Source organism: Citrobacter europaeus (genome assembly GCA_020099315.1).
GTDB classification, from domain to species: domain Bacteria; phylum Pseudomonadota; class Gammaproteobacteria; order Enterobacterales; family Enterobacteriaceae; genus Citrobacter; species Citrobacter europaeus.
In genome coordinates this window covers 4,896,023-4,953,693 of the sequence record CP083650.1, presented here as the reverse complement: position 1 = coordinate 4,953,693, position 57,671 = coordinate 4,896,023, and the positions used below count along the sequence as shown (strand labels likewise).

Annotated in this window: 52 protein-coding genes and 1 tRNA gene (2 of these 53 running past the window's edge); 28 read left to right on the top strand and 25 right to left on the bottom strand. The window is 52.6% G+C overall.

Annotated features, from left to right (window positions below):
- Window positions 1-244 carry the final stretch of a hexose-6-phosphate:phosphate antiporter gene (uhpT, locus tag LA337_23230; protein UBI16026.1) on the top strand. Its footprint begins 1,148 nt before the window's first position, so the window shows 244 of its 1,392 coding nt (coding positions 1,149-1,392); the start codon falls outside the window, past its left edge; it ends in the stop codon at window positions 242-244.
- Between the two features lie 100 nt (window positions 245-344).
- Here uhpT and LA337_23225 read toward each other — a convergent pair whose 3' ends face one another.
- From LA337_23225 to LA337_23215, 3 genes are all read right to left on the bottom strand, one after another.
- Window positions 345-1,655 (bottom strand): MFS transporter, encoded by a 1,311-nt coding sequence (locus tag LA337_23225; protein ID UBI16025.1) that lies wholly within the window; start codon window positions 1,653-1,655, stop codon window positions 345-347.
- Between the two features lie 63 nt (window positions 1,656-1,718).
- The gene (locus LA337_23220) at window positions 1,719-3,236 is read right to left on the bottom strand and encodes an altronate dehydratase family protein (protein ID UBI16024.1); all 1,518 of its coding nucleotides are present in this window, start codon (window positions 3,234-3,236) and stop codon (window positions 1,719-1,721) included.
- Window positions 3,237-3,257: 21 nt separating this feature from the next.
- Window positions 3,258-4,157, bottom strand: coding sequence for a dihydrodipicolinate synthase family protein (locus tag LA337_23215; protein UBI16023.1), 900 nt, complete (start codon window positions 4,155-4,157; stop codon window positions 3,258-3,260).
- Window positions 4,158-4,402: 245 nt separating this feature from the next.
- Between LA337_23215 and LA337_23210 the strand changes: the two genes are divergently transcribed.
- The 3 genes from LA337_23210 to nepI all read left to right on the top strand — a co-directional run bounded on the left by LA337_23210 (window position 4,403) and on the right by nepI (window position 6,993).
- Window positions 4,403-5,158, top strand: a complete 756-nt coding sequence (locus tag LA337_23210) for an IclR family transcriptional regulator (GenBank protein UBI16022.1) — start codon at window positions 4,403-4,405, stop codon at window positions 5,156-5,158.
- A gap of 20 nt (window positions 5,159-5,178) precedes the next feature.
- Window positions 5,179-5,631: a DUF1198 domain-containing protein gene (locus LA337_23205; GenBank protein ID UBI16021.1), complete on the top strand. Its 453-nt coding sequence runs from the start codon at window positions 5,179-5,181 to the stop codon at window positions 5,629-5,631.
- A gap of 168 nt (window positions 5,632-5,799) precedes the next feature.
- Complete coding sequence (gene nepI / locus LA337_23200; protein ID UBI16020.1) at window positions 5,800-6,993, top strand: purine ribonucleoside efflux pump NepI; 1,194 nt, start codon at window positions 5,800-5,802, stop codon at window positions 6,991-6,993.
- 85 nt (window positions 6,994-7,078) lie between these two features.
- On the opposite strand, the gene LA337_23195 is transcribed toward nepI, so the two are convergent.
- From LA337_23195 to LA337_23175, 5 genes are all read right to left on the bottom strand, one after another.
- Window positions 7,079-8,458: a carbohydrate porin gene (locus tag LA337_23195; protein UBI16019.1), complete on the bottom strand. Its 1,380-nt coding sequence runs from the start codon at window positions 8,456-8,458 to the stop codon at window positions 7,079-7,081.
- 206 nt (window positions 8,459-8,664) lie between these two features.
- Window positions 8,665-8,967, bottom strand: coding sequence for a PTS lactose/cellobiose transporter subunit IIA (locus LA337_23190; protein UBI16018.1), 303 nt, complete (start codon window positions 8,965-8,967; stop codon window positions 8,665-8,667).
- 12 nt (window positions 8,968-8,979) lie between these two features.
- On the bottom strand, window positions 8,980-10,362 hold the full coding sequence (locus LA337_23185; GenBank protein ID UBI16017.1) for a glycoside hydrolase family 1 protein: 1,383 nt from the start codon (window positions 10,360-10,362) through the stop codon (window positions 8,980-8,982).
- Window positions 10,363-10,382: 20 nt separating this feature from the next.
- On the bottom strand, window positions 10,383-11,714 hold the full coding sequence (locus tag LA337_23180) for a PTS sugar transporter subunit IIC (protein UBI16016.1): 1,332 nt from the start codon (window positions 11,712-11,714) through the stop codon (window positions 10,383-10,385).
- Between the two features lie 12 nt (window positions 11,715-11,726).
- Window positions 11,727-12,041, bottom strand: a complete 315-nt coding sequence (locus LA337_23175) for a PTS sugar transporter subunit IIB (GenBank protein UBI16015.1) — start codon at window positions 12,039-12,041, stop codon at window positions 11,727-11,729.
- Window positions 12,042-12,333: 292 nt separating this feature from the next.
- On the opposite strand from LA337_23175, the gene LA337_23170 reads away from it, so the two are divergent.
- A complete protein-coding gene (locus LA337_23170; protein ID UBI18541.1) occupies window positions 12,334-13,281 on the top strand; it encodes a LacI family transcriptional regulator in 948 nt (315 codons plus the stop codon).
- Between the two features lie 37 nt (window positions 13,282-13,318).
- Here the strand turns inward: LA337_23170 and LA337_23165 are convergent, their stop codons facing one another.
- The gene (locus tag LA337_23165; protein UBI16014.1) at window positions 13,319-13,612 is read right to left on the bottom strand and encodes a hypothetical protein; all 294 of its coding nucleotides are present in this window, start codon (window positions 13,610-13,612) and stop codon (window positions 13,319-13,321) included.
- A gap of 129 nt (window positions 13,613-13,741) precedes the next feature.
- Here LA337_23165 and LA337_23160 point away from each other — a divergent pair, with 129 nt between their 5' ends.
- From LA337_23160 to nlpA, 9 genes are all read left to right on the top strand, one after another.
- Entirely contained in the window at window positions 13,742-14,158 is a 417-nt protein-coding gene (locus tag LA337_23160) for a GNAT family N-acetyltransferase (GenBank protein UBI16013.1), read from the top strand.
- A gap of 90 nt (window positions 14,159-14,248) precedes the next feature.
- Window positions 14,249-17,047 (top strand): transcriptional regulator DagR, encoded by a 2,799-nt coding sequence (gene dagR / locus LA337_23155; GenBank protein UBI16012.1) that lies wholly within the window; start codon window positions 14,249-14,251, stop codon window positions 17,045-17,047.
- Between the two features lie 120 nt (window positions 17,048-17,167).
- Entirely contained in the window at window positions 17,168-17,593 is a 426-nt protein-coding gene (locus LA337_23150; protein UBI16011.1) for a PTS sugar transporter subunit IIA, read from the top strand.
- A gap of 12 nt (window positions 17,594-17,605) precedes the next feature.
- Window positions 17,606-18,091: a PTS system mannose/fructose/N-acetylgalactosamine-transporter subunit IIB gene (locus LA337_23145; GenBank protein ID UBI16010.1), complete on the top strand. Its 486-nt coding sequence runs from the start codon at window positions 17,606-17,608 to the stop codon at window positions 18,089-18,091.
- 25 nt (window positions 18,092-18,116) lie between these two features.
- On the top strand, window positions 18,117-18,866 hold the full coding sequence (locus LA337_23140) for a PTS sugar transporter subunit IIC (protein ID UBI16009.1): 750 nt from the start codon (window positions 18,117-18,119) through the stop codon (window positions 18,864-18,866).
- Complete coding sequence (locus LA337_23135; protein ID UBI16008.1) at window positions 18,863-19,723, top strand: PTS system mannose/fructose/sorbose family transporter subunit IID; 861 nt, start codon at window positions 18,863-18,865, stop codon at window positions 19,721-19,723. Before LA337_23140 ends, LA337_23135 begins: the two co-directional genes overlap by 4 nt.
- A 3-nt stretch (window positions 19,724-19,726) precedes the next feature.
- Window positions 19,727-20,836, top strand: coding sequence for a D-glucosaminate-6-phosphate ammonia lyase (gene dgaE, locus LA337_23130; GenBank protein UBI16007.1), 1,110 nt, complete (start codon window positions 19,727-19,729; stop codon window positions 20,834-20,836).
- Window positions 20,823-21,566, top strand: a complete 744-nt coding sequence (locus LA337_23125) for a 2-dehydro-3-deoxy-phosphogluconate aldolase (GenBank protein UBI16006.1) — start codon at window positions 20,823-20,825, stop codon at window positions 21,564-21,566. Before dgaE ends, LA337_23125 begins: the two co-directional genes overlap by 14 nt.
- A 215-nt stretch (window positions 21,567-21,781) precedes the next feature.
- A complete protein-coding gene (gene nlpA / locus LA337_23120; protein UBI16005.1) occupies window positions 21,782-22,600 on the top strand; it encodes a lipoprotein NlpA in 819 nt (272 codons plus the stop codon).
- A 28-nt stretch (window positions 22,601-22,628) separates the two neighbouring features.
- On the opposite strand, the gene LA337_23115 is transcribed toward nlpA, so the two are convergent.
- The 3 genes from LA337_23115 to LA337_23105 all read right to left on the bottom strand — a co-directional run bounded on the left by LA337_23115 (window position 22,629) and on the right by LA337_23105 (window position 24,962).
- Window positions 22,629-23,531: a carboxylate/amino acid/amine transporter gene (locus tag LA337_23115; protein UBI16004.1), complete on the bottom strand. Its 903-nt coding sequence runs from the start codon at window positions 23,529-23,531 to the stop codon at window positions 22,629-22,631.
- 116 nt (window positions 23,532-23,647) lie between these two features.
- Window positions 23,648-23,953, bottom strand: coding sequence for an antibiotic biosynthesis monooxygenase (locus LA337_23110; GenBank protein UBI16003.1), 306 nt, complete (start codon window positions 23,951-23,953; stop codon window positions 23,648-23,650).
- Window position 23,954: 1 nt separating this feature from the next.
- Entirely contained in the window at window positions 23,955-24,962 is a 1,008-nt protein-coding gene (locus LA337_23105) for a zinc-binding alcohol dehydrogenase family protein (GenBank protein ID UBI16002.1), read from the bottom strand.
- A gap of 236 nt (window positions 24,963-25,198) precedes the next feature.
- On the opposite strand from LA337_23105, the gene LA337_23100 reads away from it, so the two are divergent.
- Window positions 25,199-26,101 (top strand): LysR family transcriptional regulator, encoded by a 903-nt coding sequence (locus LA337_23100; GenBank protein UBI16001.1) that lies wholly within the window; start codon window positions 25,199-25,201, stop codon window positions 26,099-26,101.
- Between the two features lie 35 nt (window positions 26,102-26,136).
- On the opposite strand, the gene LA337_23095 is transcribed toward LA337_23100, so the two are convergent.
- From LA337_23095 to LA337_23085, 3 genes are all read right to left on the bottom strand, one after another.
- The gene (locus LA337_23095) at window positions 26,137-27,633 is read right to left on the bottom strand and encodes a C69 family dipeptidase (GenBank protein UBI16000.1); all 1,497 of its coding nucleotides are present in this window, start codon (window positions 27,631-27,633) and stop codon (window positions 26,137-26,139) included.
- A 342-nt stretch (window positions 27,634-27,975) separates the two neighbouring features.
- On the bottom strand, window positions 27,976-28,440 hold the full coding sequence (locus LA337_23090; GenBank protein UBI15999.1) for a hypothetical protein: 465 nt from the start codon (window positions 28,438-28,440) through the stop codon (window positions 27,976-27,978).
- Window positions 28,437-29,231: a winged helix-turn-helix domain-containing protein gene (locus LA337_23085; protein UBI15998.1), complete on the bottom strand. Its 795-nt coding sequence runs from the start codon at window positions 29,229-29,231 to the stop codon at window positions 28,437-28,439. The genes LA337_23090 and LA337_23085 overlap by 4 nt, the downstream gene beginning before the upstream one ends.
- 556 nt (window positions 29,232-29,787) lie before the next feature.
- Here LA337_23085 and LA337_23080 point away from each other — a divergent pair.
- Window positions 29,788-30,405: a helix-turn-helix transcriptional regulator gene (locus tag LA337_23080; GenBank protein ID UBI15997.1), complete on the top strand. Its 618-nt coding sequence runs from the start codon at window positions 29,788-29,790 to the stop codon at window positions 30,403-30,405.
- Between the two features lie 75 nt (window positions 30,406-30,480).
- Complete coding sequence (misL, locus tag LA337_23075; GenBank protein ID UBI15996.1) at window positions 30,481-33,315, top strand: intestinal colonization autotransporter adhesin MisL; 2,835 nt, start codon at window positions 30,481-30,483, stop codon at window positions 33,313-33,315.
- A gap of 253 nt (window positions 33,316-33,568) precedes the next feature.
- Here the strand turns inward: misL and LA337_23070 are convergent, their stop codons facing one another.
- Together LA337_23070 and LA337_23065 are read right to left on the bottom strand one after the other, a co-directional pair.
- The gene (locus LA337_23070; GenBank protein UBI15995.1) at window positions 33,569-34,135 is read right to left on the bottom strand and encodes a hypothetical protein; all 567 of its coding nucleotides are present in this window, start codon (window positions 34,133-34,135) and stop codon (window positions 33,569-33,571) included.
- Between the two features lie 108 nt (window positions 34,136-34,243).
- Window positions 34,244-34,338 (bottom strand) — tRNA-Sec (locus LA337_23065).
- Window positions 34,339-34,628: 290 nt separating this feature from the next.
- Here LA337_23065 and LA337_23060 point away from each other — a divergent pair.
- From LA337_23060 to LA337_23020, 9 genes are all read left to right on the top strand, one after another.
- Window positions 34,629-36,011, top strand: a complete 1,383-nt coding sequence (locus LA337_23060) for a glycoside-pentoside-hexuronide family transporter (GenBank protein ID UBI15994.1) — start codon at window positions 34,629-34,631, stop codon at window positions 36,009-36,011.
- A 10-nt stretch (window positions 36,012-36,021) separates the two neighbouring features.
- Window positions 36,022-38,340: an alpha-xylosidase gene (gene yicI, locus LA337_23055; GenBank protein ID UBI15993.1), complete on the top strand. Its 2,319-nt coding sequence runs from the start codon at window positions 36,022-36,024 to the stop codon at window positions 38,338-38,340.
- A gap of 445 nt (window positions 38,341-38,785) precedes the next feature.
- Window positions 38,786-40,339: a PRD domain-containing protein gene (locus LA337_23050; protein ID UBI15992.1), complete on the top strand. Its 1,554-nt coding sequence runs from the start codon at window positions 38,786-38,788 to the stop codon at window positions 40,337-40,339.
- 26 nt (window positions 40,340-40,365) lie between these two features.
- A complete protein-coding gene (locus LA337_23045; GenBank protein ID UBI15991.1) occupies window positions 40,366-40,836 on the top strand; it encodes a fructose PTS transporter subunit IIA in 471 nt (156 codons plus the stop codon).
- A gap of 20 nt (window positions 40,837-40,856) precedes the next feature.
- Window positions 40,857-41,177, top strand: coding sequence for a PTS fructose transporter subunit IIB (locus LA337_23040; protein UBI15990.1), 321 nt, complete (start codon window positions 40,857-40,859; stop codon window positions 41,175-41,177).
- Between the two features lie 26 nt (window positions 41,178-41,203).
- Window positions 41,204-42,295 carry a PTS fructose transporter subunit IIC gene (locus LA337_23035; protein ID UBI15989.1) on the top strand — a complete coding sequence of 364 codons (1,092 nt, stop codon included), beginning with the start codon at window positions 41,204-41,206 and terminating at the stop codon, window positions 42,293-42,295.
- Window positions 42,296-42,306: 11 nt separating this feature from the next.
- Window positions 42,307-43,158, top strand: coding sequence for a class II fructose-bisphosphate aldolase family protein (locus LA337_23030; GenBank protein ID UBI15988.1), 852 nt, complete (start codon window positions 42,307-42,309; stop codon window positions 43,156-43,158).
- A gap of 80 nt (window positions 43,159-43,238) precedes the next feature.
- On the top strand, window positions 43,239-44,099 hold the full coding sequence (locus LA337_23025) for a ketose-bisphosphate aldolase (protein ID UBI15987.1): 861 nt from the start codon (window positions 43,239-43,241) through the stop codon (window positions 44,097-44,099).
- Window positions 44,100-44,148: 49 nt separating this feature from the next.
- A complete protein-coding gene (locus tag LA337_23020; GenBank protein ID UBI15986.1) occupies window positions 44,149-44,826 on the top strand; it encodes a D-lyxose/D-mannose family sugar isomerase in 678 nt (225 codons plus the stop codon).
- A 41-nt stretch (window positions 44,827-44,867) separates the two neighbouring features.
- Here the strand turns inward: LA337_23020 and LA337_23015 are convergent, their stop codons facing one another.
- Both LA337_23015 and xanP read right to left on the bottom strand, forming a co-directional pair.
- Window positions 44,868-46,577, bottom strand: a complete 1,710-nt coding sequence (locus LA337_23015; GenBank protein UBI15985.1) for an AsmA family protein — start codon at window positions 46,575-46,577, stop codon at window positions 44,868-44,870.
- 121 nt (window positions 46,578-46,698) lie between these two features.
- On the bottom strand, window positions 46,699-48,090 hold the full coding sequence (gene xanP / locus LA337_23010; protein UBI15984.1) for a xanthine/proton symporter XanP: 1,392 nt from the start codon (window positions 48,088-48,090) through the stop codon (window positions 46,699-46,701).
- A gap of 225 nt (window positions 48,091-48,315) precedes the next feature.
- On the opposite strand from xanP, the gene gltS reads away from it, so the two are divergent.
- Entirely contained in the window at window positions 48,316-49,521 is a 1,206-nt protein-coding gene (gene gltS / locus LA337_23005; GenBank protein ID UBI15983.1) for a sodium/glutamate symporter, read from the top strand.
- A 42-nt stretch (window positions 49,522-49,563) separates the two neighbouring features.
- On the opposite strand, the gene recG is transcribed toward gltS, so the two are convergent.
- The 5 genes from recG to gmk are packed head-to-tail and all read right to left on the bottom strand — an operon-like array spanning window position 49,564 to window position 55,431.
- The gene (gene recG, locus LA337_23000) at window positions 49,564-51,645 is read right to left on the bottom strand and encodes an ATP-dependent DNA helicase RecG (GenBank protein ID UBI15982.1); all 2,082 of its coding nucleotides are present in this window, start codon (window positions 51,643-51,645) and stop codon (window positions 49,564-49,566) included.
- A 5-nt stretch (window positions 51,646-51,650) separates the two neighbouring features.
- Entirely contained in the window at window positions 51,651-52,340 is a 690-nt protein-coding gene (gene trmH, locus LA337_22995; GenBank protein ID UBI15981.1) for a tRNA (guanosine(18)-2'-O)-methyltransferase TrmH, read from the bottom strand.
- Window positions 52,341-52,344: 4 nt separating this feature from the next.
- On the bottom strand, window positions 52,345-54,459 hold the full coding sequence (gene spoT, locus LA337_22990) for a bifunctional GTP diphosphokinase/guanosine-3',5'-bis pyrophosphate 3'-pyrophosphohydrolase (protein ID UBI15980.1): 2,115 nt from the start codon (window positions 54,457-54,459) through the stop codon (window positions 52,345-52,347).
- 18 nt (window positions 54,460-54,477) lie between these two features.
- A complete protein-coding gene (rpoZ, locus tag LA337_22985; protein UBI15979.1) occupies window positions 54,478-54,753 on the bottom strand; it encodes a DNA-directed RNA polymerase subunit omega in 276 nt (91 codons plus the stop codon).
- Window positions 54,754-54,807: 54 nt separating this feature from the next.
- The gene (gmk, locus tag LA337_22980) at window positions 54,808-55,431 is read right to left on the bottom strand and encodes a guanylate kinase (protein UBI15978.1); all 624 of its coding nucleotides are present in this window, start codon (window positions 55,429-55,431) and stop codon (window positions 54,808-54,810) included.
- A 261-nt stretch (window positions 55,432-55,692) separates the two neighbouring features.
- Between gmk and ligB the strand changes: the two genes are divergently transcribed.
- Window positions 55,693-57,372 carry an NAD-dependent DNA ligase LigB gene (gene ligB / locus LA337_22975; GenBank protein ID UBI15977.1) on the top strand — a complete coding sequence of 560 codons (1,680 nt, stop codon included), beginning with the start codon at window positions 55,693-55,695 and terminating at the stop codon, window positions 57,370-57,372.
- On the opposite strand, the gene LA337_22970 is transcribed toward ligB, so the two are convergent.
- Window positions 57,369-57,671 carry the 3' portion of a trimeric intracellular cation channel family protein gene (locus LA337_22970; protein UBI15976.1) on the bottom strand. It continues 315 nt past the right edge of the window, so 303 of the gene's 618 nt are visible here — the last part of the coding sequence; its start codon lies off the right edge, out of view — the gene reads right to left on this strand; it ends in the stop codon at window positions 57,369-57,371. The two genes, ligB and LA337_22970, sit on opposite strands and share 4 nt — an antisense overlap.

Below are 57,671 nucleotides of genomic sequence, written 5' to 3'. Positions count from 1 at the left end.
GATCGGCGCGGCCGATGGGATTAAAGGCACTTTCGCTTATCTGATTGGTGACAGCTTCGCCAAGCTGGGTCTGGGGATGATTGCCGACGGCACGCCGATTTTCGGTCTGACCGGCTGGGCGGGCACTTTCGCCGCGCTGGATGCTGCCGCCATCGGTTGTATCTGCCTGATGGCCGTGGTGGCCGTATTTGAAGAACGGAAAATTCGCCGCGAGAAAAAGATTCAACAATTGAAAGTCGCTTAAGTTAAGTGTGCATTGGTAACTTTTGCCCGCCTTAATGGCGGGCTTTTTTTATGTTTGAGGCTGAAGCATCTCGTATTCAGGTTGTTTCAAAGTCAGTTGATTAATCGTCGGCAATGACCATTTTTTTATCAAAGTTGATCAGTAGCGAGCAGATGAGATAACCCACTGCAGCCAGTGCAAAGAACATCATGGCGGCGTAATAGTTGCCGGTAGATTGAACCAGGAAACCGATAAAAATGGGTAAGATGGCGGCGAACAGGTTACTAGTGAAGTTCATGGTCCCGCAAATGGTGCCTGCAACAGATTGTGCGCCCAACAGTCCCGGTATTGACCAGTAAACGCTGGCCCACCGCAGAGGGAAAAGGGCAATAGTGAGTAAGGTGATGGCGACGGCTGGCGTCGAACTTTGTGCGCAAAGGAAAATGCCAACACCAGCAGTAGTGGCGGAAATAGCCAACATGGTATGCATAACACGGCTTGTTTTTGCTCCTTTGCTGCGCCATTTATCCATAATGTAACCGCCCGTCAATTGGCCGACAAAGCACAGCAGGAAGATCAGCGCCATTGCTCCGCCCATCGATTTGATATCAAAACCGTAGGTGGCTTGAAAATAGAGCGGCAGCCAGGTCATCAGACCGTAGAACACAAAGCTGTAGCAGACCCACCCCCCGATAAGCGCAATTACATTTCGTTGTTTCAGGTAAGGTTTGATATCAGCTAAACGGTATTTTTTGCTGCTGGTTTCCGCGCCGTTTGCGGCAGCAATGTGGTCCAGCTCAGCTTTATTAATGCTCGGATGTTCTGATGGATATGTGCGGATGTACCACCAGGCCAGAAGGCCGACGACCATTGTTCCGACGCCTGCCACTACAAATGCCATACGCCAGGAGTCGAACATTGCAATAAGACCGGCGATGATTACTGCGCCTAACGCCGTGCCCAGGGGGGCGCCACCATCAAGCAGCATCGAACCGCGTCCGCGCTCTGTTGGTGTTAACCATGTCCCCATTAACTTCGCACCAGCGGGCATGATTGGAGATTCAGTGACGCCTAACCCCAGACGAGAAAGTGAAAGGGTGAAAATAGAGTGACACAGAGCTGCGACGGCCTGAAATGCACCCCATAAGATAGTGGCCAGGGCAATGATATTTCTGGCTTTGAATTTATCGGCAATGATGCCACTGGGAATTTGCATTAATGCATACGCCCAGAAAAAAGCACTATGAATAACGCCGACAACGCGGGTGTCAGTAATACCAAATTCATCCGTAATATAAGGCATGGCAATAGAAAGAGAGGTGCGGTCAATATAGTTAATGGCACCTAATAAAAGCATGATGATAAATATCCGCCATCTTACTGTTGTTGCCTTTAATTTATCTTCTTCAGTATTTGTATTAATAATAGACATAAAGACTCCTTGCCATACTCATAGTGAGTATGGCGGTACGAGGTATTATTATATTGTGGAGCGTTACATTATGGAGCCAATAGTCCAGGGGACGAATTCTTGACTGCCATAGCCAAATTCCTCACTCTTCGTTTTTTTTCCGGATGCCATTTCAAGGATCATCTGGTAAATACGTTCGCCAACTTCCGCAATGGTTTCTTCCCCCTCGACAATGGTTCCGCAATTAATATCCATATCCTCCTGTTGGCGTTCCCAAAGCGCATTATTGGTAGCCAACTTCAGGCTTGGCGTTGGTTTGGAACCAAAGGCCGAACCGCGGCCTGTGGTGAAACACAGAAGATTTGCCCCTCCGGCGATTTGACCCGTGACGGCGATGGGGTCATATCCAGGAGTATCCATAAAGACAAAGCCTTTCGCGGTTACCGGTTCGGCATACTCATACACTTCTGTCAGATTGGTTGTGCCTGCTTTAGCAATACCACCTAGTGATTTTTCCAGAATCGTCGTCAATCCGCCGACTTTGTTACCGGCCGAGGGGTTATTGTTCATTTCGCTCCCGGTACGGCGGCAATACTCTTCCCACCAGTGAATGCGTGCAATGAGTTTTTCACCTACTTCGCGAGAAACGGCGCGGCGGGTAAGAAGATGTTCAGCGCCATAAATTTCCGAGGTTTCAGATAAAATTGCTGTTCCGCCTTGTTGCACCAGTTTATCTGCCGCATAGCCCAGAGCTGGATTGGCCGAAATCCCGGAATAGCTGTCGGAACCGCCACACTCAAGCGCGAGGATAATTTCTGAAGCAGGGATGGGTTGACGTGTAACCTGGTTAGCAACAGGTAGCATCTGGTTAACCAGGATAATACCTTTCTCAATGGCGTGGCGTGTGCCGCCTACATCCTGAATGGTATAACTGTGCATCATGGGGCCATCGGCCAGGCCATGGGCGTTCATCATGTCTTTAATTTGACTGGATTCGCATCCCAAACCAATGATGATTACTCCGGCGAAGTTTGCATGGGTGGCATAACCGGCCATCGTACGTCTCATGACGTCCATTGATTCACTTTTAGCGCCGATAGCGCAGCCAAAACTTTGTGGTAATGATACTACGCCATCAACGTTTGGATAATCTGCAAGGCCGTGCAGGCGGAAGTGATCCTCAATGGCCCTGACGACAGTGGCGCTGCAGTTGACGGAGCTTAAAATACCGATGTAGTTACGTGTGGCTGCTCGGCCATCTGCACGGCGGATACCCATAAATGTATCTTGTTGAGGGACTGGAGGAAGTGAATGGCAATCTTCACCCCAGGCATAGTCGCGCTCAAAATCGCCCATTCCCAAATTGTGCATGTGGACGTGTTCGCCAGGTTTAATCGGCTGGGTTGCGAAGCCTATAATCTGTCCATAGCGCTTGACCGCGTCGCCGACACTCAGCGCACGCAGGGCGATTTTATGCCCTGCAGGAATTTCACTCAAAACCGTAATTTGTTCGTCTTCAAGCCAGGTTTCACTGGGGACTGTTTGTCTTGCGATAACCACATCATCTTTGGGATTCAATTTTAGTACAGGGTTGATGTTCATTATCATTGCTCTCATGCTGGTTTATACCGAGATACGGGTCAAAATACTCTTAACCTGCGCTATTTTTTCTTTATCTAACGGTAATGCAGGAGGGACAACTGCGGTAGATATGTCCACACCACTTAATTTTATGGCGGTTTTTATAACGCCGAAGAAAGGTTGTTCTAAGGCATATAAAGGTGATAATCCGGCAAGTTGTTGTTGAAGCGTTTTGGCTGTAGCAAGATCGTTTTGTTGAACAGCCTGATAAATTCCCCGCGTAATATGAGGCGCAAAGTTAAAGGTTGCCGGAATTCCGCCATGTCCACCCAGTAGTAATGTATCAAGTAAATATTCGTCATAACCGCTGAAAATGATAAAATCTGGGCGAAAACAGTGAACTCGATTAATAATTTCCCTTGTGTGGCTAATGTTATCAATAGTGTCTTTAATACCGACGATATTTGGTACATCACGGGCAAGACGGGTGATGACGTTTAAACCAATATCCTGACCGGTTAGCTCTGGAAAGTTATATAAGAAGACTGGGATGCTTAACGCTTCTGCGATCCGTTTGTAATGCGTAAAGCGGGCCTCATCGCTGAGTTTTGCATAATAGGGGTTAACTACCAGTACTCCTTGTGCCCCCGCGTTTTCGGCGTGTTTTCCAAGCTGGATAGTTTCCGCAGTGCTCGCGCAGGCAATACCGATGAGAACTGGAACTCTGTCGGCAACATGTTGCAGACTAAATTCTGCAATCTGTTTTCTTTGCTCAGACGATAAATGTGAGAATTCGCCGCCGCTGCCCAGAATCAACATACCGTCAGCACCATTGCTAATAACATGGTCAATCATTGCTGCCATTCCTGCGCGATCCAATTCACCGTTATCGTCAACGATGGTCGGTACTGGCGGGAAAATACCTTTGAAAACGTTCAACATTGCCACTCCCCTAGTTCTGTATGTGGAACTTGTGTTCTGTATGTTGAAGTTAGTACAGCAAATATCCAAATCGTTCGTCAATGCTTTTTGCGGAAAAAACGAACAATTGTGAGATGGATCGAGTTTGGGGAATTGACATTTAGGGAATGGAGCTCATTTGCAGATGTGCAAAAAAGCCGCATTCCTGAGAAAAGTGATTGCGGTATACTGTGCAGAGTCTATGAATAAAAAAAGATTAATAGCGCATGAACCAAGACATTACGACCTCTGTTCCCGCATTGGATAAGACAGTAAAAATCTGTAATTACCTTTTCAATTCCCCTGGGGCGACGTTCAGCCAGATTCAGCAGGATCTGGGATTACCCAAAAGCAGCACATCCTCGTTGCTAAATGCCCTTGTTGAGCATCATCTTTTGCGCCTGGAAAAGGGGCGTTTCTTTTTGGGACTAAAGCTGTATGAATGGGGGAATCGTTCGCTGGAACAGTTTGATATCCGTAATGCAGCGCTTCCAGTTTTGGAAAAACTGCGTGAGCAAACGGACCTGACCTGCCATCTGGGCATACTGGATGAAGTTGCCCCAATTTATCTCATGAAGCTGGAAAACACTCAGGCTATTAGTATTCGTACCTGGGTCGGTAAAAAGTTACCGATGCACAGCTCCGGTGTGGGGAAAGCGCTTTGTGCCTGGCTGCCGCAGGATAAAATAGATGAACTGTTACCGAATGAGGAATTGCCGCAGTATACAGATACCACCATTACCAGCAAAAAAGCGTTGATGAAAGAGTTTGCCAAAATCCGCGAGCAGGGTTGGGTATTTGATAACGCCGAGGACTCCCCTGGCATCTATTGCATTGCTGCACCGGTATTTAATCGTAATAAAGAAGTAATTGCGGCAATAAGTATCAGCGGCGTTGAATTACAAATGCCTAAAGATTGTATTCCACAATATTCACAGTGGGTGCGCGAAGCCTGCCAGTCACTCTCGGAAAAATTAGTTTAAGCAGGCGGGTATCGTCATTAATGATTTGGATAATGCTGGCCACGTTGGTGGTTGTTTTTGTGGTGGGTTTTCGGGTATTGACGTCCGGGTCGCGGCGGGCAATTCGTCGTCTGAGCGAGCGACTGAATATTGATGTCGTGCCGGTAGAATCGATGATCGATCAGATGGGAAAAGTACAGGGTGAGGCTTTTTTACAGTACCTGCACCGCCCGGATGAATCACATCTGCAAAATGCCGCCCAGGTGCTGTTGATCTGGCAAATCGTGATTGTCGACGGCAGTGAGCAGAATCTGCTGCAGTGGCACCGTTGGCTGCAAAAAGCCCGGCTGGCTGCACCGATTACCGACGCGCAGGTGCGTCTGGCGCTCGGATTTCTGCGCGAGATGGAGCCGGATATGCAGGAGCTTAATGCGTTTCAGATGCGCTATAACGCCTTTTTCCAGCCCGAAGATGGCGTGCACTGGCTGCACTGATAGTGATGCCTGATGGCGCTACGCTTATCAGGCTTACAAACAGGTTCAATCGTAAGCCGGATAAGGCGCAGCCGGCATCCGGGGAATAGTTGTCAAAACGTTAAATACGTCACAAATTTAATGTTACACTGCGTAACTTTTCTACAATAACCCCACGCAGGTAACAAAATGAGTGAAGCTGTTGAACAAAAATCCCGCGCTGAGGCAAATGTCCGCCCGAACTGGTCGGCGGTATTTGCCGTGGCGTTCTGCGTTGCCTGCCTGATAACCGTTGAATTTCTGCCCGTTAGCCTGTTAACGCCGATGGCGCAGCATCTGGGGATTTCTGAAGGCGTTGCCGGACAATCGGTGACCGTGACTGCGTTTGTCGCCATGTTCGCCAGCCTGTTTGTGACGCAAATTATTCAGGCGACCGATCGTCGCTACGTGGTGATCCTGTTTTCGGTGCTGCTAACGCTCTCCTGCCTGCTGGTTTCCTTTGCCAACTCTTTTTCGCTGTTGCTCGTTGGCCGTGCCTGCCTCGGTCTGGCACTTGGCGGTTTCTGGGCGATGTCGGCGTCGCTGACCATGCGTCTGGTTCCCGCACGTACGGTACCGAAAGCGCTGTCGGTGATTTTTGGCGCAGTTTCAATCGCGCTGGTGATTGCCGCGCCGTTGGGGAGCTTTTTGGGCGGCATTATCGGCTGGCGCAACGTGTTTAACGCGGCGGCGGTAATGGGGGTGTTGTGTACCATATGGGTGGTGAGAGCGCTGCCTTCGCTGCCGGGCGAACCTTCGCATCAGAAACAAAACATGTTCAGTCTGCTGCAGCGCCCGGGCGTGATGGCCGGGATGATTGCCATCTTCATGTCCTTTGCCGGGCAGTTCGCCTTCTTTACCTATATTCGTCCGATCTATATGAATCTGGCGGGCTTTGGCGTTGATGGCCTGACGCTGGTGCTGCTGAGTTTTGGTATCGCCAGCTTTGTCGGGACGTCGCTCTCCTCGGTAATTCTGAAGCGCTCGGTAAAACTGGCCTTAGCCGGTGCGCCGCTGGTGCTGGCGCTCAGCGCGCTGGTCCTGATTCTGTGGGGCAGCGACAAAGTTGTGGCGGCAGGCATTGCGATTATCTGGGGACTGGCGTTTGCGTTGGTACCGGTCGGTTGGTCGACGTGGATCACCCGCTCGCTTGCCGATCAGGCAGAAAAAGCCGGATCCGTCCAGGTCGCCGTGATCCAGCTTGCCAATACCTGCGGGGCAGCAGTGGGAGGCTATGCGCTCGATAACCTCGGACTGCTGTCGCCCCTGATGCTCTCCGGCAGCCTGATGCTGCTGACGGCGCTTCTGGTGGCAGCGAAAGTTCGCATAAAGGGTATGCAATAAACTCCTGTGTTGTTCGCCGGATGGCGCTGTCATCGTAGGCCGGATAAGGCGTTCTCGCCGCATCCGGCACTTCACGGCTCACTAATCAGAACCATGCTTCCCACATGGCGCCAAGGTTAAAGTCGTCCAACGTTTCGTCTGACGTGCCGTTCACCCGCGCGGTGCGATCGTTATCCACCTTGCCGCCAGTGACGTAGAAGCGCAGCATCGGGCGGAACTCCGGCCCCATAGCGATCGACATATTCTGCGACAGCGTCAGCTTCCAGCCGTGGTTATCCCCGCCGTTGTCATAATCAACCCGCTGATAGCCCGCTTCCAGCCAGGTGGAGTGAACGTCGTTCCAGAAGTACATTGGACGCACAATCGCGCCGTAGTTCTTACGGTTATCGCTCTTATCGGCGCTGTTGTCGTAATCATGGAACGCTAACAGGTATTCCACCTGCGCCTGGCGGGTAAACTTATGGCTTCCCTCGAAGCTGGCGTAAACCGTGGTCAGGTCGTCGGTTTTGTTATAGACGCTGTTGTCAGAGTTATCAGAATAACGGGCAATCACTTTATTCACGCCGCTGTCGTTGGTGTGGCTCAACACGAAGGCACCCTGCCAGGCTTTCAGGCGGTCATCGCTCTCGACGGCTTTGGAGTCAAAACCGTAGTTGGCGTAGATCTCCAGATCCAGCGGGCCCACTTTCATATTGTGAATTTTTGACGTCACCGCGTAGTTGCCTTTATCGCCGGTGCCGGAACCGCCGGTACAGGTAATACGCGATGGGTTAGCTTCGTCCTCCATCACTTCCGGGCTGCAAGATTCAACTGCGGCAACGGTGGCGACATCAAACTGTACACCGCCGATGTCGAAGTTCTTCACCCCAGCGCCCTGGCCGTCGTGGTTCATCCAGAAGTAGTCATTGATACCCTGTTGCGGACGCTGGTGGAAGTCACGGCCTGCCCAGATATAGGCGTTGGGATTGGATTCCAGGACGTTGGTGACGCCAGCGTAGGCTTTTTTCAGGTTAACTTCGTCGCCCCAGTGGTCGATCATCACGTTAATGTCCCAGATTGCGCCGTTGTCGCTTTTGAACGCTTTCGATAGCTGGAACTCGCCGCCGTTGCCTTCGTTACCTAAACGACCGATGGCGGAAGCACCGTTGTAGGAGCCATCGACGCCAACGTATTTCTGATCGCCGCTCTGGAAATGCGCGCCGTAACGTGCATAGCCGCTGAATTTCACACCGAACGGAATCGCCATATCCGGCGATTGCGCCGCGCTTTGCGGCTCGTTAATAACATCGGTTTTTTTCGCGACGGCAGCGTCCATTTTCGCCTGACGCTCCGCCAGCGCTTTATCGACTGCTTTGGCGACGATGGCATCGATTTGTTCTTGTGTGAATTCCTGTGCGAGGACAGAAATTGGGCACAGCGCGGCGACTACCGCCAGCGTGACTGGAAGTTTTTTTATCATGTTCATGGTTATCTCATCGACACTTTACCCTTCAGTTCGCGCGGAGCATTCTGAATAAGCGTGTGCATTAATTTATTTTAAGATAATAACCATCCCGTCTCGGTTGAATTTGCTATCACCAAAACAAGTTGATTTTTCTGTTTTAATAACGGGTACAGGACTGTTTTATTTAATCGTAATGCTTTCTCCGTTGTTGAATGTTTAATTAACGATTAACGCTGATACAGATGAATAATTTCTTCTGACAGTTCGCGGGCTAATAACGACGTCATTAAGTGGTCCTGCGCATGCACCATAATCAATGTCATTGGTTGCCGGGCTTCCCCGGCGTCCTGTTCAATCAATTTGGTTTGCATGTGATGAGCCTGACGGGCGTAGCCGTCAGCCTCACGAAGCAGGCTTTTCGCTTCGTCAAAGTTCCCGGCACGCGCGGCGTGCAGCGCTTCGAAGCACAGACTGCGGGACTGTCCGGCATTGACGATGATTTCCATTACTGCTTCTTCTAATGCAATCATGTTGTTCTCTTCCTAATCGAATCCGTTATTTTCGGCGGTGTGGGCAAACCATTCGCCGCTCTTTTTCACCGTACGTTTTTGCGTTTCTAAATCTAACTGGACAAAGCCGTAGCGGTTTTTATAGCCGTTGAGCCATGACCAGTTATCAATAAAGGTCCACATATGGTAGCCAAGACAATTACACCCTTCGCTAATTCCTTTATGTAGCCATTTGAGATGCTCAGCAACAAATTCAATACGGTAGCTGTCGTTGATTTGCTCTTGCTGAATAAAACGCTGCTCATTCTCGACTCCCATACCGTTTTCCGAAATAAAACAGCGCGGGTTACCATAATTATCACGTAGATTAGTAATAATATCGTAAATACCCGGCTCATAAATTTCCCAGCCACGGTAAGGATTCATTTTCCGACCCGGCATTTCGTAATAATCAAACAGCCACTCCGGCATAAACGGTGCATCCGGGTTGACGGCGCTATCACGGCATTTGACTCGACGCGGCTGATAGTAGTTGATGCCGAGCAGATCGATTTTGCCCTCGGCGATTAACTGGCGGTCGCCCGGCTGGCATGCCGGTAATTGATCGTACTCTTTCAGCAGTTCGACCAAATCTGCCGGATATTCACCCTTCAGCACCGGATCGAGGAAGCTGCGGTTAAACAGCAGATCCGCATAGTGTGCGGCTTTCACATCCGCCGGATTTTGTGAGCGTGGATAGGAAGGCGTTAAATTCAGCACCACGCCGATTTCACCGTCATGGTTTGCGCCACGATACGCCCGAACCGCCGTGGAATGCGCCAGTACGGTGTGATACGCCACGGTGGCTGCACGTTTGAAATCCACTACGTTAGGGTAATGGAAGTCATACAGATAGCCGCCTTCTACCGGGACAATTGGCTCGTTAAAGGTAAACCAGTGCTTAACCCGGTTGCCGAACAATGTAAAACAGGTCTGTGCGTAGCGGCCAAACGCCTCGACCACTTCACGGTTTTCCCAGCCGCCTTTCTCCTGCATCACCATCGGCATATCGAAGTGGAACAGGGTGATAAATGGCGTAATACCTTGTGCCAGCAGCTCGTCGATGATGTTGTTATAGAAATCGACAGCTTCAGGATTAACCTCGCCGGTACCGTCCGGGATCAGTCGCGACCAGCTCAGAGACGTACGGAAGCTGTTGTGTTTCAGCTGTTTGAGCAATGCGATGTCTTGTTTCCAGTGCTGATAAAAGGTCGAGGTAGTTGCCGGGCCAACCCCCTGATGGAAACGACCTGGCTGACGATCGAACCACACGTCCCACGTGGTCTGGCTTTTGCCGCCGTTCAGGCTATCCCCTTCGGTTTGCAGCGCTGAGCAGGCACTGCCCCACCAGAAGTTTTCAGGAAAACGGTATCTCATTGTTCTGACTCCTTGATTCATTATGAGTTGCTACGGGCAGCGTTCACCACGGAGACTGCATCCTGGGCTTTTTGCTCTTCGGTTTTCAGCAAAGAACGTTCGTAAGCACGCAGGAATGGCAGGTACATCAGCGCTGACATCGCCATACAGATAAAGCACATCACCACCGGGCTTAATGCCCAGTTCGCGGCCCAGGAAGCACCGATCGGCGCAGGCGTGGTCCACGGTGTCAGCGAAACCACTTGTGCCAGCCAGCCGAGTTTGGTGGCGCTATAGGCCAACACGGCGTTGACCAGTGGGACGCAGACAAACGGGATGAACAACATCGGGTTCATGATGATTGGCGCACCAAACAGAATAGGCTCATTGATATTAAAGAAACTAGGCACAATTCCCATTTTGCCGATAGTACGCAGATGGGCGACGCGACTGCGCAGAAGCAGGAATGCCAGCGGTAAAGTCGAACCAACGCCGCCAATCAGCAGGTAGTGATCCCAGAAACCTTGCAGATAGACGTGAGGCAGCGCCGCGCCCGCCGCCAGAGCGGCCTGGTTAGCGGACAGATTCGCCATCCAGAACGGGTTCATTATGCCGGTTACGATCAATGAGCCGTGGATGCCGGCAAACCAGAAAATCTGGCACAGCAGAACAGAAAGCAGAATAGCGGGCAGTGAGTCTGAAGCGGAAACCAGCGGCTCCAGCAGGTGCATAATCGCCTGCGGGATGATCATCCCGGTTTGTGCTTCGATAAACAGGTTCAACGGATGCAGGGTCGCAATCACCACCAGTACTGGAATGAGGATCTCGAAAGAACGCGCGACGCCGGTCGGTACTTCCTTCGGCAGGCGGATTGTCACGTTATTCTGCTTCAGCCATGCATACATGCGGGTGGAGTATATGGCGGTGATGAGCGCGGTAAAGATCCCCTGACCGGAAAGATACTGCGTCGAGATTTTACCTTCGGCATACGGCGCAGCAACCAGTAAAAACGCCATAAAGGCCAGCAGGCCAGACATCACCGGATCGAGGTTAAACTGACGGCCCAGACTGGCGCCAATGCCCACGGAGATAAAGAACGTCATAACACCCATGCTGAGGTTAAACGGCAGCATCAGCTGTTCACGATACGTTGCCGAGAAATCGAGCCAGCCCCGGGCAAAGCTGTTGGTGGTATCGGCAGAGAACGGCGGAAAAATAAACACCAGCATGAAGGAGCCGATGATCATAAACGGCAGCGCCGCCGTAAAACCGTCACGAATTGCAATCACATACTTCTGCTGCCCTAACTTGCCGGCGAGCGGGGTGATGGATTGTTCAATGACGGCAACCATTGACTGATATAACGAACTCATAGTGACACCCTTTTAGTGTGTCGCTTCAATCAGCGACAGAGCATAATCCAGCACTTTGTCACCGCGTTGCATACCGTAATCCATCATATCTATGGCTTTTACGGGTATACCCTGGGTGGCAGCCTTTTCGGAGAGCGTATTAAGCATGTACTTTACCTGGGGGCCGAGCAGTACCACCTGGTAATTTGGAAACTGAATGTCAAATTCGGAAACGCCGTAGGCCTCAATCTTCACGGGCAATCCGCGAGACTCTGCCTCCTCAATCATTTTACGAACCAGCAAGCTGGTGGACATCCCTGCCGAACAACACAACATAATCCTGAACATGGTGAACCATCCTTTAAATGTAAAAACTTATTGCGAGTCTGATTTGATATCATACGGAAACCGGTTTCCATTCATGGAAACCGGAATTGTGACAGCCATCAAGATCTTATTCTTATGAGGCTAATTATTTGGATTTAGCTCACGAAATTGGCTGTGGAAATCTCTTTTTGAGTCCAAATGGAAAATCGGTTTCCATGAAAAACGGAAACAGCTATACTGCGGATGGCGATTATTTGAGCCAATGTTAAATTCAGGATGGAAAGGGCCTGGCGGGTCCTGTCAGGGGAGAATGATGTCTACTATCAACGATGTATCGCGTTTGGCTGGCGTGTCAAAAGCCACTGTGTCACGCGTGTTGAGCGGTTCGCGTGGCGTAAAAGAGGCCAGCCGCATCGCTGTGCTGAAAGCGGTGGATGAACTCAATTATCGTCCGAACGTGATTGCGCAGTCGCTACTCAGCCAGTCTACCGGCTGTATTGGCGTGATATGCGCGCAGGACAACATCAATCAGACCACGGGTTATCTCTACGCGCTGGAAAAGCATCTAAGCCAGCATCAAAAGCACCTGCTGCTGCGTTTTGCCAATACCAAAGCGGAAGTCATGAGCGCTCTTGATGAATTAAGCTGCGGTTTGTGCGACGACGTCCTGATTATCGGCGCGCGTTTCCCGCTCAATATCAATCAGGAGAATGTCATTCTGGTGGATTGTCTGGATTCCGGCGATGACGTCAACAGCATTCAGTTCGATCATGAATTTGCCACCGAAACTGCCTGTAACTATTTGATAAGTCAGAATCGACGCCAGATTGCTTTAATTCATCCGGACGGAATGGGCTTCTCCGATCAGGTGCTGTTGGGCTATAAACACGCGCTGGAAAAAAACTTCCTGCCGTTTAACCGTAACCTGGTGTTTATGGCCGCCACGTCATCGTCAGTGGCCTTGCAGGAGCTGCTTAACAACGCGTCGACGCTAAATTTCAACGCGCTGCTGGTGGCGGATGAGCAGCAGGCACAGCGGGTTATCCCGCAGTTGCAGGCGTTTAATAAATCCGTTCCGCAAGACATTATGGTCTTTAGTCTGGCCGGAGCGCTGCATCTGCCGGGTATCCCAACTATCCCGGCGATTGAATATTCTATGGATGCCATGGCGGCGCGGATCGTCAGTTGGCTCAATGAGAAAACCCAAAGCGTGCTGGGTTCGTACGTGCTGCGTGGCGACTTAATTATTCCTCAGCGTTAACGCTGTCCCTCTGGCGTGGGGCTATTTCGCTTCACGCCTATAAATCCGGGCATTCAACTTTGCCAAGCGCTTCCCAGTAGTTGTTCTGATTGTTTCTTTGAATTGCCAGAATGGCTTCGCGGATGTGCTGTTGGTTACGCGTATCAGCCATAATCGTTTTTTCCCATACCTCATCAGATGGCGAGCCTTGCGGGGTGCAAATCTTACGTAAATCCTTCAAAACGGTATTCTTTTCGTGTACAGCCTGCAGACTGCCATATGCCGAGTCGGCTTGCGCCAGAACGGGTAGCATGAAAAGGACGGCAATAATCGGGAAAATGACTCGTTTCATGATAATAATCCTTGTTGTCTATGCGCATCATCTCAAGAGTAAGTGTAGACGGCATACGACTCACTCATCACCCTGTGTTAATGTCAAAAATAAATCAGCCAGAAGTTGTAGTTATTTTAGGAGGATAGGATGCAAATACAGATTACGGATACGATTACCGAAGACGATCAAAATGCCCTGCTTGCCGGGTTGCGCGCTTACAACCGCCAGTTTCTGAAAACCACCAATTTTGGCGACCTGGCGGTGTACTGGCGCGATGAGCGCAATGAAATTCTGGGCGGGTTGATCGGCAAAATCAAAGGCGAATGGCTGTGCATTGATTTTCTGTGGATGCATGATTCACTGCGTAAAGGCGGTTACGGCACAAAATTGATGCAGGCCGCAGAACAGACGGCGCGTGAGAGAGGATGCCTGCATGCGCTGGTGGATACCATGAGTTTCCAGGCGCTGCCGTTTTATCAGAAAAACGGCTATCAGCTGCAAATGACCCTCGATAACTTCCCGGAAACCGGTTCCGCGCGCCATTATTTGTCAAAAACGTTTTGATGACCGGAAGGTCTGGACGCCGCCTCACTTTCTTGCGCAGCAGAATAGTGTATGTTCTGAACAATCATTTATTTCTTAAGCGGTAAAGAGATGAGACGGATTGAGATAATACTGGGAGAGCTGGAACGGCTGACGCGAGGACTGAATCTTGCCCATCTGGCGCAGGAAAGGGCGTTCACGGCGGAGGCTATCGGCTTCAACCTCGGGCTGGCGCGCAACTCGGTCAGTAAAGATCTCAATCAGCTCTGGAACGACGGCCTGGCGATTAAAAGCCGCGGTCGCCCGGTATTCTTTCTGCATCGTCAGGCGATTGAAACGCTGCTGGGGCGCAAACTGGATGAGTCCGAGCGTGAAGTGCAAACCGTTGCCGACCTGTTGCCTGTTCAGGAAAACCAGGCGACAGACGATCCCTTTTCCGGCCTGATTGGTTACGATCGCAGCCTGCGCGATGCGGTGGAAAAAGGCCGCGCGGCGGTGCTGTATCCCCACGGGCTGCATGTTCTGCTAACCGGTCCCTCCGGCGTAGGTAAAACCTTTTTTGCCGAACTGATGCACCGTTTCGCCTGCGAACGTGCAGCGGGAACGCCTCCCCCGCTGGTCTATTTCAACTGCGCGGAATACGCGCATAACCCGGAGCTGCTCTCTTCACACCTGTTTGGTCATCGACAGGGGGCGTTTACCGGCGCAAACGAGAATAAACCCGGTCTGGTCGAACAGGCTGATGGCGGCTATCTCCTGCTCGATGAAGTGCATCGTCTGCCGTATGAAGGCCAGGAAAAGCTGTTCTCTATTCTCGACAAAGGCGAATACCGGCCGCTGGGTTCAAGCGCCGTGGCGCGTTCAATCTCGGTTCGCCTGATATGTGCGACCACCGAACCGGTAAGTTCGGCATTGCTGCGCACTTTCCAGCGACGTATTCAGGTATGTATCGATCTCCCTGGCATACGCCAGCGTTCGGTGGAAGAGCAGGTTGAACTGATCGTTGGCTTCTTACAGCGTGAGAGCCGCAAAATCGAGCGTACGATAAGCATCGACCGTACCCTGCTGCTCTGGCTGCTGAACAAGCCCCTGGAAGGCAATATTGGTCAGCTCAAGAGCGATATTCAGTTTCTCTGCGCCCAGGCCTGGGCTTCGGGAATGACGGAGCACAGCGATACGCTACAGCTGGATAAACGTCTGACCGAGCTCCCCTTTAACGCCACGCCGGAGCAACGTCTGCTGGTTGGGGCGCTGTTCGAAGGCAAAGAGCACCTGAGCATTGATGCCCGCACGCTACCGGCACTGAAAAATTCGCTGGCCACCGGAGCTGAAATTGAAGAGAGCGATCTCTTTTATAGCTTCCTGACCCGGGAATATATCAATCTGCGTAACAGTAACGTACCGCCAGCCGAAACGCTGGCAATCCTCAAAAACAAACTCAGCTCGATTTTTGAATATGGTCTCTATAGCCGCGACAGCGTGGCGCATCCCCCGCGCTATGGCGATCAGATTGAAGAGCGAGTCACGCTGCTGATCGGCTGTGTTGAGCAGGTGCTTGGCTTCACGCTGCCGGAAAATCTGGTTAATCCGTTACGCAAACACTTCCTGGCGCTGATTGGCTATGTGCAGCGTGGCCTTATTCCGCAACTTTATTCTTCCAGCCTGATCCTCGATCGCTGCAAAGATGAATACGAAAACGCTACGTTGTTATGCCGAAAAATCAATGAACTGCTGCATATTCAGTGTCCGGCGACGGAGGTGGTCTGGCTGTGCCTGTTCCTCAAAGAGTGTCGCCATTACCGCCAACGGATTGACGCCAGTCCGGACTGCGGGGTGATTTTGATTGCTCACGGTGCTACGACCGCCACAAGTCAGGCGCAGTACGTGAATCGCGTACTGGAGCGCGAGGTGTTCAGCGCTATCGATATGCCTTTCGAGCAGTCGGTGCATGACACGCTGGAAGCCCTGACGCAGATGATCCAGACCCGGCAATATCGCCGATTAATCCTGATGGTGGATATTGGCTCGCTGGTCCATTTTGGCAGTACGATCAGCAAATTATTCCAGATAGATGTTCTGCTGATGCCCAATATTACGCTCACCAGCCTGCTGGAGATTGGGCTGGATTTAAGCTACGAAACCAGCGACTTGCCGCAGTTGGCGGCGTTGATGCAGAGCAAAAATATTCCCTGTCAGCTCTGTACGCCGCAGCAGGAAAACAGCGGTAAAGTGCTGGTTATCTCCTGCATTACCGGGATGGGAACAGCAGAAAAAATCAAAAAGGTGCTGGAAGAGAGCTTCGGCGAGCTGATGTCGCAGGATACGCGGATGGTGATCCTCGATTACAACGAAGTTCGCAGCCTGGAGCGCGTTCAGCAGGCGATTAACGCCAGTGAACGTCTGGCGGGAATCGTGGGTACTTTCCAGCCGGGACTGCCGGATATTCCGTTTATCTCGCTCGAGGAGCTGTTCTCTGAGCAAGGCCCTGAACTGGTGCTCAGCCTGCTGACGCCCGATCTCTCCAGCAGCGAACGCCGTCTGGAGATGGAGCGCAGCGCGATGCGCTTTATCAGCGCGTTGACCATGGAGAGCATCATTAACCATATTTCGGTGCTCAACCCGCAGCGTATTCTGAAAGAGATGGAAGGCGTGCTGAATCATCTGACCACCACGCTTTCGCTCAAACCGAGCCGTCAGGTGACACTGCGCTTCCTGATCCACTGCTGCTGTATGGTCGAGCGTATCGTGATTAACCGCAAACCGTTACAGATGGCGCTGGAGAACAAGCCGGATCTGGATGTTCGCGCGTTTAGTGTCATTAAATCTGCTTTCCTGCCGATCGAAGAGGCCTATGCCATTCGCTTATCGGACGCGGAATATTTTTATATCTACGAACTGCTGTATAGCTAATCCCAAGACTTGCGGGGCTTTGCGCCCCGTCGGCATCCATAACTCCCCCGCGTGACACAAATTCTGGCACAGCCTTTGCTCTGTTTACCTATGTCTATGTAATCGAGCCAGGAGGCCATTTTGACTACCACTGAATCCTTGCCCCAGATCCTGCTGCTGACCCATGGCGGCTGGGGGCAACAGCTTTGCAACAGCCTGCGCATGGTGATGGGCGAAATCAAAGGCGTGACGGAAATTGCGCTGATGCCCGTTGATACGCTCGGCGAATTTTATCAGCGCGTCGAAGCCGTAGTGAAAGCTATGCCGGAAGGCTCACTGATCCTGACCGATTTTATTGGCGGAACCACCTCTAACGTGGCGGCACGGCTGAGCGCCGATTACCCGGTGGCAGTGATTTCTGGGCTCAACGCCTCGTTGTTACTGGAGGCGCTCGACAAACGCGAGCATGGCCAACTGACCACCTGCGTGGCCGATCTGGTCGAGGCCGGGCGTAGCAGCTGCCTGGACGTTGTTGCCCACGTACGTCAATTACAACAATCACAATAAGGAATAAACATCATGGCAAACATCGTTTTATGTCGTATCGATAGCCGTCTGATTCATGGACAAGTGGTGACCAAATGGGTTGGGCAATCTCAGGCAAACCGGATTGCGGTGGTCAGCGATGAGCTGGATGCCGATCCGTTTATGAAAAACATCTACCTGATGGCCGCGCCGCCGAACATCAAAGTGGATTGTTTCAGTAACCAAAGTTTTGCGGCAGCCTGGAAAGAAAACCAGCTTGGTGACGGCAAAGTGCTGGTGCTGTTCCCTTCTCTGGCGGCGGTTCAGGAAGCGGTCCAGTTGGGATTTGACGTCACTACCATTCAGGTCGGTGGACTGGGCGGTGGGCCAAACCGCAAAGCGGTATTCCAGAACATTACGCTGGATGAAAAAGACGTCGGCATTCTGAGCGACCTGAAAAATCGTGGGATTCAGGTGTTCTTCCAGACTATCCCGGAAGATAAGCCTCAGTCGCTGGACGATATCCTGAAAAAATTCTAATTCTTTGATAACAGGGTACTTAATTATGGATACTTTAGTCTTTGCAAGCCTGATGGGGTTGTATTACTGGTTTGCCCGATTACGCCTTGGCTACACCTTCTCAGCCATGCTGCTACAACCCGTCGTGATTGCCGTATTCGTTGGCCTGCTGTTAGGCAACATGGAAACGGCGATGATCATCGGCGCAGGTATGCAGCTGGTTTATCTCGGCGTGACCTCCACGCCGGGCGGCAACGTCCCGTCGGATCCGGCGCTGGCTGCCTGTATTTCAATTCCTATCGCCGTGAAGGCCGGAATGGACCCGAACCTGGCTATCGCACTGGCGATCCCGTTTGGCGTCATCGGCGTGTTTCTCGACCAGCTGCGCCGCACGTTAAACGCGGCGTGGGTGCATATGGCCGACAAGCATGCGGAAACGGCAAATATGGCGGGCATTATGCGCTGTGCGTTCCTCTACCCGGCGTTACTCGGGCTGGTGCTGCGTTTCCCGGTGGTTTTCGCCGCTAACTATTTTGGTCAGGACGTGGTGGAAAGCTTCCTGAAGCTGATGCCTCACTGGCTCACCCACTCCTTTGAAATTATGGGCGGCATTCTGCCGGCGCTGGGCTTCGCCATCACCATTATGGTGATCGGTAAAAAGAGTCTGCTGCCGTGGTTTATCGGCGGATTCTTTGCGGTGCTGTACCTGAAGGTGGACATCATGGCGATGGCAATCTTTGGCACCTGCGTGGCCTTCCTGATTAAAGGTCTGGCGAAAAATGAAGGAGCAGCATGATGAGCAGCGACGTAATGCAGCATGAACTGGTGGAGCGCGCGCGCGAAAGCGGCACGCTGACTAAAGCAGACATCACCAAAGCCTGGTTTATCTACTGGCTGGGTGCGGAAGTTTCCAGCTCCTATGAACGATTGCAGAGCCTGATTTTCTGCGCCTCAATGACGCCGATCATCAAAAAACTCTACCCGCAAAAAGAGGAGCAGGTTGAAGCGCTGAAACGCCATTTGAACTTCTTCAACTCGGAGCAGACGTTCGGGGCGGTGATTCAGGGGATCTCCATTGCGATGGAGGAACAGAAAACCCGCGGCGAGCCGATCAGCGATGCCTCCATCACCGGGATTAAAACCGGACTGATGGGACCGCTGGCCGGGATGGGGGATTCCATCATCTGGGCCGCCGTGATGCCGCTGTTAATTGCTATATTCATTCCGTTCGCCGCCAATGGCAGCGCGATGGGCGGAATTGTGCCGTTAATTCTCTATCCTGCTATTACGCTGGCAATCAGCTATGGCATGGTTCACAAAGGCTATACGCTGGGGCGTGACTCGATAATTGGCCTGCTGCAGGGAGGGCGAATAAAGGAGCTTATCTACGGCGCGAACGTGCTGGGCTTGATCATGATGGGGGCGCTTTCTGCTAGCTACGTCAAGATCACCACGCCGTTAAAACTCAGTGCCCTGAAAGGTTCTGAAGTGGTGGTTCAGCAAATCCTCGACTCTATTGCCCCCGGTCTGTTACCGCTGGCGGCGGTGTTCGCCATTTACTTCTACCTGGTAAAGAAAGGGCCGCGTTATACCACGATTTTGCTGTCGATTGTCGCGCTCAGCGTGGTCTGTTCGCTGCTGGGAGTGCTGTAAGCCATGACGCAAAATATCTATCAACAGTTGGGGCTAAAACAGGTCATTAACGCCTGCGGCAAAATGACGATTTTGGGCGTTTCCAGCGTGGCCCCGGAAGTGATGCAGGCCACCGCGCGGGCAGCTTCGGCTTTTGTTGAAATTGATCGGCTGGTGGACAGAACCGGAGAACTGGTTTCCCGCTACACCGGCGCTGAAGACAGCTATGTCACCTCCTGTGCGTCGGCGGGTATTGCCATCGCTGTTGCTGCCGCCATTACCCGCGGTGACCAGGCAAGAGTCACGCTGATGCCGGACAGTGCAGGTATGGCTAATGAAGTGGTTATGCTGCGCGGACATAACGTTGACTATGGTGCGCCCATCACCAGCGCCATCCGCCTGGGCGGCGGGCGGGTGGTGGAGGTTGGCTCGAGTAATCTGGCGGCCCGCTGGCAACTGGAGAGCGCGATTACCGACAACACCGCCGCCCTGCTGTACGTGAAATCGCACCACTGTGTGCAGAAAGGCATGTTGAGCATTGCGGATTTTGTGCAGGTCGCGCAGGTTCACAACCTGCCGCTAATTGTCGATGCCGCCGCCGAGGAGGATTTACACGCCTGGGTGGCGAGCGGGGCAGATATGGTGGTCTACAGCGGGGCAAAAGCTTTTAACGCGCCGACCTCCGGATTTATCACAGGGAAGAAACAGTGGATTGCCGCGTGTAAAGCGCAGCACCACGGGATTGCCCGGGCGATGAAAATCGGCAAAGAGAATATGGTTGGGCTGGTGTATGCCCTGGAAAACTACCATCAGGAACAAACCGTGGTCACCGCTGAAGAGCTCCGCCCCGTGGCGCAGGCGATTTCAGCGATTCGCGGACTGGATGCGGATATCGAGCAGGATGAGGCCGGACGCGCCATCTGGCGGGTACGTATTCGGGTGAATGCGCAGGTGCTGGGAATGGATGCTTACGCCGTAGAAGCGCAACTGCGAGAGGGTGAAATCGCGATTTACGCTCGTCGTTACAACCTTCATCAGGGCGTTTTTAGTCTTGACCCGCGTACGGTCGCTGAAGGAGAAATGGCGCTGATCGTGGCGCGATTAAAGGAGATTGCAGACCATGCAGCAGATTAATTTTTATCGGAATAAAGTGGCCATTAACGTACTGGCGAAGGATATCGCTAATGCCCGGGAAATCTATGATGCTGCCGAAGGCCACGCGGTGATCGGTATTCTTTCGGCGCAGTTTTCCTCGGTTGAAGAAGGGATCAAAGAAGTAAAACGTTGGATGACCGATGTGCCATCAATTTCCGTGGGGTTGGGCGCGGGCGATCCGGCGCAGTATTACAAAGCGGCGATGATTGCCTCACGGGTCCATCCGGCACACGTCAACCAGACCTTCACCGGTTGTGGGTTTGCGGCAGGGGCGCTGGCGGCCACGGGCGGTGAACAGACCCATATCAACGCGTTAGTCAGTCCCACAGGCACGCCGGGGGAAGTGTTGATCTCGACCGGCGTCAGCAGCAGCCAGGGAACGCCAGCCCGCGTTTCCTGCGATGCGGCGGTACGTATGATGCTCGATTCCGGCGCTCACGCGGCGAAATTCTTCCCGATGGGCGGTGAGCGGTCGCTGCCTGAGCTGTACGCACTGGCGACGACTGCAGCACGAAACGGCATGACGCTGATTGAACCGACCGGCGGGATCGATCTCGAAAACTTCGGCGTTATCCTGCAATCCTGTCTGGAGGCGGGAGTACCGCGCGTCATGCCACATGTTTACAGCTCGATTATCGACCCACAGACCGGCAATACCCGGCCTGCAGACGTCGTCAGGTTGATGGAGATAGTGAAAGAGATGGTGTGATGTTGTTATCGCCGGATGGCACTTCGCTTATCCGGCCTACAGATAACCTCATGTCACCAGCCCGGTCAGCGTAAGCGCTACCGGGCATTTTTGTCCATATGTCTGCTTTATGCTTTTTTCTTCTTGCTGATGCTTTTTCGTTTTTTAAACCGCAGCGGCCTTCCCGCTATAGTCATTTCATTACTCATCAGGCGGTTATTGCAAAAGGATAAAACGTGAAACTGAAGATACCTTATTTCGGGGCCGGAGCGGTGGTATTACTGGCGGGATTATTGCTGGCAGGATGCGATCAGCAGAGCAATGATGCAAAGCATATCAAAGTGGGCGTGATTAACGGCGCAGAACAGGATGTGGCGGAAGTCGCGAAGAAAGTCGCTAAAGAAAAATATGGGCTGGAGGTGGAGCTGGTGGGGTTTAGCGGCTCTCTGCTGCCCAACGATGCCACTAACCATGGTGAGCTGGATGCTAACGTTTTCCAGCATCGTCCGTTCCTTGAACAAGATAATAAAGCGCACGGCTATAAGCTGGTCGCGGTGGGTAATACCTTTGTGTTCCCGATGGCTGGATATTCGAAGAAAATCAAAAGCGTTGCTGAGCTAAAAGACGGTGCGACGATTGCGATACCTAACGACCCAACCAACCTTGGGCGGGCGCTGTTGCTGCTGCAAAAAGAGAAGTTAATCACTCTGAAAGCGGATACTGGCCTGCTGCCAACGGCGCTGGATATTACTGATAATCCGCGGCATCTGAATATTATGGAACTGGAAGGCGCACAGTTACCGCGCGTGCTGGACGATCAAAAAGTGGATGTGGCGATTATCAGTACCACCTACATCCAGCAAACCGGGCTTTCCCCGGTACATGACAGCGTATTTATTGAAGATAAAAACTCACCGTACGTGAACATTCTGGTGGCGCGGGAAGACAATAAAGATGCCGAGAATGTAAAAGAATTCCTGCAATCTTATCAGTCACCGGAAGTGGCGAAGGCGGCAGAAACTATCTTTAACGGCGGCGCGGTTCCGGGCTGGTAATCATGACCCGTTGCCGCGCTGGTTGAGGTTAAACCGCTCTGGCGCGGCGACGTGAGTCCATTGAGATAAGTATTACCGAAGAGAGGATCAAAAGCGTGCCCAGCCAGTCTGGCAGGGTAAAGGTAATGCCTAACAGCAGCAGGGACAGCAACGCGCTGCTCAACGGTTCAGCGCAGCTTAAAATGCTCGCTTTCGGTCCGCCAATCATCTGCGCGCCTTTCAGGTACAGGCTAAACGTGAGCGATGTGCCGATAACCACCAAATAGAAAAACGCCAGAATCAAACTGCCATTCACCACGAAATTAGTGCCTTGCCCGGCATAAAACGGCAGCAGGATCATCCCGCCGATCAACATACTCCAGCCGACGACCGGCAGCGTGCCGTAGCGCGCGATGAGCGTTGAAGGGTAGGTAGTATAAAACGCGGCGGCAAACGCCGAGGCAATTCCCCAGAACAGCGCGGCAGGTGAGATTGATAGCGACGTCGGGTTACCGTGGGTGACCAGTAAGAAGGTGCCGATAAGCGAGGTGAAGATCGCGGTCAGCACTAAAATCCCCGGTCGCGCTTTGCGCACCACGGAGAACCACGCCACGATAATGGTCGGTGACAAAAATTGCAGCACCGTCGCGGTGGCGGCGTTGGATTTTTCGATGGTCAGCAGAAAAGTTAGCTGGACGGTAAGCGCCCCGACTACGGAGAAAATCAGCAGGCTGATAGCATCTTTGCGGTTTTTAATTATGGAGAACACTTTGTCGCCGTGAACGAAAGAGAGCATCAGCAGAATGAGCCCGGCGAATATCAGGCGCGTCATGGTCAGAAACTGCGACGACATCTGACTTTGCTCCATGATGTACTGCGCGCAAACGCCTGAACTTCCCCATAATACGGCGGCAATCAGGACATTCATCATCCCTCTTCTGGTGGAACTCATCTTTTCCTCGGCATGTTGTTTTGTTTTATTTGTGTGCAGGCATCATAGCAGAGATAGCGAAGCGAGGGAGGCATGGCTGACAACGCCCCCCACTCGGCAGGGGGCTGGCGATAATATCAAGGTGCAATCGGCGTCAGATAATCCAGCCGTAGTGGTTCGGAGAGCAGATCGTTCATTTGCAGAATGAACGTCTGGAAATGCGGCAAAGCGATATGTTCGTCCAGACCGGCCTGGCCGCGCCAGGATTCGCGTACGTAGAACACATCCGGCGTGTCGCGTAGCTGGAACAGGGCATATTCAATATTGCCTGGCTCCCGGCGCGTGGGCAGCAGCAGGGCCTGCAGCGCGTGTTTCAGTGCGTCGATTTTCCCCGGTCTGGCTTTCAGTACCGCAATAATTGAAATTACTTCTGAATCAGACATATTAAAACCCCTCCAGCACAATCTTGCCGACCGAGCGACCGGTTTCAATTTGCGTGTGGGCTTTTTGCAAATTCGCCGCGGTGATCGCGCCAAAATGCTCGCCCAGCGTGGTGCGGAGGATATTGTCGTCGATCAACCGTGCTACGCGGGTCAATAGCTGATGCTGCGCAATGATGTCATGGGTGGTAAACATTGAACGGGTGAACATAAACTCCCAGTGCAGCGAAATGCTTTTGGCTTTCAGCGGACGCGCATCGAGGGATTGCGGATCGTCAATCAGCGCCAGTTTGCCCTGCGGCGCCAGGGCGGCAATAATTTGCGAATAGTGCTGTTCGGTATTGTTCAGGCTGGCAACGTGCGTCACCTCTTTAATACCTATCCGTGTCAGCTCTTCCGTCAGCGGTTTGCTGTGGTCAATTACATAATGAGCGCCCGCTTCACGTACCCATTTTTGACTCTGTGGACGTGATGCCGTACCGATGACGGTCATTTTGGTCAACTTACTGGCCAGTTGCGTCAGGATAGAACCGACGCCGCCAGCCGCGCCAACAATCAATAACACATCATTTTCATTGTCGTTTTCCGCAATACCCAGACGGTCAAACAGCATTTCCCAGGCGGTGATGGCGGTTAGCGGCAGCGCCGCCGCAGAAGCATTATCCAGTGATTGCGGCTTCAGCGCGGTAATACGTTCATCAACCAACTGAAATTCACTGTTACTGCCAGCGCGACCCAGCGCACCGGCGTACCAGACTTCATCGCCAGGTGCGAACAGAGTGACCGCTTCACCCACGGACTTCACCACGCCAACAGCGTCCCACCCCAGCACGCGCGGCACATCAGCGTTAAAACCTTCGCGGACCTTGGTATCAACGGGGTTGACGGAAATGGCTTTCACTTCAACCAGCAGATCGTGCCCGGTGGCGACTGGCATGGGCAGATCAATCTCTTGTAAAAATTCAATGTTATTGCCGTCGGTCGCGGCGCGGGTAATAGCGATGGCTTTCATAATCTCTCCGGTCACAGGAATCTTTTATACCCGTCATACTTCAAGCTGCATGTGCGTTGGCTGCGCTCGCTCACTCCAGTCACATAGTTTGCTATGCTCCTGGAGATTCACTCCCTTGCCGCCTTCATGCAACTCGAATTATTTAGGGTATATCTTTTGAATAATGTGATGGTAAACCGGTAGCAGAACGGGAAAAATAGCCGTACGGCGACAGGACTTATACTCGGGGAGTGAAAATGTTCCGGCTTGAAGATCTCACGTTGTTTGTCCGCGCCGCGGCGCTGAATAGTTTTAGCGATGCCGCGCGTGAAGTCGGGGTTCAGCCTGCCCAGGTCAGTTCTGCTATCAAGCGCCTGGAGTCTACGTTGGCTATCCGCTTGTTCGCCCGCTCCACGCGCAGCCTGCGCCTGACGCCGGAGGGCGAGGTCTGGCTGCCCTATGCTCGCCAGATGCTGGACGTGATGCATGCCGGGCTGCAAAAAATTCAGACCCCGGAAGATGAAGTGTCAGGCACGCTGCAAATCGCCGTGCCTTCCGATCTCGGTCGTAACCTGCTGCTGCCCGTCTTTCAGTCGTTTCGACGCCGCTATCCCGCGCTGCGCCTGCGGATTTTTTTCTCTGACCAGGTGACGGATGTCTTTAAAGATCCCGTCGATGTTGCGTTTCGCTATGGCAACATTGAAGACGCGTCTTACATTGCACTGCCCGTTGCACCGGGTAATCGACGCGTGCTGGTGGCATCACCGCAATGGGTTAAGCAAAACGGCGCGCCGCAAACCCCGGACGATTTAACTCAGCTCAACGCCATGACCTTCGTATTACGCGGCCGCCTGCACGATCGCTGGACGTTTACGCGTAACGGCGAGGTCAGCAGTGTACAGGTTAACGGCACCATTATGAGCGACGATGCGGAAGTTATTCGACGGCTGGCAATTGCCGGAGAAGGCGTGGCGTACAAGTCGTGGCTGGATGTCAGCGAGGATGTGCGTGACGGTCGATTACAACTGCTGATGCCGGATTATCAGGGGGAGAAAGTCCCGCTGAATATGATTTGCCCGCATCGGAAGCAGCTTTCGACGGCGGTCCGTCTGCTGCACGACGCGGTGAAGGCGCGGTGTGAAATGCTGGCGCAAAGCTAATATGCGCTTGCGCCAGAATATTATCGCGTTGTTACTCAGTCTTTTTTCGCCGCGTTTGCAAAGAAAATATCAGACTGAATGTCTTTCGTGCGGATGGTAAACAACTGATTAGTGAGGTCTTCCGTCAGCTTCTCGGCGTCGGCCATGATGCGCAGGTTGAAGTCATTCAGCATCTTATCGGCGGCTGGTTTATCAGTTTTGGCCATCTTCAGGTACTCTGCTTCGACCTCTTTTTGCTCCTTCGCCACTTTGTCTTCCCACGCTTTGTAGGCTTTTTTGACGATTGGCGCGAGCTTCGGATAATCAGTCATCGTCAACGTCTGTAGCTTGCGGTATTTCCAGTAAATGGATTGATCGTCCGCTTTGTCGCTACCCATCGTGTAGTTTGCCGGATACGCTTTCAGGCCGCTGTAGTACGGAACAAAAGCGGTGAGGTCGGCCATGCCCAGACCAATGTAGGTCGTTTCACCAATCTCTTTTGGCAACCACGGACGGACCTGCATAACGTGCGCTTCATAGGTGCGGAAGACGCTGACCGGACGCCATGGTTCTTTGCCGTTCAGACCGTTGGTGTAGGGGTCATGGCTGGTGCCTTCGTAATGATTACGCAGTACGGCCTTCACATCGTCCAGCGTCATTTTCTTCTCTGGCGTCATGAAGACCGGGAATTCACGCCCTTTGGCCATATCCTGGTTTACGGAAGGATTGAACTCTTTCTGGATGGTCCATACGCGAGGATCGTTATACGTGCGATCGCGCTCATCATCACGGGTATAGGCTTTGGAGAAGTTGAATTTGCCATCTTTTGTTGGTTCGTACAGACCTTTTTCAGTCGCAAATTGAATCAGGTTTTTTGACGCCATCATGTCCGGGTTTTTCGGATCGTAATCCTGTAAGCGGCCCTGATTACCGGTGGCAAAATACTGGTTATTTGGCAGACGCTGCGCCATCCACTGATGGCCGCTGCCGGTTTCCAGGTACCAGATCTCGTTATCGTCGACGACGGCAACGCCAAAGCCTTCACCTGCGCCGACGGTCTCAACGATATGGCCCAGCAGCGCCACGGCTTCACGCGCGTTTTTACTCTGCGACAGCAGAATATCTGGAATATCGTCTTCGGTGATCCCTTTATCCTCAACGTACGGGTCGGCGGCCAGCGCTTTTGGTGAGGCAAAAATAGATTCTGTGCCGCTCACGCCAACGCCCAGCTCGTTAAATCCGGTCGCGCCGTGCAGTTGAGTTTTCCAGTTTGGAACGGTGGTATAACGCAGAGAGTTTTTGGGGAGCGGCCAGGTAAAGTCATTCGCACCGTTATGTGCTTTGGTACTGTATACCCCGGTCTGATTCTGTTTTGCCGGATGAATGACAAAATGCTGTGCTTTTAGGGCATCGCTGTCTGCGCTACGGGCTACCAGCATAGAGCCGTCCGCTGATGCTTCGTTACCGACCAGCAGGGTCGTACAGGCAAAACCTGATGAAACAACGGCCAAATTTATAGAAAGTGCAATCAGGCACTTTTTAAAAGTAAACATTACGTATCCCTCATATGTACGCCAAAAATACACCGGAAACACACCGTTTCCTGAAGTGCGATAACGCCTGAACGCTCAGACATTGCTCGCGAGAGAGATAAACGCCCCTGCCCACGTCTTCTCCAAATATCCATCTGTAGGTTGAAGTCTTCTGGGCAAAATAAAACGCCCATTTCGCTTAATTATTACGCAATGGATATCGTGGTATTCAGGATGTTTCCTGATTCGGGATGAAGAATAGCAATGGGTTATTAGTGGATTCAGTGACCCATGTCGCGTAAGTCGATGATGGAAAATATGAATTCCATTGGGGAGGCGCGCTTTTTGTATCCGGATATGACGTTACCTTTTGCGGCAGTACAGCGAGGGTACATTGGAGCTGGCAAAAATCCATGCGCCCTTATACTCCTCCATGACCAGGCTTAGGGTTCGTCCGCTTTGGCGATAAAATCCGGGTAATGTGTTGTTAATATCAGCTTCATCGGCGCTATCAGCAAAGGTTTTGACCACCTGCATCGCCTGTAGCACTCGGGCTTCGTGCTGCCTGGTATAGTTGAAATAGATGTTCCTGCTAATGTCTGAGATATTACGTCCGTACAGTTTTCCGGTAATGGTCGATAGCCCTGCATCTTTGTACATTCGGAATGAAATCGTACCGGCAAAGCGGTTGCTGCCAATATTCCATTCAACATTTCCAACGCAATTTAGCGGTTTTTCGGCATAGCGTGAATGCCATAGCCATCCACCTGAGCCGAGTAATGTCGCCAGGCCGATCACCAGCAAAATAAGGTGGCGTGTTTTTTTCATTGCCCGCGCATCCAGTAATAATGGGTGGTACAAAACGCGTGAGCATCTACCCGCGCATCTTTATCACAGACAAATGCCACAATCCTCTCCGCTTTTCGGTAGCCGGAAAGGAACACATGCTTGTTGTTTTCACAGAGATAGGGATGCAACTGCATCAGATTGAAATAATTCTCCTGATCGTGCTCATTCGGTGAGTAAAAGATTTTACAGTTTTGTCGTGAGGGGACCTGCATAGAAACCGACACGAATTTACTAAACGGCATAACAGGACGTGTTTGATACCACACCAGCCAGATAAGCAGGGTGGCAATAACGATGCCAGCGCTAAAAATAATGTCCCACCAGGGTACCCGCGTCGTTTGTTGAGGCGCGGGAGGAATTATCTTTGGGGGCGCGTAATCCTCTATAACCGGCGGCTGGTAAACGTCACTCTCAGGATGCGTTATTGCCTCTACCTGCGTATTTTCATTTAATCTGAGCCCGCGCCGGGAAATAGTTTTCACCGTATCTCGTGGTAGCCCCACATCCGCCAGCGCATTACGTAGCGTCAGAATAGCCTGGTAAAATGTGTTGGTGGTGGTCACATTATTTCTCTCGCCCCAACCTACTTTCATCAACGTGCTCTGCGAAACAATGTCACTTGCGTGAGTAATTAAATAGAGAAAACAAAGTGAGGCTGGGAGTTGAAGTTGTATTGCCCGCCCGGTCTGACGATTGACCAGACTTTTGCTATCAGGATTAAATTCGACCAACTGATTGATAAGGTACAATTGCCAACCCTCAGTAACCACAACGTATCACCGCGTGTGCCAACATCTCCCTTAAATTTTACATCCAAATCGAAAATATGCCTCACTCTTTGTACGTGATCGAAGATAAGAATTTTACTTAAGGAATTAAAATTCTTTAAATACAATGACTTATGCTTTTCAGTTCTTAGGTGAGAATTAACTAATGTTAAATAATGAGAATTCATTACAGTTTTATCTGAATTATCATTATATTTATCCACAGCACTTCAAGGGTGATTGAGTTATCAGTATTGTGTAATTAATGAGTATCGTTTACATCGGTTGTTTTTTAGCAAATAGTGCTTTTTTACTGTTTTATCCTGGAATCTGAATTTATGCATAAAATTCCTAATGCTTAGGCTGTAATTCTGAGGTAAGGCACAAAAAAGCTTAGCGCAATCGTATTAATCACAGCCCATACATAATAGCACATCAGGAGTTTATTACATTTTATTAGCACCACTGTTATTAACTGACAAGGAATGTCAAACGTGTCGGATTGACACATTTATTTACCAATGAAATATTTATGGAAAAATAACAGGAGTCATTTTTGATGAAGAGATCACCGTCACAGAGTGTTCGTTGCATAAGCTGTGAATTATCCTGTCAATTATTTCCGGATACTGCGGTTCGCGCCAGCTACTGTCACCGTGCCGCTTTTGCGATCTGGCCAGAGGGAAATGGCTTTCTGCAAAAAGGAATTATTGAAAAACTTCTGCTTAATAATCAAAACCATTTGTCGCGCGGGTTTATTTTTGTGGACTTTTCTTTCCCGAATCTGCGCCTGTTCGCCGACCCGCAATGGGTAGACCGCCTGGCCTATAGCGGTATGCATATTGTGTTGATAGCAGACAGGAACCTGGCGCCGTTAGCCAACTACTGGTTGTCAAAAAGCAATAAAATTCAAGGGATTATATATTCCGATGATGATGATGAGGTTCAGCGTCAGAAAATTCGCCGATTATTTACCGGTCACCTCGCTAACAGTAAACGCGGACGCTCACTCAATTACACAGAAATGATATTACTGAAGCGCTTTGTGTCAGGAAAAAGTATTCAGCAAATTACCAAAATAGATAATATCGATATTAAGAAAATATATGTCTACAAGCTCAGGCTTGAAGATAAGTTAGGCCATAGTATTCATCAAATATTGTCGAATATTTTATAACGCATTTCTGATTTTTATTATTTTCACATCCTTGCGATGTGGTGGACGCTCTACGCCTGATAGCAGGAGGCTAATATGCCAAATCCCAAATCTTACTCTCGTATTGCCATAGCGGTTTCAGCCGCATTAACCTCTATGGTATTTTCAAGCCATGCGGCATGGGTTGACGTTGATAGTCTTCCTTCCAGCGGACTGGTTAGTAGTTTGCCCCCAGAGTTGCAGGCAATAATACCTGCGCAGGCAAATGCCAATTTCGCTAAAACCAGCGCCATGCCGAATTATGTTTATCAATGGAGTGCGGGTACTATTCCCGTTTATGGCAATGGATTAACGATTAATGGACCCGGTGCTGAAGCTTTTGAGCACTCTGTTACCGTTATTCAGAATAGTACCACGGGTAGCCCGGGCGTTATTTTCGGCGACGACCTGACGATTCGCACACAGTCGAAGAATGCCGCCAATAATGGTAAAGATGTTGACGGTATCCGCACGCATGGGGCCAATACGCCTGATAACCCAGTCTTTATCATTACAGGCGACCGCACCAGCATTTATGTGGACGGTCAGGATGGTGACGGTATTAACGCCGGTTACAACTCCTATAGCCAGGGTTGGAAAGGATCGGCCAGCATTTATGTCGGCGACGATCTGTATATTCAGACCACTGGTACCCAAGGACGTGGCATCACTGCAAACGCAATGAAAGACGCCACGCAGGCCAAAAATACGATTGTCGTTGGCGACCGGGCACACATTGTGACGACAGGTGACAGTTCAGAAGGTCTTCGCACCGGGCAGAGCGGTTCCTCGATCCTGCTTGGCAATGACGCCACTATTGAGACATCGGGTGCCTCTTCCACGGGGATTTATGCCGCCTCGTCTTCCAAAACAGAACTGGGCAACAACGCGACGATTACGGTCAATGGCGTTAGCGCACATGCGGTCTACTCCACCAACGCGACCGTAAATCTCGGCGAAAATGCAACAATCAACGTCAACAGTTCGGCGAAAGCGGCGTCATACAGTAAAGCGCCACGCGGTCTGTATGCGACTTCACGCGGGGCGATAAACCTGGCAGGCGGTGCCGCCATTACCATGGCGGGCAATCACAGCAATGAAAGCTATGCGATCAGCACCGAAACGGGCGGCACCGTAGACGGCTCCGCTGGTGGGCGCTTTCTTATCGATGGCGATCTTCACGCCGCCGGCGCGACTGCTGCAACCAGCAGCCTGCCGCAGCAAAACAGTACCATTAAGCTCAACATGACCGACAACTCGTTGTGGAGCGGGGCGTCATACATCACCAGCGCCACTGCCGGGACGGGCGTTATCTCGCTGCAAATGAGCGACGCGACCTGGAATATGACCAACAGCTCAACGCTCACCGACCTGACGCTGAACAGCGGGTCAGTGGTGAACTTTGGGCATGCTGACGGTGAACCGTGGCAGACGCTTACCATCAATGAAGATTTTACCGGAAACGGCGGCAAACTGGTTTTCAATACCGTCCTGAATGACGATACCTCCGAAACCGACAAGCTGAAAGTGCTCGGCGACACCGCGGGTAACGCGTTTGTAGCGGTGAACAATATTGGCGGAACCGGGGCGCAGACCGTTGAAGGCATTGAGATCATCGAAGTGGTCGGTAATTCTGACGGTACTTTTGAGAAAGCGGGCCGTATTGTTGCCGGAGCGTACGACTATAACGTTGTGCAGAAGGGCAGCAACTGGTATCTGACCAGCTTTATTCCGGCTCCGCCTGATCCGGAAGAGCCGGACCCCGTCGATCCGGACCCGGTTGATCCCATCGACCCCGACCCCGTTGACCCGGATCCGGTTGACCCTATTGACCCAGGTCCAGTAGATCCAGACCCCGTCGATCCTGTAGACCCGATTATCCCTGAGCCGGAAGAACCTGTTGCGCCTCCTGTCACTGAGCAGCAGTACCGCCCGGAAGCAGGCAGTTATCTGGCGAACAATTACGCCGCTAACACGCTGTTTATGACCCGACTGCACGACCGTCTGGGTGAAACGCAGTACATCGACATGCTGACGGGCGAGAAAAAAGTCACCAGCCTGTGGATGCGTAACGTTGGAGCGCATACCCGCTTCAAAGACGGTAGCGGACAGTTGAAAACCCAAAGCAACAGCTATGTCTTGCAGTTAGGCGGCGATCTGACGCAGTGGAGTAGCGACGGTCTCGACCGCTGGCATCTTGGCGCGATGGCAGGTTATGCCAATAGCCAGAACCGCACGCAGTCCAGCCTGACCGGGTACCATTCACGTGGTCAGGTCACCGGTTACAGCGTGGGACTGTACGGCACATGGTATGCCAATGACGCCGACAAGACCGGTACCTACGTGGATACCTGGGCGCTGTACAACTGGTTTGATAACAAAGTGATGGGCCAGGAACAGGCGACAGAGAAATACAAATCCAGCGGGATAACCGCTTCTGTTGAAGCCGGTTACAGCTTCAAACTGGGTGAAAACGAGCGCAATAGCTACTGGCTGCAACCGAAAGCGCAGGTGGTGTGGATGGATGTGCAGGCCGACAGCCACCGCGAAGCGAACGGTACCCGCGTGAGGGACAACACCGATGGCAACCTGATGACCCGTCTGGGGGTAAAAGCCTTTATCAACGGTCACAATGCCATCGACGACGGTAAATCTCGCGAGTTCCAGCCGTTTGTTGAAGCCAACTGGATCCACAATACGCAGACAACCAGCGTGAAAATGGACGATGTGAGCAACGATATGCGCGGCACCAAAAACATTGGCGAGCTGAAAGTCGGCGTTGAGGGTCAAATTACTCCGCGTCTCAACGTATGGAGCAATGTGGCCCAACAGGTCGGCGATAAAGGCTACAGCGATACCCGCGGTATGCTCGGCGTGAAATATAATTTCTAATGTAATGCTGTAATGTAAAAGCCGCTGATTAACCTATCGGCGGCTTTTTTACGTATTGAAGATGGTGGTTATTGCAGTTGTTCGGTAAAACCGAACAACTGCAATAAAAAGCCGCAATGTTGTCACTTGTTGCGTGCCGCCCGTAGGCCGGCGTAAAGTCTGAAGGAATGAGTTTAGGGAATTGGCTCAAAACCCTGGGACGAAAGGCGTTGGTGAGGTTGGATGCTGAGCCTGAAGAGAAGAGGTGAGTGGATTAATGCTCCTGCCTTCCGGGAATATTTATAATTTCCATTTTTAAAGCATTTTCTCCTGAGAATATTGCAGCTAACCCCTGTCTAATTTTTAATTGATCGTTTTCTATTGCCCCGTGGGCCACAGGTGAGTATATAGCTGTTTGTAATTGAACTCGCTCAAAATCATAGCCAATATCTTTTGCTATCTCTGAAAGCAAGTCCAGAAAAAGATTGTTGCTTGTTTGGTTCCATATGGCACCTAATGTATTATCATTATCTGGATAAGATGTATTCAAATGTGCAAAATAAAGCTTCCATGAGGATAAGACATTGCTCTCAGAGGCGCTTCTCTTGGCCTTTCCTCTTTTTATTTTTCCATAAAATGCTAAGTCAATCATATTTAATGCACGAACATGCTCACTGGACAACCTTGCATTCTGAGATCTGGTAGCCATAAGCTGTTTGAATATATCAATTTTCAATGATTTTTTTTGGTAATATCTTTCTATAAATTTCTGTGTCTGAATGGCTAATAATGGACTAATTACTGTAGCTGCAATAGCCATTATCGTAAGGGCTGTACTCATATGAGATTCTCGATAAAAATAAATGGAATTAGAGATTTTGGGCGAGAATTATAAAAGCATATATATGGTGAGAGGATAGGGCAAATGGCTGGGATGATATAAGCATTTTGGCGGAAGATCACAGGAGTCGAACCTGCCCGGGACCGCTGGCGGCCCCAACTGGATTTGAAGTCCAGCCACCTCACCGGAGATGACGATCTTCCGCGCCTCGATTGCTACATGGAGGCGGGGCGCATTATAGCTACTTCCAAACGTTTCCACACCCCCTCACTCACTTTTTTAACTTCCGTTTCACGTTACCATGACCCGTTTCAAATAAATCCCTACGAAATCCATAAGTTACAGTGATGATTATTTTTTGACGCTACCCCGATCACAGAAAACAAGAATCGTAATTTGATAACGAGATATCGGAATACCCGCGCCCACAGGGATGGTTTACAAAAGCTGTAACCGGTACCAGCGCGTGAGAAAGTGCAAACAAGGATGCGTAATGAAAAGTGAGATTCTGTCTGTTAAAGAGAAGATCGGCTACGGCATGGGTGATGCCGCCAGTCATATTATCTTCGATAACGTCATGTTATATATGATGTTTTTCTATACCGATATTTTTGGTATTCCTGCCGGATTTGTCGGCACCATGTTTCTGCTGGCCCGCGCACTGGATGCTATCTCAGACCCTTGCATGGGGCTACTGGCCGACCGTACCCGGTCGCGCTGGGGGAAATTCCGTCCGTGGGTGCTGTTTGGCGCTCTGCCGTTTGGTCTGGTCTGTGTGCTCGCTTACAGTACGCCAGACCTCAGCCTGCACGGCAAAATGATTTATGCCGCCATCACCTACACGCTGCTGACCCTGCTTTATACCGTGGTGAATATTCCCTACTGCGCGCTGGGCGGTGTTATCACCAATGACCCGACGCAGCGCATCTCCCTGCAATCATGGCGCTTCGTGCTGGCGACGGCGGGCGGCATGCTCTCCACCGTGCTGATGATGCCGCTGGTGAATCTGATTGGCGGCGAAGATAAAGCGCTGGGCTTCCAGGGCGGGATTGCCGTGCTCTCGGTAGTGGCGTTCCTGATGCTGGCGTTTTGCTTCTTCACCACCAAAGAACGTGTGGAAGCGCCGCCGAGCAGCACCTCAATGCGTGAAGACCTGCGCGACATCTGGCAAAACGACCAGTGGCGCATTGTCGGCCTGCTGACCATCCTCAACATCCTGGCCGTCTGTGTTCGCGGCGGGGCGATGATGTATTACGTCACCTGGATCCTGGGCACGCCGGAAGTGTTTGTCGCCTTCCTCACCACTTATTGCGTCGGCAACCTGATCGGCTCTGCGCTGGCAAAACCGCTGACCGACTGGCGATGCAAAGTCAGCGTCTTCTGGTGGACGAACGCCCTGCTGGCGGTCGTCAGTCTGGCGATGTTCTTCGTGCCGATGCACGCCAACATCACCATGTTCGTCTTCATCTTCGTGATTGGTGTACTGCATCAGCTCGTGACGCCCATCCAGTGGGTAATGATGTCCGACACCGTTGATTACGGCGAGTGGTGCAACGGAAAACGTCTGACGGGGATCAGCTTTGCGGGAACGTTGTTCGTGCTCAAGCTGGGTCTGGCGCTCGGTGGGGCGATGATCGGCTGGATGCTGGCGGGCGGCGGTTACGATGCCGCAGCGAAAACCCAGAACAGCGCCACCATCAGCATCATTATCGCATTGTTCACGATTGTCCCGGCTATTTGTTACCTGCTGAGTGCCGTGATCGCCAAACGCTTCTATACCCTGAAAACGCCGTATCTGACGGAAATTATGAGCCAGTTGGCTCAGGGCGCGCGCCGCAATCAGCAGGATTTTACGACGAAAGAATTACAGAACTAAGGAACTGACGATGAAAATTAGCGATGGTAACTGGCTGACGCAACCTGGCCTGAATTTAACTCACCCGATTCAGGTATTCGAGGTCGAACAGCAGGGTAACGAGATGATCGTCTACGTTGCGCCGCGTGACGTGCGTGAACGTACCTGGCAACTGGATACCCCACTCTTCACCCTACGCTTTTTCTCGCCGCAGGAAGGCGTGGTTGGCGTGCGTATGGAACACTTCCAGGGCGCGCTGGATAACGGTCCGCACTACCCGTTGAACGTGCGGCAGGACGTCAACGTCGAGATGCAAAACACCGCTGAATTTGCCGAACTGAAGAGCGGTAATTTGAGCGTGCGGGTCACCAAAGGTGAGTTCTGGTCGCTGGATTTCCTGCGTAACGGGGCACGTATTACCGGCAGCCAGTTGAAAAATAACGGCTATGTCCAGGATACCCACAGCGGGAAAAACTATATGTTTGAGCGCCTGGATCTGGGCGTTGGGGAAACGGTGTACGGGCTGGGGGAGCGCTTTACCGCGTTGGTACGTAACGGCCAGACGGTGGAAACCTGGAACCGCGATGGCGGCACCAGTACCGAGCAGTCTTACAAGAACATCCCGTTTTATCTCACCAACCGCGGCTACGGCGTGCTGGTGAACCATCCGCAATGCGTGTCGTTTGAAATCGGCTCTGAGAAAGTGTCGAAAGTGCAGTTCAGCGTTGAAAGCGAGTATCTGGAGTATTTCGTCATCGACGGCCCAACGCCGAAAGCGGTGCTGGATCGCTATACCCGCTTTACCGGTCGTCCGGCGCTGCCGCCCGCCTGGTCGTTCGGCCTGTGGCTGACCACGTCGTTCACCACCAATTATGATGAAGCGACGGTGAACAGCTTTATCGACGGCATGGCCAAGCGCAATTTGCCGCTGCACGTCTTTCACTTCGACTGTTTCTGGATGAAAGCCTTCCAGTGGTGCGACTTTGAGTGGGATCCGGCGACTTTCCCGGACCCGGAAGGCATGATCCGTCGCCTGAAGGAGAAAGGGCTGAAGGTCTGCGTCTGGATAAACCCCTATATCGGTCAGAAATCCCCGCTGTTCAATGAATTGAAAGAGAAAGGGTATCTGCTCAAACGTCCGGACGGTTCCCTGTGGCAATGGGATAAATGGCAGCCGGGTCTGGCGATTTATGACTTTACCAATCCGCAAGCCTGCGAGTGGTATGCCAACAAGCTGAAAGATCTGGTGGATATCGGCGTTGACTGCTTCAAAACTGACTTTGGCGAACGCATTCCCACCGACGTGCAGTGGTTTGACGGTGCCGATCCGCAGAAAATGCACAACCATTATGCCTACATCTACAACGAACTGGTGTGGAACGTGCTGAAAGAAACCGTCGGTGAAGAAGAGGCTGTGCTATTCGCCCGTTCGGCCTCCGTGGGCGCGCAGCAGTTTCCGGTGCACTGGGGCGGCGACTGCTACGCCAACTATGAATCGATGGCCGAAAGCCTGCGCGGTGGGTTGTCTATCGGTCTGTCCGGCTTTGGCTTCTGGAGCCACGATATTGGCGGCTTTGAGAATACCGCCCCGGCGCACGTCTACAAGCGCTGGTGTGCGTTCGGGCTGCTCTCCAGCCACAGCCGCCTGCACGGCAGTAAATCCTACCGTGTGCCGTGGGCGTACGATGACGAATCCTGCGATGTGGTGCGCTACTTCACCGAACAGAAATGCCGTATGATGCCGTACCTGTATCGCGAAGCGGCACGCGCCAATGAGCAAGGCACGCCGATGATGCGCGCAATGATGCTGGAGTTCCCGGACGATCCGGCGTGTGATTATCTCGATCGCCAGTACATGCTGGGCGATAGCGTGATGGTTGCGCCGGTGTTTAGCGAGGCAGGAGATGTGCAGTTCTACCTGCCGGAAGGACGCTGGACGCATCTGTGGCATAACGACGAGGTGGCGGGCAGCCGTTGGCATAAACAGAGGCATGACTTCCTGAGTCTGCCGGTGTATGTGCGCGACAACACCCTGCTGGCGCTGGGGCGCAATAATCAGAAGCCGGACTACGCCTGGCACGAAGGGACCGCCTTCCAGCTGTTCCATCTGCAGGAGGGCCGGGAAGCGATTTGTGAAGTCCCGGCGGCTGACGGTTCGGTTATCTTCACGCTGAAGGCGACGCGTGCGGGTAATACCATCACCGTGCAAGGGAGTGGCGAAGCGCGTAACTGGACGCTGTGCCTGCGTAATATTGCGCAGATCAGCGGCGTGATGGGCGGTTCATCTGCGGGCAGCGAGTGGGGAATGGTCATCACGCCTGGTGAAGATGTGCTGACGATTACCCTGTAAATTCAGTCTACGTGGTGCCGGATGTGTTTTATCCGGCCCACGCTGCGAGCAGCGTTCCAGATCTGAAAATCAAAAACATCCTGATTTAAAATTTTATATCTCCATATTTGCGAGCGTTATCACTCTAATTCCCGCGAAAAATGTGATCTGCGCCGTAAATATCTCACTATTTCCCCTTTTTGTCTTATTTCTGTCCGGAATACAGGACACGATTTAGTATTGTTGGCGCATCGTAGTCCTCTTATATTTATCATCACGGAATACACGTGGAGCATAAATGCTTCTTTATAACCTAAATAATTCGAGTTGCAGGAAGGCGGCAACGCAGCGAATCCCCTGAGCGTACATAAGTACGTGACTGGGGTGAGCCAGAAAAGCCAACGCACATGCAGCTTGAAGTATGACGGGTATAGATATTTAATCTGGTATGTAATAAGGGTAAATAATGCAAATGATTACCTCGCGACAAAACAGATTATTAAAATTTCTTCTGTCCCGGAAGGAATATGTCACACTGCTGAAAATTGCCGAATATTTATCTGTTTCAGAGAAAACAGTCCAGCGCGATCTACGGCTACTGGAATCATGGTTAGCGGAATGGAAAATAACCATTGATAAACGTACCGGTGCGGGCGTGATATTAATTGCCGATAATATTACCGATCTTTTATATCTGGATCAGTTATTAGGGGCGGAGGGTGAAGATGCTGACGGCATGATGAATAATTCACGACGAGTCAAAATAGCCTCCCAACTATTAAGTGAAACGCCACATGAAACGTCGATCAGCAAATTATCCGAACGCTATTTCATTAGTAGCGCATCGATTGTTAACGATCTGAAAGTGATTGAGTCCTGGATCACTCCGCTGGGCCTGTCGCTGATTCGCAGCCAAAGCGGTACGCACATCGAAGGCAGTGAGAGCGGCGTGCGTCAGGCGATGGCGTCGCTGATTAACGGTGTGATTAACCATAATGAACCTGGTAACGTGGTTTATTCACGCCTTGACCCGGGCAGTTATAAAGCGTTAGTGCATTACTTTGGCGAAGAAGACGTTTTATTTGTCCAGACGTTGTTGCAGGAAATGGAGAACGATCTGTGCTGGTCGCTGGGTGAGCCTTATTACGTCAATATCTTTACTCATATTCTGATCATGATGTACCGCATCACGCGGGGCAACGCGCTTGCGAGAAAAGAAGAAAACATCACTTTATGTGACGAGAACATTTTTTCCATTGCCAGCCGTATGATTCAGCATATCGAAAAACGTATTGCCCATCCGCTACCGGAAGACGAAGTCTGGTTTATTTATCAATACATTATCTCCTCCGGTGTAGTGATTGAGGAACATAACGATGTGAGCGTGATTGGCCATATGCACTCCAGCGACGAAGCACGCTTAATTACCCAGCGGCTGATTGCCACCTTCGCCGAAATGGTTGACAGCGATCTTAGCCAGGACACTGCACTGTACGACGGATTGCTGATCCACATTAAGCCGCTGATTAACCGCCTGAACTACCAGATCCGTATTCGTAATCCCCTGCTGGAGGACATTAAAGGCGAGTTACAGGATGTCTGGCGTCTGACTCAGTGTGCGGTAAATCGGGTGTTTAGCGGCTGGGGCGAGCGGGCCGTGTCGGAAGATGAGGTGGGATATTTAACCGTGCATTTTCAGGCCGCAATGGAGCGGCAGATAGCACGAAAGCGCGTGCTGCTGGTCTGCTCAACCGGTATCGGCACCTCTCACTTACTCAAAAGCCGCATTTTGCGCGCCTTTCCGGACTGGACCATCGTTGGCGTGGTGTCGGCAGGCAGCCTGCCCTCCGTACTGACGGACGATATTGAACTGGTGGTATCGACGATCAATTTACCTGCCGTTGCCATCCCGGTCGTGTATGTCACTGCCTTCTTCAATGATGCGGATATTAAGCGGGTAACAGAAACGGTTATTACGGAAAAATTACATCGGGCGACGTCGCTGGTCGTTGCAAATTAATGTCTGAACTCCATGAGGTAAGATTGATGGACATCACGAAAATACTCAATACAAATCGCGTTATTTTGGACATGAAGGCCACAAACAAAACGGAGGCTATTGAGGAACTGACGGATATTCTGCAAAAAGATGGGGCAATTAGCTGTCGGGAAACATTTATTCAGGATGTCTGGCTGCGTGAATCAGAAGGTTCGACCGGCTTCGAAAATCATATTGCGATCCCGCACGGGAAATCTTCGGCGGTGGTTAATACTACGCTGGCGATTGGTCGTACCCGCCAGGACATTCCCTGGGAAACCCTGGATGGCAGCAACGTGCGCTGCATCATTCTGTTTGCCGTACGCCTTGAAGATCAAAACACCACCCATATTCGTCTGCTTTCGCAGGTTGCCGGCGCGTTGGCGGATGACGATATTATTGAACAACTGTTAGTCGAAAGCAGTCCACAGAAAATTATTGAGCTTTTTAGCCAATATGCTGAATCCAATGTTTGCTAAATAAAAAAGTGGAGCATGTTATGAATATTGTTTGTGTCGCCGCCTGTACGGCGGGTATTGCGCACACCTATATTGCTCGTGAAAAGTTAATTAAAGGTGCTAAAGCGCTTGGCCATAATATAAGAGTAGAAACCCAGGGAACCATTGGCACGGAGAACGAACTGCTGGCAGAGGATATTTCTGCGGCTGATGTCGTGATTCTTGCTGTCGATGTAAAAATAAAAGGGGAGGAGCGCTTTTCAAATAAACGCATTGTGCGAGTGAAAACCGAAATCGTCATAAAATCGCCGATTCAGTTTCTTGAAAAGGTCGAAAAATCATTAGTTAATACTAACCAGTAGCGATCCTCATTCTGGAGGGATTTCACATGAGTGAAAATAAAATTCCGCTATCTCAGGAAATAAAAAGACATTTATTAACGGGAATTTCGTGGATGATCCCGTTAATTGTTGCCGCCGGGATCTGTATTGCTCTCGGGCAAATACTTGGCGGCACTAACGTGGGTGAAAAAACAGGCACCATACCCTGGATGCTCAACCAGATTGGCGGCTGGGGAATGGGGTTAATCGTACCGCTGATTAGCGCGGCGATTGCGTACTCCATTGCCGATCGTCCCGGATTCGCGCCGGGCCTGATTGTCGGCTTTGTCTGCGGAGAAATTCATACCGGTTTTATCGGCGGGATGCTGGGCGGGTTTCTGGTCGGTTATACCGTCCTGCTGCTCAAACGCTATATCCGTTTGCCACAGTCGATGCAGGGGTTGATGCCCATCATGGTGTTGCCGGTACTGAGTACCGTTATTGGCGGCCTGTTGATGATGATGCTGATTGGCAAGCCGATAGCCTGGCTGCAGGACGCGCTAATTCATCTGCTGGAGTCCATGCAGGGCGGATCCCGCTTTCTGATGGGCGCTATCCTCGGCGCAATGGCGACATTCGACTTTGGCGGCCCGGTGAATAAAACCATGTCGCTGTTTGCTGACGGCATGCTGGTCAGCGGTGTGTACGGTCCGGAAGCGGTGAAGTTTGTCGGTTCGATGATCCCTCCGTTTGGCATTACGCTCTCTTTCCTGCTGACGCGTCACAAATACACCCGTGCGGAGCGCGAGGCGCTGAAAGCGGCATTCCCGATGGGGATCTGCATGATAACCGAAGGGGTTATTCCGATTGCGGCGCGCGACCTGCTGCGCGTGGTGGGGTCCTGCGTGGTAGCTTCGGCGATAGCGGGCGGCTTGATAATGGTATGGGGCGTCGAAAGCCCGGTACCGCACGGCGGCATGTTCGTGGTCCCACTCTTTACGCATCCGCTGCTGTTTTGCCTGGCGCTGGGGATTGGCACGGTGATTTGCGGCGTCATGCTGTCGCTGTGGAAGAAACCGGTGACCGAGCGTGACGAAGAGTTTGATGAACTTAGCGATCAAAAGCTGAAAGACGAAGAGATCACCTTCACCCTGGAATAACCGGAGGCCGTATGTTTGCCGATATGAAAAGCATGGTGACGAAAGCCTGGCGCGAGCAGTACGCGCTGCTGGCTATCAACTGTATGAACCTGGAAAGCGCCCGTGCAGCGGTACGGGTGGCTGAGAAACACCGTGCGCCCATCATTCTGAATCTGTATCAGGGACACCTGGACCATTTTCCGGCTCCGATAGCGGTAGCGGTGGTCAAAACGCTGGCAGAGGAAGCCTCGGTACCGATCGCGCTGGCGCTGGATCATGGAAAGGATCCTGTACGCATTCGCCAGGCTTTTCGCGCCGGATTCAGCGGGTTAATGATCGACGCCTCCGCCTTTGCCCTGGAGGAGAATATTCGCCAGACCCGGGCGGTGGTTGATCTCGCTGCCAGCGTGCAACTGTGTGTAGAGGGTGAGCTGGGCCATCTGGCCGATGCCCCACGTTATGATTATGCGACTAACGCGGATTTGATGACCCAGGCCGCTGACGTGGAACCCTTTATCCAACAGACCGGGATCGATTTACTGGCGGTATCGGTTGGCACGGCGCACGGCATGTACGCGCCGGGCGTCACGCCAGCTATTGATTTTCAACGGCTGGAGGAAATTGCCCGGTTATCAACGGTGCCGCTGGCGCTGCATGGTGGTAGCGGGACGCCGTTTGACCAGCTACAGCGCTGCCCGACGTTTGGCGTTGCCAAGATAAACGTTGGCGCGGCGGTTTTCGAAGCCGGAAAGGCAGCGCTACTACATACCCTGTGTCGCTACACATCCGGTGAACTCGTTGATGTCCTGGCCCTGATGGAGCAGGCCTGCGAGGAAGCCATTATTCCGTACCTGCAGGCCAGCGGCGCTATCGGCAAAGCCTGATTCATTTTCTGTAACGCCTTCTATGCCTCTGCGATGACGCACTGGCAGGGCTTTCTACACCCTGAAACTGGAGAATTAACATGTTAGTTTCGATGAAAGAATTACTGCAACCTACCCGTCAGCACGGTTTTGCCATCGGCGCATTCAACGTGGCGGACAGCTGCTTTGTACGTGCCGTAGTGGAAGAAGCGGAAGCGACCAATACCCCGGCGATTATCTCCATTCACCCCAGCGAACATGATTTTGTCGGCGATGCGTTTTTTAGCTACGTGCGCGATATCACCCTGCGCAGCCCGGTTCCTTTTACTCTGCATCTGGACCACGGCGCTTCGGTTGAGCATGTCCTGCGGGCAATTCAGTGTGGGTTTACCTCGGTGATGATTGATGGCTCGCTGCTGCCGTATGAAGAGAACGTGGCGCTGACCCGAGAAGTGGTCAAACTGGCGCATGCGGTAGGCGTTTCGGTGGAAGGGGAGTTGGGTACGATTGGCCAGACCGGGACGTCAGTGGAAGGCGGCGTGTCGAAGGTTACTTATACCGATCCTGCTCAGGCACAGGATTTTATCGCCCGTACCGGCGCAGACACGCTGGCGGTGGCAATTGGAACTGCGCACGGGATCTACCCGAAAGGGATGCAGCCAGAGCTGCAAATGAACATCCTGCGCGACATCGCCGGGCGTGTGGATATTCCGCTGGTGCTGCATGGCGGTTCCGCGAACCCGGATGCGGAAATTGCCGAATCCGTGACGCTGGGCGTTGGCAAAATCAATATTTCCAGCGACATGAAATACGCTTACTTCCAGAAAGTCCGCGAAATCCTGGCGAAAGAAACCTGGTGGGATCCTAACGTTATTTACCCGGAAGCCATTAGCGCCGCGCGTGACGTCATCCGCCATAAAATGAAACTGTTCGGCTCAACCGGCAAAGCGTCACTTTACTAACGGCATGCAGGCGGGGCGACCCGCCTCTTTCGCAATAAGGAAAAGTGGAATGAAGCGTTCACACATTAATTATGCCGTCGATAAAGCGCATGCCATCGCCGAGACTTTTCGAATCTGTCTGCCTGACTTTGCGTATTTTACCGTCGACGCCTGGCGGCAACAGGATCAAACTCTGTGGCGTGAAGTACTCGATCTCCAGTTGGGATGGGACATTACCGACTTCGGGCGCGGAGATTTTGCGCAAACGGGGCTGACGTTACTGACGTTGCGCAATGGTCTGATGGGGTCAGTCAATTACCCCAAACCGTACGCCGAAAAGATGCTGCAAATTCAGCAGGATCAGCAAACACCATGGCATTTTCATCGCCATAAAATGGAAGATATCGTTAATCGCGGCGGCGGTGATTTGTGTATGCAACTGGCGTGGGCCACGCCTGATGACGGGTATGATGCCCGGCGCATTGTTGAGGTTAGCGTGGATGGTCAGCGGCGTACCGTTGACGCTGGCGAGACGCTGGTATTGAAACCGGGACAAGGGGTGTGTTTGCCGCCACGGTTGTATCACCGCTTTTGGGCGGAGAAAGCATTCGTGCTGGGCTGGGAAATCTCGATGGTCAATGACGACCTGCATGACAACCATTTCCTTGAGCCGGGCGGTCGCTTCCCGGCGATAGAAGAGGACGAGCCGGTGAAATGGTTGTTATGCAGTGAATATATTCGTTTATAAGTGGGGGTAGGCCCGGTAAGCGAAGCGCCACCGGGCAATAATCACTGCGCAACGGGTGGGGCGGTAATTTCACTCCCGGATACCACGCCCGCCCGCATGGTTTGCGTTACCTGTTGTTTCTCCACATTCATCGCCTGCAACTGACCGTTGACCGTAGGCTTGAGCGGTGCATCGGCCTGAAGATTGCCGCTGGCGGTAAGCTGGATGTTACCGTCACCGGAAAGCGGCAGCGCGGGCCATCCCCAATGTTGCAGAATCGTCATTGGCACGCCGCGCCCGTTCAGGCTGACCTGAGTCTGGCGCTGAGGCAACTGCGAAATGCTGGCGGTGGCCTCAAGTAGCCCTTTTTCCGTATAGGCGCTCAGTTCGCTGATATTGATGGTGCTGCTGTTCGCGGTCAGCGCCAGCGAAGGACGACGCACGTCGGTGCGGTTAAAGGTGGCTGCAGCGGCGTTGAGGGTGGCGCTTCCGCTCCAGACCCCCCACTGATTGTTCTGTACCAGTCCGAGGTTAGCGCCGTAACCGTCCAGTGCGGTGAGTTGCCACGGGAAGGCCGGGTCGATGTCGATCACCAGATTACGGCTGGCGCTGAATTTCTTCAGCGTCAGGCTGTTTAGCCAGGCTGGCAAGGGTTTCATCCAAAGCTGTTTCCAGTTTTCCGGCAGCGTATATTCCAGACCGGCAATAGCGGCATCATCGAGGACCAGCGCTCTGTTGCTGCGCATCCAATTTCCGGATGTTCTGACCATACCGCCTTCCCAGCGGGTGGTGAACTGGCGCAGAGCAATACCCTGTGGTGAGAACTCGGCGTTCAGGATTGGATCGAAGAAGTGCAGAGAGCCGTAAATAAACTCGCTGGCATTCATCGACAGTTTGCCTTCCTGGGTTTGCCAGTCGTCCTTACTGAAGGTCATGTTGCGCAAACTCAGGTCGAGGTCCGTCACCGCCCAGTCGGGGCCTTGCAAACGGGCATCTGTTACCTCCAGACGACCAATTTGCAGGGAAGGAATCGTGCTTAACGGAGCAAAAAACTCGGCCAGCGATTTGTCGCTTTGCAACCGGATATCGTTCAGGCGCAGATTTTCCACTACCCAACTACCGTCGGCATTGCGCTGCGCCACACCGGTTAATGCCCCACGCGCCACGTCTGCGCCAATATTGCTAAGCGTCACCCGGTCATGGTCGATGCTGCCTTCAATCAATACGTTAGTGGTCGGGACATCGTTGAGCGTCAACGAACTGGCGCTGAGCTGAATTTGCGCTTTGCTCCCGAGAATTTTACCCGCCTCAGGGCTCCAGGGAATGACGCCGCCGTTAACGCGCTGCGCGCTCAGGGTCCACTCGCTACCGGGGCTGTTAAGGGCCATATCCTGCAACTGCAGGCGATCGGCCTGGAACGGCAGCGGCGCGGTTTGCTGCGACAAATTCAGCGTGCCGTTTTGCAACAAAATGGTGTCGACATGCAGCGGGTCGGTGATTTGGCGGCTGCTCAGTCCAATATCGACCGTTTTGGCGACCAGCGTCGCGGGCTGACCATCCCGGCCAAAGGTGACGTTTTCCAGCAGAATATGGGAAGGGGAAGAAAACCGGTGATCGATGGCATCAAAGGCCAGATGGTAGCTGCTGTTCTCCGAGACCCAGGCGCTGACATGCTCTGCGCCCCAGCGGGTTTGCAGTAGAAAATAAAGGCCAAGGATCGCCACTGCAAGGGCGATCAGCACGTAAAGAAGCAGCTTTCCAATAAATTTCATGGTCTTCCATCCCGCGAAGTGCACATAGTCAAGTTATGCACGATTTAGGCGCAATGCTCAAGGCGGGAATGGTGAAAGAGCGTTACAGCGGCGTTGATTCAGAATCAACGCCGCATTTTGCTTATTGCTTCTCTGGCGGGAATACCAGGTTCAGAACGATAGCGGTGATACCGCCTGCGGCAATGCCGGAAGAGAGCAGGTTTTTCACCCAGTCCGGAGCGAACTGCAAGATCAGCGGCTGCTGGGAAACGCCCAGGCCGACGGCCAGCGACAGGGCGATAATCAGAATCGCACGGCGGTTCAGTGGCTCGCGGGACACGATACGCACGCCGGATGCCGCGATCGTACCGAACATCACCAGCGTTGCGCCGCCGAGTACCGGCTCAGGAATATGCTGTACAAAACCGCTGACCGCCGGGAACAAACCCAGCGCGATCAGCATCAGCGCCACCACAAAACCGACATAGCGACTGGCAACGCCTGTTAATTGAATAACCCCGTTGTTCTGGCCAAAACAGGAGTTAGGAAAGGTGTTGAACACGGCGGAAACAAACGAGTTCAGACCATTCGCCAGCACGCCGCCTTTCAGGCGTTTCATGTACAGAGGACCAGAAACCGGCTGCTCGGAGACGTCGGAGGTGGCCGTAATATCACCGATGGTTTCCAGCGAGGTGATCATAAAGACCAGCATCAGCGGCAGCAGTAAACTCCAGTCGATACCCAGGCCATAATACAGCGGCGTTGGCACCATCAGCAGATCCTGGCTTACCGGCGCGGTATTTTGCGGCAGCATGTCCATAAACCAGGCCAGCAGGTAACCCGCCGCCATTGCAATCACCAGTGACGCAACGCGCAGGTACGGGTTACGCTGGCGGTTAAGCAGAATAATTAGCGCCAGCACGACGCCTGCCAACAGTAAATTCTTCGGTGCGCCAAAGGTGTTGTCGCTCATTGCGGCATAGCCGCCGCCAATCGACGTCAGACCGACCTGAATCAGCGACAGGCCGATAATCATCACCACCACGCCTGAGACCAGCGGGGTAATGATACGACGCGCCAGATGCAGTACGCGTGAAATAACCATCTCAGTGCAGCTGGCCAGCATCAGCGTACCGAACAATGCTGCCATCATGGTTGGGACATCTGCGCCACCGGTTTTTAGCGCTGTACCGCCCATAATCAGTGGCGCAACAAAGTTAAAGCTGGTGCCCTGAATGGATAACAGCCCTGAGCCGACCGGGCCCCAGGCTTTGATCTGAATGATAGAAGCTACGCCGGAAGCGAACAGCGACATACTGATAATGTGTTGAGTATCCTGAGCCGGTAAGCCGAGCGCCTGGCAAATTAACAGAGCAGGGGTGATTACCGCGACGAACATGGCCAGCAGGTGCTGGCAGGCGGCAAACAGGGTCTGGGCTAGTGGGGGGCGATCTTCAAGACGGTAAATCAGTTCACTGTTGTGAGTCTGCGCAACCGGTTGCGCATTTGTTGACTCTACGGCGTTAACGGACATCAGAGGCAATCCCATGGTGGAAAAGCGGTGATTTTATCTGACCAGGGCAGAAATGCAAACGTTTGCTACCAGGTATTCTTAATATTTAAAACGGATAAACAAACATTTTTATATAACTTTTCATGATTTTCTGCTTAAAATCCACCCCGAAAACTCAATAAGAGCTAAAAATCGGTCTGGAATGCATCGTGCGTGATTGTGCTAAACGCACTAATGGAGCTGTAAATGTTTTATCTCGATACGTTATCAACGCTGGTTGCGGCAACCCTTGTATTGCTGCTGGGACGTAAGCTCGTCCAGTCAGTTTCCTTCCTGAAAAAATACACCATTCCCGAACCTGTAGCGGGCGGATTGCTGGTAGCGATTGCGCTGTTGGTACTGAAAAAAAGTATGGGTTGGGAAGTGAACTTCGACATGACCCTGCGCGACCCACTGATGCTGGCCTTCTTCGCCACCATTGGCCTGAATGCCAATATCGCCAGTCTGCGTGCTGGTGGCCGTGTGGTGGGAATCTTTCTGATTGTGGTTGTTGGCCTGCTGCTGATGCAAAACGCCATCGGTATTGGTATGGCGACCCTGCTGGGCCTGGATCCGCTGATGGGGCTGATTGCTGGTTCAATAACCCTCTCTGGCGGACACGGAACCGGGGCCGCATGGAGCAAGCTGTTTATTGAACGTTATGGCTTCACCAATGCAACTGAAGTGGCGATGGCTTGCGCAACGTTTGGCCTGGTTCTGGGCGGATTGATTGGCGGTCCGGTGGCGCGCTATCTGGTCAAACACTCCACCACGCCTGACGGCATGCCTGACGATCAGGCCGTGCCGACCGCGTTTGAAAAGCCGGACGTCGGGCGCATGATCACCTCGTTGGTGCTGATTGAAACCATCGCGCTGATCGCTATCTGTCTGACGGTGGGTAAAATCGTTGCGCAAATGCTGGTGGGAACGGTGCTGGAACTGCCGACCTTCGTTTGCGTGCTTTTTGTTGGCGTGATCCTCAGTAACGGCCTGGCGCTACTGGGCTTTTATCGGGTATTTGAGCGCGCGGTTTCGGTGCTGGGTAACGTCAGTCTGTCGCTTTTCCTGGCGATGGCGCTGATGAGCCTGAAGCTGTGGGAGCTGGCTTCTCTGGCTCTGCCGATGCTGGCAATTCTGGTCGTGCAGACCATTTTCATGGCGCTGTACGCGATATTCGTCACCTGGCGCATGATGGGTAAGAACTACGATGCCGCCGTGCTGGCAGCCGGACATTGCGGTTTTGGCCTCGGCGCGACGCCGACGGCGATTGCCAACATGCAGGCGATTACCGAACGTTTTGGGCCGTCCCATATGGCGTTTTTGGTGGTGCCGATGGTGGGGGCGTTCTTTATCGATATCGTTAACGCGCTGGTGATTAAGCTGTATCTGCTGTTGCCGATTTTCGCGCAATAAAGGCTGTGCGGCGGAGTCACATCCGCCGCCGCTAAGAATCAACTATGCGTTGGAGTAGCGTTCGGTTTCCGGCATCCAGCGCTCGATTAGCGCCACAGCCTGTTGCGGGTAACGTTCATGAATATGGCGGGCAATACGCTGAACTTCCGGGATAATCGCTTGATCACGCAGTAAATCCGCAACTTTGAATTCCGCCGTTCCGGTCTGGCGTGTACCCAACAGCTCGCCGGGGCCGCGAATCTCTAAATCTTTTTGCGCAATGACGAATCCGTCGTTGCTATCTCGCAGAACCTGCAGGCGTTGTTGTGCAGTTTTTGACAGCGGTGATTTATAGAGCAGGACGCAATGGGAGGCCACCGCGCCTCGACCTACGCGACCACGTAGCTGGTGTAACTGCGCCAGGCCCAGGCGCTCCGGGTTTTCAATAATCATCAGGCTGGCATTGGGTACGTCCACGCCCACTTCAATCACCGTGGTGGCAATGAGCAGATGCAATTCTCCCTGTTTAAAAGCAGCCATTACCGACTGCTTCTCGGCAGGCTTCATGCGCCCGTGTACCAGGCCAATATTGAGTTCGGGCAACGCCAGTTTAAGCTCTTCCCACGTCGCTTCAGCTGCCTGAGCTTCTAACAAATCAGACTCTTCAATTAACGTACAGACCCAGTACGCCTGACGCCCTTCGTGGGTGCAGGCGTTGCGCACGCGGTCAATAATATCGCTGCGGCGGGTATCCGGAATGGCTACCGTAGTGACCGGCGTACGCCCCGGAGGCAGTTCGTCAATGACCGACGTGTCGAGATCGGCATAGGCGGTCATCGCCAGCGTGCGCGGGATTGGCGTGGCGGTCATGATTAGCTGGTGCGGGTGAAAACCCTGCTGCTGGCCTTTCTCCCACAGCGCAAGACGCTGATGCACGCCAAAACGGTGCTGCTCATCGATGATAACCAGCGCAAGTCCGTTGAACTGCACCTGCTCCTGGAAAATCGCGTGCGTGCCGACAATCATCTGTACCTGGCCGCTGGCGATGGCTTCCTGCTGTGACTGGCGCGCTTTGCCTTTCTGCTTACCTGCCAGCCAGCCCACTTCAACGCCCAGAGGCGCGAACCAGTTACGGAAGTTATTCGCATGCTGTTCAGCCAGCAATTCGGTGGGGGCCATCAGCGCCACCTGCTTACCATGTGCGATAGCCCGCAGCGCGGCCAGAGCCGCAACCAGGGTTTTACCGGAGCCGACATCGCCCTGCACCAGACGCATCATTGGGACATCCAGCGCCATATCGCGTTCGATCTCAGCGGTAACGCGGGCCTGTGCGCCGGTGGGTTTAAACGGTAGCGCTGCCAGCAGTTGGTCTTTCAGCGTGTTGTTTGCGCTCAGCGGCTGGGCGTGGAAGCGCTGTGCCCCGGTGCGTAGCGCCAGCATGCTGAGGTTATGCGCCAGCAGCTCTTCCAGTATCAGACGTCGCTGCGCCGGATGCTGGCCGGTTTCCAGATCGCTCAATTGCAGTGACGGCGGTGGACGGTGTAGCGTGCGCAGGGCTTCCGGCAGGCTCATCATGCCCTGTAACAGCTCTGGCGGCAGCAGTTCGGCAATGGCGCAGGTATCGAGCAGATCCAGCGCTTGATCGGTCAGTTTGCGCAGCGTGGCCTGCTTCACGCCTTCGGTAGTTGGATACACCGGTGTGAGCGTTTCTTGCAATTCCGGCGTGCTGAGATCGCCCTGCACGCGGTATTCCGGGTGAATCATTTCTGCCCCATATTTCCCGCGTTTGGCTTCACCGTAGGCCAGCACCCGGCGACCGGTCGCAAGGCTGTTTTTCATCGCAGCGCTGAAATTGAAAAAGCGCATGGTGAGAATGCCGGAGCCATCGCTGATCTGACAGGTCATCATCCGGCGGCCACCGAAGGTGATATTACAGTTCAGCACTTCGCCTTCAACGGTGGCATAGACGCCCGGTAGCAATTCGCCAATGGGGTACAGATGGGTACGATCTTCGTAACGCAGAGGGAGGTGGAGCAGGAGGTCCTGCACGGTGTGCAGGCCAATTTTCGCCAGTTTACTGCTTTGCGCTGCGCCAACGCCGGTCAGAGAGTTGAGTGGGATGGCATCCAGTAAACGGCCTTTCATCGCGTTTATCTCGCAGATTGCATAGTGGCCCACCACGTTGCATCGGCTTCAATTTCGCCCTGCGCGTTGACGTGAGGGTAGGGAAGACCTTTGCGCTTAGCGACATTCGCCAGCACCGGATAACCGCCTTCAAACAGTAAGCGCTGCTGCTCGTCTTGTGGCAGCATGCTGTTTTCTCGTCGGTACATGCCAGCATTTTGCCGCTGGCGCTGCGCTTCGTACAGGATTAGCGCGGAGGCGACAGAAACGTTCAGCGACTGCACCATGCCAGTCATGGGAATGATGATGTCCTGATCAGCCAGATCCAACGCTTCCTGAGTGATGCCGGTTTTCTCCTGGCCCATCAGGATGCAGGTGGGCCGCGTGTAATCAATCTCGCGAAAATCCACGGCGTTATCTGACAGATGAGTAGCCAGAACCTGCATGCCCTGGCTTTTTAAATGTGTGACCGCATCGCCAATGGTAAGGTGAGTTTTCACCTGCACCCAACTATTGCTGCCTGCGGCAGAAGAGGCCATGGTGCGCATACGGCTACCCGGCCAGACGGCGTGGACTTCATGCACGCCGACCGCATCTGCAGTACGAATGATCGCAGAAACGTTATGAGGTTTGTGGACCTGCTCCATGCAGACGGTCAGATCGGGCTGCCGACGCGCGAGCATCTCGCGGATACGTGCATAGCGCTGTTCATTCATAAGACTAGTTTCGGTTTCGGGTGACTTTTATCACGTCCGGCATGACGCGAATTTTGCGCATGATATTCGCCAGATGCACGCGATCGCGAGCGGTCAGGCGAATAAAGGCGCTATAGACGCGGCCATCTTTCTCTTCCGTATTCAGACTTTGAATGTTGGAGGTGGTCGTGTTGATTGCCGCCGTCAGGTTCGCCAGAGCACCCTGGTGGTTAAACATATCCACCTTAATCTCTGTAATGAACTCCTGCTCCGTCTCTTTATCCCATTCCACCGCCATAAACTTCTCTGGCTCTTTCTGGTAGCCACGAATATTACGGCAGGATTCATGGTGAATCACCAGACCTTTACCCGGACTGACGTGGGCAATGATTGGATCGCCTGGAATCGGACGACAGCATTTCGCAAAGGTGATCAGCACGCCGTCTGCGCCTTTGATCGGCAGATGACCGTGACCAGATTGCGCCGGCACATTTGTCGTTGCTTCGCCCTGCTGAAGGTTTTTCGCTACCACCACGCTCATGGCGTTACCCAGACCGATTTCTGCGAGCAGATCGTCAAGCGTGGCGAGCTTCATACGCTCAAGCTCGCGCTGGATGCTCTCTGGTGGGATCTCAGCCAGTTTACGGCTACCGCCCAGGGCATGGTTGAGTAGTCGACGACCCAGACTAACGGAATCATCGCGCTTGAGGTTTTTCAGCAGTTGGCGAATTTTGGCGCGCGCTTTCGAACTGACGACGAAGTTGAGCCATGCGGCGTTCGGACGTGCGCCCGGCGCGGTAATAATCTCAACGGTCTGGCCGCTAAAGAGCGGTTGTGAAAGCGGGTAAGGCTGTCTGTCGACGCGTGCGCCAACGCAGGCGTGGCCGATATCGGTATGCACGGCGTAGGCAAAGTCGACAGGCGTTGCACCGGCAGGCAGTTCGACAATGCGCCCTTCCGGTGTGAAAACATAAATCTCATCCGGGAAGAGATCAGATTTAACGCTTTCAATAAATTCAAACGAGCTACCGGCGCTCTGCTGCAGTTCCAGCAGGCTTTGCATCCAGCGCTGAGCGCGGATTTGCGCAGTGGTGCTGCTTTCGCCGCCGTGCTCTTTGTAAGCCCAGTGCGCTGCAACCCCCATCTCTGCCATCTGGTCCATGTCTTCAGTACGAATCTGTACTTCTACCGGGACACCGTGTGGGCCGATCATTGAGGTGTGCAAAGACTGATATCCGTTAGCTTTCGGAATGGCGATATAGTCTTTCACGCGACCAGGACGTGGTTTGTACAGGCTGTGCATCTGGCCGAGTACGCGATAGCAGGTATCGGAATCATGAACGATAACGCGAAACGCGTAGATGTCCATGATGGAGTGAAAACGCTGCTCTTTGAGCACCATTTTGCAGTAGATCGAGTACAGGTGCTTCTCACGCCCGCTTACGCGACACGGAATGCCTGCCTCTTGCAAACGCCCTTCGATTTCCGAGAGGATTTTTTGGATCATCTCTTTACGGTTGCCGCGAGCGGCTTTAACCACTTCTTTAATCACGCGATAGCGGTTTGGGTACAACGCTTCAAAACCCAGCTCTTCCAGCTCGGTTTTAATGTGATGAATACCTAAACGGTGCGCCAGCGGACTATAGATTTCGAGGGTTTCACGGGCGATGCGGCGACGTTTGTCCGGGCGTAATGAGCCCAGCGTGCGCATGTTGTGGGTACGGTCAGCAAGTTTGATGAGAATGACGCGGATATCCTGCACCATCGCCATAATCATCTTGCGAAAGTTTTCAGCTTGCGCCTCTTTCTTATCGCGAAACTTAAGCTTATCAAGCTTCGATACCCCTTCTACCAGTTCTGCAACGCTTTTACCAAAAAGCTGTTCCATATCCTGGTAGGTGGCTGGAGTATCTTCAATCACGTCATGCAGCAGCGCAGCCATCAGCGTTTCGTAGTCGAGTTTCATCTCGGCCAGAATGCAGGCTACCGCTACCGGGTGCGTGATATAGGGTTCACCGCTTGAACGTGTCTGGCCCTCGTGAGCGTCACGTGCAACGAGATACGCCTGCCGAAGACGCTTAATCTGGTCTTCCGGCAGGTAGTTTTGAATCAGTTGATTCAGGCTTTCAAACAGATACAAGGGCGACCCGCTTTGTGATTAACGACGACCTTCAGCAATAGCGGTAACGGCTTGTAATTCAGCGGCTTCCTGCTCTTGCTGTTCCTGGCGCTCACGCACGTCGAGGATCTGGTTGTTGATCAGACCTTCTTCGATTTCGCGCAGCGCGATAACGGTAGTTTTATCGTTTTCTTCCGGTACGAGCGGATCCTTTCCGCCTACCTGCATCTGACGAGCGCGACGCGCGGCGACCAGTACCAGGTCAAAACGGTTACCAATTTTCTCTACAGCGTCCTGAACAGTTACGCGTGCCATACTTAAAATGCTCCACAGGTGAAGAAATGACTGGGCATGATACTGAATGTGGGTTCAGTCTGCCAACAGTTTGCTGATTAAAGCGTCATGACGCTGCTTTTGGCGGCTCATGCGCAGACGTTCGGCGCGAATGATAGTTTTCAAATCGCCCAGGGCGGTATCGAAGTCATCATTCACAATAAGATAATCATATTCGGCGTAATGGCTCATTTCTGCAACAGCTTGCGCCATACGTTTTGCGATCACGTCTTCGCTATCCTGACCGCGGCCACGCAGACGGCGGTCCAGCTCAATCTTAGATGGCGGCAAAATAAAAATACTGCGCGCATGCGGCATTTTTTGACGAATTTGCTGCGCACCTTGCCAGTCGATATCTAAAAAGACGTCTACGCCGGATGCCAATACTTGCTCAATGGTCTCACGTGAGGTGCCGTAGTAATTACCGAAAACCTCAGCGTGTTCCAGAAACGCGTCTCTGCCAATCATGGTTCTGAATTCGTCATGGTTCACAAAGAAATAGTGTTCACCGTGCACTTCCCCCGGGCGCGGCGCGCGCGTGGTGTGCGAAACAGAAACCTGGGTGTCATACAACGGTTGGGTCTTTAATAAAGCCTGAATCAGGCTGGATTTACCCGCGCCACTGGGGGCAGAAACAATATAAAGCGTGCCTTGAGCCATGAGTATCTTAATGTATGTGATTGTCGAAAGAGAGCCTACATACGGGCTTATTATACACGTAGCCGCTATGTGACGTAGCCCTTGTCACACTTTTTGCGCATGTTTATTGCGTTTTGCGTACCAGTTTCCTGTTTTATCCGCGATTTGCAGCAATTTGTGCAAATGTCAGGAATGGTGCTCGCAGGATGATTTTTTGCCGCTCTGTTTCCCTTTTACTTCGCGCTATATCTGCCGGGAAATGCAGTGTTCAGCGGAGGTAACATGGGATTATGGAAAGGCATAGGGCTGGTTTTGCTAATGGGATGTCTACCCGCATGGGCGGTATGCCCAGTCTGGTCTCCTGCCAGGGCAAACGAAGAAATTTCTCGACTACAGCAGCAGATCACACAGTGGAATGACAGTTACTGGAAACAGGGTGAAAGTGCCGTAGACGACGGCGTTTATGATCAGCTCAATGCGCAACTCATCCAGTGGCAGCGCTGTTTTGGCGATGAAGCCCCACCAGATCTGTCTGCGCCCCCAATAAGTGGCACCGTCCCGCATCCAGTTCCCCACACGGGAGTCCGTAAACTTGCCGATAAGCAAGCGCTACAGCAATGGATGCACACTCGCAGCGATCTCTGGGTACAGCCAAAGGTGGACGGCGTGGCGGTCACGCTGGTCTATCGCAACGGCAATCTGATACAGGCGATTAGCCGTGGTAACGGCCTGAAAGGCGAAGACTGGACGCAAAAGGTTCTTCAGATCTCTTCCGTGCCACGCACCACCACAGGACAGCTCGCTAACAGTACGTTGCAGGGGGAGATATTTTTACAGCAGCAGGGGCATATCCAGCAACAGAAAGGCGGAATGAACGCCCGCTCAAAGGTTGCTGGAATGATGATGCGCCAGAGCAACCCGGAAATATTACGCTCGCTGGATATTTTTATCTGGGCCTGGCCTGATGGTCCGGCGCTCATGTCTGAAAGACTGGAGCAACTCACGGCTGCCGGGTTCAGTTACACGCAACGCTATACTCAGGCTGTGAAAAATGCGGATGACGTCGAAAAGTCGCGCGCCAGGTGGTGGAGTTCAGCATTACCTTTTGTGACGGATGGCGTAGTGGTGCGAACGGCAAAAGAGCCACGGGCACAGTATTGGCTACCCGGACAGGGTGACTGGCTGGCGGCGTGGAAATATCCTCCTGTGGCAAGGGTATCTGAGGTAACGGGTATTCAGTTCTCCGTTGGCAAAAGCGGGAAAATTGCGGTGGTGGCATTGCTGACTCCCGTCATGCTGGATGATAAGCGAGTGCAGCGCGTCAATATTGGCTCTGTACGACGCTGGAATGAATGGGATATCGCGCCAGGCGATCAGATTCTGATAAGCCTCGCTGGACAAGGGATTCCCCGTATAGATGAGGTGGTCTGGCGCAGTACCCAGCGTATTAAGCCGGTGCCACCTGAGGGGCGCTTCAATTCATTAACCTGTTTTTATGCCACAGCGGAGTGCCAGGAACAGTTTGTTGCCAGACTGGTCTGGCTGGGCGGTAAAGAAGTGCTGGGGCTGGAGGGTATCGGCGAGGCGGGATGGCGAGAGCTCCATCAGGCGTATCGCTTTGAACATATCTTTTCCTGGCTAGGATTAACCCAGGCGCAGCTACAGTCCACCTTCGGCGTGAACAAAGGGGAGAAGTTGTGGCATCAGTTCAACCTGTCGCGCCATCTCCCGTTCACGCGCTGGGTGATTGCCATGGGAATACCGTTAACACAGGCAACACTGAATGCCAGTCGGGATGGTTCGTGGCAGCAGTTACAGGCGCGCAGTGAACAAAGCTGGCGGCAGTTGCCTTTCATGGGGGAGCGGCGGGCACGCCAGGTGATGCAGTGGCTGGAGAATAGAGAGATCATTGCGCTGAGCAACTGGTTAGCTGCTCAGCGGATCGCGGGCTTTATGCCTTAATGGCCTTCATGGCGATAGTAAAATACCGGTAGCCCTAACTTCAGGCGCAGCGCCAGCAGTCGGGCGGTGAAGCCGAAGAGCAGGGTAGAGATAACCACTACATCGTGACTGGAGACATAATGTTGCAGCACGATGTACAGCACTGCAGCGGCAAATGAAACGCCGGCATACAGTTCTTTCTGGAATACTAATGGGATACGTTTGCAGAACATATCACGTAAAACACCACCAAAGACGCCGGTAGTGACTGCAGCGACTACGGCGATAATCGGCCCATGACCCATATCCAGCGCCACCTG

Coding starts and splice junctions, on each gene's coding strand:
- LA337_23225 (UBI16025.1), bottom strand. CDS start 1,655: ATGTCTATTATTAATACAAATACTGAAGAAGATAAATTAAAGGCAACA.
- LA337_23220 (UBI16024.1), bottom strand. CDS start 3,236: ATGAACATCAACCCTGTACTAAAATTGAATCCCAAAGATGATGTGGTT.
- LA337_23215 (UBI16023.1), bottom strand. CDS start 4,157: ATGTTGAACGTTTTCAAAGGTATTTTCCCGCCAGTACCGACCATCGTT.
- LA337_23210 (UBI16022.1), top strand. CDS start 4,403: ATGAACCAAGACATTACGACCTCTGTTCCCGCATTGGATAAGACAGTA.
- LA337_23205 (UBI16021.1), top strand. CDS start 5,179: ATGATTTGGATAATGCTGGCCACGTTGGTGGTTGTTTTTGTGGTGGGT.
- nepI (UBI16020.1), top strand. CDS start 5,800: ATGAGTGAAGCTGTTGAACAAAAATCCCGCGCTGAGGCAAATGTCCGC.
- LA337_23195 (UBI16019.1), bottom strand. CDS start 8,458: ATGAACATGATAAAAAAACTTCCAGTCACGCTGGCGGTAGTCGCCGCG.
- LA337_23190 (UBI16018.1), bottom strand. CDS start 8,967: ATGATTGCATTAGAAGAAGCAGTAATGGAAATCATCGTCAATGCCGGA.
- LA337_23185 (UBI16017.1), bottom strand. CDS start 10,362: ATGAGATACCGTTTTCCTGAAAACTTCTGGTGGGGCAGTGCCTGCTCA.
- LA337_23180 (UBI16016.1), bottom strand. CDS start 11,714: ATGAGTTCGTTATATCAGTCAATGGTTGCCGTCATTGAACAATCCATC.
- LA337_23175 (UBI16015.1), bottom strand. CDS start 12,041: ATGTTCAGGATTATGTTGTGTTGTTCGGCAGGGATGTCCACCAGCTTG.
- LA337_23170 (UBI18541.1), top strand. CDS start 12,334: ATGTCTACTATCAACGATGTATCGCGTTTGGCTGGCGTGTCAAAAGCC.
- LA337_23165 (UBI16014.1), bottom strand. CDS start 13,612: ATGAAACGAGTCATTTTCCCGATTATTGCCGTCCTTTTCATGCTACCC.
- LA337_23160 (UBI16013.1), top strand. CDS start 13,742: ATGCAAATACAGATTACGGATACGATTACCGAAGACGATCAAAATGCC.
- dagR (UBI16012.1), top strand. CDS start 14,249: ATGAGACGGATTGAGATAATACTGGGAGAGCTGGAACGGCTGACGCGA.
- LA337_23145 (UBI16010.1), top strand. CDS start 17,606: ATGGCAAACATCGTTTTATGTCGTATCGATAGCCGTCTGATTCATGGA.
- LA337_23140 (UBI16009.1), top strand. CDS start 18,117: ATGGATACTTTAGTCTTTGCAAGCCTGATGGGGTTGTATTACTGGTTT.
- LA337_23135 (UBI16008.1), top strand. CDS start 18,863: ATGATGAGCAGCGACGTAATGCAGCATGAACTGGTGGAGCGCGCGCGC.
- dgaE (UBI16007.1), top strand. CDS start 19,727: ATGACGCAAAATATCTATCAACAGTTGGGGCTAAAACAGGTCATTAAC.
- LA337_23125 (UBI16006.1), top strand. CDS start 20,823: ATGCAGCAGATTAATTTTTATCGGAATAAAGTGGCCATTAACGTACTG.
- LA337_23115 (UBI16004.1), bottom strand. CDS start 23,531: ATGAGTTCCACCAGAAGAGGGATGATGAATGTCCTGATTGCCGCCGTA.
- LA337_23110 (UBI16003.1), bottom strand. CDS start 23,953: ATGTCTGATTCAGAAGTAATTTCAATTATTGCGGTACTGAAAGCCAGA.
- LA337_23105 (UBI16002.1), bottom strand. CDS start 24,962: ATGAAAGCCATCGCTATTACCCGCGCCGCGACCGACGGCAATAACATT.
- LA337_23100 (UBI16001.1), top strand. CDS start 25,199: ATGTTCCGGCTTGAAGATCTCACGTTGTTTGTCCGCGCCGCGGCGCTG.
- LA337_23095 (UBI16000.1), bottom strand. CDS start 27,633: ATGTTTACTTTTAAAAAGTGCCTGATTGCACTTTCTATAAATTTGGCC.
- LA337_23090 (UBI15999.1), bottom strand. CDS start 28,440: ATGAAAAAAACACGCCACCTTATTTTGCTGGTGATCGGCCTGGCGACA.
- LA337_23080 (UBI15997.1), top strand. CDS start 29,788: ATGAAGAGATCACCGTCACAGAGTGTTCGTTGCATAAGCTGTGAATTA.
- misL (UBI15996.1), top strand. CDS start 30,481: ATGCCAAATCCCAAATCTTACTCTCGTATTGCCATAGCGGTTTCAGCC.
- LA337_23070 (UBI15995.1), bottom strand. CDS start 34,135: ATGAGTACAGCCCTTACGATAATGGCTATTGCAGCTACAGTAATTAGT.
- LA337_23060 (UBI15994.1), top strand. CDS start 34,629: ATGAAAAGTGAGATTCTGTCTGTTAAAGAGAAGATCGGCTACGGCATG.
- yicI (UBI15993.1), top strand. CDS start 36,022: ATGAAAATTAGCGATGGTAACTGGCTGACGCAACCTGGCCTGAATTTA.
- LA337_23050 (UBI15992.1), top strand. CDS start 38,786: ATGCAAATGATTACCTCGCGACAAAACAGATTATTAAAATTTCTTCTG.
- LA337_23045 (UBI15991.1), top strand. CDS start 40,366: ATGGACATCACGAAAATACTCAATACAAATCGCGTTATTTTGGACATG.
- LA337_23040 (UBI15990.1), top strand. CDS start 40,857: ATGAATATTGTTTGTGTCGCCGCCTGTACGGCGGGTATTGCGCACACC.
- LA337_23035 (UBI15989.1), top strand. CDS start 41,204: ATGAGTGAAAATAAAATTCCGCTATCTCAGGAAATAAAAAGACATTTA.
- LA337_23030 (UBI15988.1), top strand. CDS start 42,307: ATGTTTGCCGATATGAAAAGCATGGTGACGAAAGCCTGGCGCGAGCAG.
- LA337_23025 (UBI15987.1), top strand. CDS start 43,239: ATGTTAGTTTCGATGAAAGAATTACTGCAACCTACCCGTCAGCACGGT.
- LA337_23020 (UBI15986.1), top strand. CDS start 44,149: ATGAAGCGTTCACACATTAATTATGCCGTCGATAAAGCGCATGCCATC.
- LA337_23015 (UBI15985.1), bottom strand. CDS start 46,577: ATGAAATTTATTGGAAAGCTGCTTCTTTACGTGCTGATCGCCCTTGCA.
- xanP (UBI15984.1), bottom strand. CDS start 48,090: ATGTCCGTTAACGCCGTAGAGTCAACAAATGCGCAACCGGTTGCGCAG.
- gltS (UBI15983.1), top strand. CDS start 48,316: ATGTTTTATCTCGATACGTTATCAACGCTGGTTGCGGCAACCCTTGTA.
- recG (UBI15982.1), bottom strand. CDS start 51,645: ATGAAAGGCCGTTTACTGGATGCCATCCCACTCAACTCTCTGACCGGC.
- trmH (UBI15981.1), bottom strand. CDS start 52,340: ATGAATGAACAGCGCTATGCACGTATCCGCGAGATGCTCGCGCGTCGG.
- rpoZ (UBI15979.1), bottom strand. CDS start 54,753: ATGGCACGCGTAACTGTTCAGGACGCTGTAGAGAAAATTGGTAACCGT.
- gmk (UBI15978.1), bottom strand. CDS start 55,431: ATGGCTCAAGGCACGCTTTATATTGTTTCTGCCCCCAGTGGCGCGGGT.
- ligB (UBI15977.1), top strand. CDS start 55,693: ATGGGATTATGGAAAGGCATAGGGCTGGTTTTGCTAATGGGATGTCTA.